The sequence below is a fragment of the Vibrio atlanticus genome (assembly GCF_024347315.1).
Classification (GTDB): Bacteria; Pseudomonadota; Gammaproteobacteria; order Enterobacterales; family Vibrionaceae; genus Vibrio; species Vibrio atlanticus.
The window spans coordinates 2,249,190-2,306,860 of record NZ_AP025460.1 but is presented as its reverse complement, the minus strand read 5'-3'; the positions used below and the strand labels follow the sequence as shown (position 1 = coordinate 2,306,860).

Sequence of the window (57,671 nt, the reverse complement as noted above, 5' to 3'; positions counted from 1 at the left end):
CAAGAGCTGCTTGAACCTCAGTTAACAGAATCGGCAGACCGCGATTTAATCGAAGAACGTCATCAAGAGCCGAGTTACCGTGATGTTCCTGCTTTAGAAGATAACAAAGAATCAAAAGAGCATGATCTACTAGATCCTGCGATGAGCTTCTCAGCGACCAATGATTCTTCAGACGTGGCGACAAATGCGCTAGACAGTGCCGCGTCGCCGAAGCGCCATTACAATATTCATATGCCTGTCGAGGCGCCAGCGAAGCAAGACGCTTCAGCTCAAGAAGTGTCTGATATTCAACGTCAACCTGAAGTTGAACCTGAGCCGATCCCTGCTGCGCCTGTTTACCAAGCGCCAGAAGAGCCTTTGGAAGAGGGCATTGAGCGCTCGAAGCAGTTGAATGCAACGATAGAGCAGCTAGAGAATGCTGCAATGTATGAAGATGATCTAGCGGCTCAAGAGCAAGTTGATGCACATGAATCTCAGGTTGCGTATCAACAATACATGCAAAACGAACAAGCAGAAGTTAGTCCAACTCATAGTGATTTTGATAGTGCTGAAACAGCAACGGATAGTTCCTCTGAAGTCGAGGGTGAACTCGGTGCAGAAGACGTTCAGCCTGAATCTTTATATGCTTCGCAAGTGGATGAAACAGAAGAAACAATCGAAGACGCCTCTTCAGTGCAAGCATCTCCGTTTGATATGGCGGAAGAGCAAGATGAACAAGCTTCAGTGTTCCAACCTGTATCGATTGAAGATGTTAATACTGAGCAACAAGAGCCTTTCGCTGCCCAACAAGGTAATGCGGAGTTTGAGCAAACTAACGAACAAGCTCAAGAGCAGGCTGTTGATCTTCCATGGGAAGAGGTCACGGAAGATGAGTCTGTGCACCAAGACCAAGATGTAGCAGCATTCCAAAATCTGGTATCTGAAGCGCAAGCGAATATGGCGGCGACACAAAACCCGTTCTTGGTACAGCAAGATGTGAATTTGCCCAAACCTGCCGAGCCATTGCCAACACTTGAGCTGTTGTTCCACCCTGAAAAACGTGAAACCTTTATTGACCGCGATGCACTAGAGGCGATTGCTCGTCTTGTTGAATCTAAGCTAGCGGACTACAAGATAAAGGCAGATGTGGTTGATATCTTCCCTGGCCCTGTCATTACTCGATTCGAACTCGATCTGGCTCCTGGCGTGAAAGTGAGCCGTATTTCTGGTCTTTCTATGGACTTAGCGCGTTCACTTTCTGCATTGGCAGTGCGTGTCGTAGAGGTAATACCGGGTAAACCTTATGTTGGTTTGGAATTGCCGAACATGAGCCGTCAAACCGTATTCTTCTCCGATGTGGTAGGTAGCCCTCAGTTCCAAGAAGCGACGTCACCAACGACCGTTGTTCTAGGACAAGATATTGCAGGTGAAGCGGTTATTGCTGATTTATCGAAGATGCCACACGTACTGGTTGCAGGTACCACCGGCTCTGGTAAATCGGTGGGTGTGAACGTGATGATCTTGAGTATGCTTTACAAGGCATCGCCTGAAGACGTTCGTTTCATCATGATTGACCCGAAAATGTTGGAATTGTCTATCTATGAAGGTATTCCACATCTATTGTCTGAAGTCGTTACCGACATGAAAGATGCGTCTAACGCCCTTCGTTGGTGTGTTGGCGAAATGGAACGTCGTTATAAACTGATGTCGGCACTTGGTGTTCGTAACATTAAAGGCTACAACGACAAATTGAAGATGGCTGCGGAAGCGGGTCACCCAATTCATGATCCTCTGTGGAAACCGGGCGACAGCATGGACCCTGAAGCACCATTATTGGAAAAACTGCCTTACATCGTAGTTGTCGTCGATGAATTCGCCGATTTAATCATGGTAGTGGGTAAGAAAGTTGAAGAGTTGATTGCTCGTTTGGCACAAAAAGCACGTGCGGCGGGTGTTCACTTGATCCTAGCGACTCAGCGCCCGTCAGTGGATGTTATTACGGGTCTTATTAAAGCCAATATCCCGACACGTGTAGCCTTTACCGTATCAACCAAAACAGACTCTCGAACCATTCTTGACCAAGGTGGTGCTGAGTCACTACTTGGTATGGGTGATATGTTGTACTTGCCACCGGGTTCAAGCCACACAACTCGTGTACACGGTGCGTTTGCATCTGATGATGATGTACACGCGGTCGTGAATAACTGGAAAGCACGCGGTAAGCCAAACTATATTGAAGAGATTACGAACGGCGACCAAACCCCAGAAACACTGTTGCCGGGTGAGAAGATGGAAGGCGATGAAGAAGTCGATCCTCTGTTTGATCAAGTTGTCGAACATGTGGTTCATTCACGCCGAGGTTCAGTTTCTGGTGTGCAACGTCGATTTAAGATCGGCTACAACCGTGCCGCACGAATTGTTGAGCAATTAGAAGCTCAAGGTATTGTCAGTGCTCCAGGACATAACGGTAACCGAGAAGTCTTGGCGCCAGCGCCACCAAAAGATTAGTTCCAATAGGAACTCATAACTATTCAGTCGGTCAAAACCAAAACATGACCGACTTATGTTCTAACAGGATTATTGATGAAAAAAGTATTCGCACTTTTATTTATGAGCTTCTCAGTATTTGCTTCTCCGAAAGAAGAGTTGAGTAGCCGCTTGTCGCTGAATGCAGGTTTTAGCGCTGACTTTAAACAAGTTGTCACCAGCCCTGACGGTGATGTTGTGATGGAAGGCGAGGGCACAGTAGAGATTGCACGCCCTAGCTTGTTCCGTTGGGAAACGACTTTCCCTGATGAAAACCTATTGGTCTCTGATGGTCAAAGCTTGTGGTACTACAGTCCGTTCATTGAACAAGTGAGCATTTACTGGCAAGAACAAGCCACATCGCAAACGCCATTTGTATTGCTGACTCGTAACCAAGAAAGCGATTGGGACAACTACAACGTCGCGCAAACGGGTAACCAATTTACGCTAACGCCAACGGCTGTGGACTCTAATCAGGGCGATTTCCAGATTAACATCACCGAGAAAGGCATTGTTCAGGGCTTTAATGTGATTGAACAAGACGGCCAAAAAGGTGAGTTTACCTTTAACAATGTTGACTTAGGTAAACCTGCTGCAGACCGTTTTACTTTTGTGGCGCCAGAAGGTGTCGAGGTCGACGACCAAAGAAACTGATCCAAACTGGCAGATCGTTTGGTAGTAAGTCGATAGGCATTGATGCCATCAACGAATCAAGAGATTGCAATTGAGTAATTACAGCTTAGATTTTGCAGGGGACGAAGATTTTCGTCCCCTTGCTGCTCGTATGAGACCTGAAACTGTTGAACAGTATATTGGTCAGCAGCATATATTAGGTCCAGGTAAACCCCTTCGCAGAGCGTTGGAGGCGGGCCATATCCACTCCATGATTTTATGGGGGCCTCCGGGCACCGGTAAAACCACGCTGGCAGAAGTGGCAGCTAATTACGCCAATGCAGAAGTCGAGCGCGTGTCAGCAGTGACTTCGGGTGTAAAAGACATTCGTATCGCCATTGAAAAAGCGCGTGAGAACAAGCAAGCAGGGCGTAGAACGATTTTATTTGTGGACGAAGTCCATCGCTTTAACAAAAGTCAGCAAGATGCGTTCTTACCTCATATCGAAGATGGCACGGTTACGTTTATCGGCGCGACCACAGAAAACCCTTCTTTTGAGTTAAACAACGCTTTGTTATCACGTGCGCGTGTCTACAAACTGACTTCGCTTAATACTGAGGATATCTCCCTCGTCATTCGCCAAGCCATTGAAGATAAACAGCGTGGCTTGGGTGATGTGTCGGCTGATTTTGCTGATAACGTATTAGATCGTCTTGCGGAGCTGGTCAACGGTGATGCACGTATGTCGCTCAACTATCTAGAGCTGCTGTATGACATGGCGGAAGACAACGACAAAGGCGAGAAAGCGATAACATTGCAGTTGTTAGCTGAGGTGGCTGGTGAGAAGGTTGCTCGTTTCGATAACAAGGGTGATATTTGGTACGACCTAATCTCCGCCGTTCACAAGTCGATTCGTGGCTCTAATCCCGATGCTGCGTTGTATTGGTCGGCGCGAATGATTGCAGCGGGTTGTGACCCTTTGTATATAGTAAGACGCTTGCTGGCGATTGCTTCTGAAGATATTGGTAATGCTGATCCAAGAGCAATGCAGGTTGCGATGTCGGCTTGGGATTGCTTCACTCGTATTGGCCCAGCAGAAGGGGAGCGTGCGATTGCTCAGGCAGTTGTCTATTTAGCGTGTGCACCAAAGAGTAACGCCGTTTACACGGCTTGGAAGCAAGCCTTAACGGATGCGCATAATCTTCCTGAATATGAAGTGCCTCATCATTTAAGAAATGCACCCACAACTTTGATGAAGGACATGGGCTACGGGCAAGAATACCGTTATGCTCATGATGAACCAGGTGCCTATGCCGCTGGAGAAAAGTATTTGCCGCCTGAAATGGGCGAAACACAATACTATTTCCCAACAAAACGAGGCTTAGAGACCAAAATTGGCGAGAAGCTAGATTATCTGGCGGATTTGGACGCAAAAAGCCCACAAAAACGCTATGAAAAGTAGTCTTTTTTGGATATCGTTACCTAGTCATAAAAATTCAATTAAATCGTTACAAATTGGTCGAAATAGCACCAGTTTTAGGGGTTTAGCAGTGATTCAGTAGCAAACTACTGAGTATTCAAATAACTAAAGCATAGGATTAGCAATGCTGGATTCTAAATTACTTCGAGCTGAGCTGGATGAAACAGCGGCAAAATTAGCACGTCGAGGCTTCACCCTTGATGTAGAGACAATTCGTGAACTTGAAGAAAAACGTAAGTCCCTTCAGATGAAAACTGAAGAGCTACAAGCGTTACGTAACTCTCGATCGAAGTCCATTGGTCAAGCGAAAGCAAAAGGCGACCATGAAGAAGCTGAGCGTATCCTTGCAGAAGTAGGCAACTTAGGCGCAGAACTAGACCAAGCTAAAGTAACATTGGCTGAGCTTCAATCTGAGCTAGAAACGATCACAATGTCAATTCCTAACCTACCTGACGCAGAAGTGCCAGATGGTAAAGATGAAGACGACAACGTAGAAGTTTCTCGTTGGGGTCAACCTAAGACTTACGACTTCGAAGTGAAAGATCACGTGGATCTTGGCGAAATGTCTGGCGGTCTTGATTTTGCTAGCGCAGTTAAAATCTCGGGTTCTCGTTTTATCGTGATGAAAGGCAAATTCGCACGTCTACACCGTGCTATTGCTCAGTTCATGCTGGACCTTCACACTGATGAGCACGGCTACACAGAAATGTACGTACCTTACCTAGTGAACCACGATAGCCTATACGGTACTGGTCAACTTCCTAAGTTCGGCGAAGACTTGTTCCACACAAGCCCGCTAACTGAGCAAGTAAGTGATGTACCGCTTAAGACGTTATCGCTTATCCCTACTGCGGAAGTACCGGTAACGAACATGGTTCGTGACACGATTACTGATGAAGCTGAACTGCCACTTAAGATGACAGCTCACACTCCATGTTTCCGTTCTGAAGCGGGTTCTTACGGTCGTGACACTCGTGGTCTTATCCGTATGCACCAATTCGACAAAGTTGAATTAGTACAAATTACTAAGCCAGAAGACTCAATGGCAGCGCTTGAAGAGCTAACAGGTCACGCTGAGAAAGTACTTCAACTTCTAGAGCTTCCTTACCGTAAAGTGATTCTATGTACGGGTGACATGGGCTTCGGTTCTGCGAAAACTTACGACTTAGAAGTCTGGGTTCCAGCACAAGAGACATACCGTGAAATTTCTTCTTGTTCAAACATGTGGGATTTCCAAGCGCGTCGTATGCAAGCTCGTTTCCGTCGTAAAGGCGAGAAGAAACCTGAACTTGTACACACACTTAACGGTTCTGGTCTTGCTGTTGGTCGTACTATGGTTGCTATTCTTGAGAACAACCAAGAAGCAGATGGCCGTATTGCTATCCCAACAGTACTTCAACCATACATGGGCGGCGTAACGCACATCGGCTAATGCCAATTTTGGTTAATCAAATTTAGATTAATCTGACTTGTTAGAATATTTAAAAGGCTTTGCTGTAATGGCAAAGCCTTTTTTGTATGCGGACGTTGTTTAAATAGAAGCTACATATATGAGAAGGCAGCCTCGGAAGTATTGTTTGCTTGTTTCCAGGCCAAGTCTGCTTGCTTACATGCCAGAAGCGCCTTTCGGTAATAGTTTTGATAGTTGTTTTTTGTCAGCTCATCAATCGTATAAAGCTGTGTGATCACTTCGTCACATTGCTTGATGATGGTTAGCACTTGTTTTGCACCCATTGAATCAGGCCAAATAACAGAGAGCAATTTTATCGTATTCATACATACGTTCTTGATCATCGGACATCGTTTATGAATATCTAAGTAAGCCACAAGCACCTGTTTGTAGTCTGACTTTGCTAGTTTGATGCCGATATTCTTCTCTTTGAGCCAGTTCATTTTTGCGGTGTTGCGATGTTTCATCTCAGTGCACATCGTTATCTGACTTGAAACCACTGTCTCGCTCGCTGTTTTCACTATCAACATGCTGCAACGGTTTTCCGCAATTTTAAACTCGTTTTCACAGCTCATCCTATCCAATAACCATGCATGGTGATAAATCACAGGGAAGGCATCAAAGTCATTCTTATCGTGCAATGCGGTTAGTATAGTGACTGCTTTTTGATATTGGTTAGCTTCCATCTCGATGTGAGCTGCGATAAGTGCTAAGTCAGTTTGAAGCCCTGATCTTGCCTCGGTAGGGATCTTCGAAATTAAGTAATTGACGTGACCCAAATTCGCTTGCTTATCGATGCCATCTGAGGCGCAATAGAGCAAGAATCGTATATGACTTAGCTTCATATATAGGTTGTCTCGAAAGGTGTCCTTATTGATTTGCACATGGTTTTGGTAGTGGAATAGCGCTGTTTTAGTATCATTAACCGATAAGCATAGATTTGCGATTGCAAGCTCTCTCTCAGAGTTACCTGGTGTTAGTTTACTCGCTAACTTGAAGTGAGCAATGGCTGCCGGAACCTTATTGCTGATCAGGTTTACTTGAGCTGCTTGGTCTCGATACAAAGTGCAGGTTGGCGCAGAATTGATCAAACTTTCAATCATCGACTGTGCTTCGCTAAGCTGCCCCAAATTCGCAAGGCTGTTTGCTAATCCTGCTTGAGCCCAATCAAAACTGCCTTCATCTATCGCTTTCTGATAGACATTCTTGGCTTCCTCGTAGAGCTCTAGTTTTGATAGAAAGCTCCCTCGAAATTGCTGGATTGTTGCGAAGTATTCGGGATGAAACGCGGCAAGCCCTTCGCAATGCTCTAGGCCCGCTTCATAGTTATTTTCTCTCTCAGCTTTATAAATGTCTTGTAAAATCAGCTTCTTCCTTAAGGAACTGGTGATGCGCTGTTTTAGAGTTTCGCGGTTAAACGGTTTTAACAAATAGTTGTCAGGTCGTAGTTCAAGGATAGGGCGTATCGATAGAGCTGAATTTTCACCTGTAACAAGAATAAATATTCCGTCATCTTTTAATCTGTTGGCTTGCTTCAATTCTTCAAATAGCTGTTTGCCGTTGATCGTGTTACCAAAGTTGTAATCACAAATGATGACATCAAAAGTTGTGTCATTCGTGATGGTCATTGCAACACGAGGTGATTTCGCAATGACAATCAAACGTTCTGAAAAACCAATATGAACCAGCATATTACGAATAGTTGATAACACTATCGTTGAGTCATCAATGATAAGTGCATTTAGTTGGGTTAATTTCATGCTTACTTTAAATTATTTACTGACGTGAATTACGTAGCTATTGCGGATTGTCTTGATGTCTTGCACGACCGACAAAACAAGAAGCGTTAGGTTTCTACGAAGTTGATATAAGCCTTCGCTAGAATTGGATTCTTTTTTTGCGAATATTTTTATCTAATAGGAGTTAAAAATATTGGCTAATTTGATTCTGAGATGAACTCGAATAAGGAAGGTCATTCATTATATTCAGTACCAAAATGGCGCGTATTTTATGATGGCTTTTTACCCGATAGGTAACACTCTTTTGCTAATTGTTTTTATGGAGAGGATTAAATTTATTTGTGGGGTTTTTCGAGTTCAAATCAAAGATAAAACAATGGCTTGGGGTGTGTTTGTTGGCTGGTTTTTCACGTGAAGGAGAAGCCGCCATTAGTATTTTATGGGCGGCTTATAGGTTTTTAAAATGATGTTTGTTAAATCAACTTGGTTTGAAGCAAGAAGATTGTTGGAGGGCTTTATCAATAGATGAAACAAGTTGTTCGATGTGCTCAGCCTTGCTAATGAAAGGAGGCATCATATAAATCAACTTACCGAACGGACGTATCCAAACGCCTTGTTCAACAAAGTGAGCTTGGATGGTTTCCATATCGACAGGTGTGTGGGTTTCAACGACGCCAATCGCGCCCAACCAGCGAACATCTTTGACAAGGTCATGCTTGAGTAGAGGTGGTAGTAACTCAGAAAAGAGTTGTTCAATCTGATGAGTCTGATTTTGCCAATGACCTTGCTCTATGATGGACAAACTTGCTGCACCTACTGCACAAGCTAAAGGGTTGCCCATGAAGGTTGGCCCGTGCATAAAGCACCCGGCTTCACCGCCACATACCGTGTCAGCGACTTCTTTACTCGCAAGTGTCGCTGACAGCGTCATATAGCCACCAGTTAGCGCCTTACCTACGCATAAAATATCCGGTTGAACATCGGCATGTTCGCAAGCAAACAGTTTCCCTGTACGACCAAATCCAGTCGCAATCTCATCCAAGATCAGCAATACGTTGAATTCATCACACAGCAAGCGTACTTGTCTCAGGAATTCAGGGTGGTAAATGCGCATACCGCCAGCGCCTTGAACGATTGGTTCTAAGATCACAGCTGCCACTTCTTTGTGGTGGACCGTTAGCTTTTCTCGAAAGCTATCGATGTCACTTGAGTTCCACTCATCCCAGAAGCCAGTTTTTGGTGAATCGGCAAAGACGTGTTCAGGCAAAAATCCCTTGTAGAGACTGTGCATCGAGTTATCTGGATCGGTCACTGACATTGCAGCAAAAGTATCGCCGTGATAGCCATCTCTCAGTGTGAGGAATTTTGAACGAGGTTGCCCTTTAGCATGCCAGTATTGAAGGGCCATCTTGAGACTAACCTCTACGGCGACTGAACCTGAATCAGCCAAGAATACGTGCTCGAGATTATTTGGTGCTAGGTTCAAAAGTTTCTTACATAAATCGATAGCAGGTTGGTGGGTGATACCTCCAAACATAACATGCGAAACCTTATCGATTTGGCTGTGAGCTGCAGCATTGAGCTCTGGATGATTGTAGCCGTGGATGGTTGACCACCAAGAGGACATACCATCAATAATTCGTTTTCCGCCCTCTAATTCTAGGTAAACGCCGTCTGCGTTGGTGACTGGATAGCAGGTCAGAGGTGTCAACGTTGATGTATAAGGATGCCAGATATGCTGGCGATCAAAGGCGAGATCCATAGTAACTTCCATTCTTGATATGGCTAGAAAGTAGCCAAATGTAAACTTTTGATATTATCAATATGTTGACAGTCTAAAGCTTGTCGGTAGACTATCCAAGCATAAATACAATCTCTATTGATAGAGATGTAACATCAAATAATAAAAAAGGATCGACACGTGGAAGTTCGTCATGACTGGACAGTTGCTGAAGTAAGAGCACTGCTTGAAAAACCGTTTATGGATTTAATGTTTGAAGCTCAAGTGGTTCATAGACAGTACCAAGAGCACAACCACGTGCAGGTGAGTACACTGTTATCGATTAAGACAGGTGCTTGTCCTGAAGATTGTAAGTACTGCCCTCAAAGTGCTCACTACCGGACGGATGTCGACAAAGAACGCTTAATGGAAGTCGAGCGTGTTTTGGATGCGGCGCAAAAAGCCAAGAACGCGGGTTCGACTCGTTTCTGTATGGGCGCGGCGTGGAAAAACCCGAAAGAACGCGATATGCCTCACCTAACTGACATGATCAAAGGTGTGAAAGGCATGGGCCTAGAAACATGTATGACACTAGGCATGTTAACGCCTGACCAAGCAGGTGAGCTAGCGGACGCAGGTTTGGATTACTACAACCATAACCTTGATACGTCTCCGGAGTTCTACGGCAGTATTATCACCACTCGTACTTACCAAGACCGTTTAGATACGCTATCTCATGTGCGTGATGCCGGTATGAAGATCTGTTCTGGTGGTATTATTGGTATGGGCGAAAGTACTAATGACCGTGCAGGCCTGCTTGTAGAGCTTGCGAACCTTCCTGTTCACCCAGAAAGTGTACCAATCAACATGCTCGTAAAAGTCAAAGGCACACCGATGGAAAACGTCGATGATGTTGAGTCTTTCGACTTCGTCAAACTGATAGCGATTGCTCGCATCATGATGCCTATGTCTGCGGTTCGTTTATCAGCAGGCCGTGAGAACATGAACGAACAGATGCAGGCGATGTGTTTCATGGCGGGTGCGAATTCTATCTTCTACGGCTGTAAGCTACTGACTACGCCAAACCCAGATGAAGACACGGACATGCAGCTGTTTAAGAAGTTAGGTATCAACAGCCAACAGGTGGCTCAGAAGCCAGACGAAATTCAAGAAAATGAACTGTTAGATCAAGTGGTGGAGCGCGTTGCTGCTCGTCCAACGAAAGATGACATGTTCTACGATGCCACTGTTTAAATCACGTATCAAAAGTGCCCTTGTCCATCGCCGTGAGCAAGGGTTAACTCGTCAACTTAAGGTACTCGAAAACAGTAATGGCCCTTTGCTTACTAGCGAAGGTTCTAGCTTCATTAATTTTTCGAGTAATGACTATTTAGGTTTGGCAAACGATCCTGAACTGGTCGATGCATGGCAAACCGGACTTTCCCAATATGGTGCCGGCAGTGCGGCTTCGCCATTGGTCACGGGCTTTAGTCCTGCTCATCGAAATTTAGAGGCTCAGCTGTGTGAATGGCTTGGCTTTGAACGCGCCATTCTCTTTAACTCTGGTTTCAGCGCTAACCAAGCCTTATTGTTTTCTCTGCTCGAAAAAGACGATTTTCTACTGCAAGATAAGCTCAACCACGCCTCTTTGATGGAAGCGGGGATGCTTTCACCTGCAACCATGAAACGCTTTAAGCATAACGACACGCAACATTTAGAGTCGCTATTGAGTCAAACTCCACAATCCTTGGTTGTGACTGAGGGTGTGTTCAGCATGGATGGTGATCAAGCGCCTCTCAGCCAGATATCTAGCCTGACTAATCAATACGACAGTTGGTTGGTGGTTGATGATGCCCACGGTATTGGCGTATTAGGTGATAACGGGGCAGGGAGTTGCAACGCCGCACAAATCTCACCTGATATCTTGGTGGTGACCTTTGGTAAAGCATTTGGCCTTTCTGGTGCTGCGATTCTTTGTTCGTCAGAAGTGGGTGATTACTTAACTCAGTTTGCGCGTCATCATGTGTATTCGACGGCAATGCCACCTTCACAAGCGGTGGCTTTGTCTCATGCATGTCAGATGATTCAAACGCAAGAGTGGCGTTGTGAGAAACTCACGGAGCTAGGCGCTCTCTATGCAGAGCAGATGAATGGTGTGAAAGGTTTTATTGATACTCAGACGCCGATCAAGCCATTTTTAATCGGCGAAGCCCAAGCAGCACTATCTATTGCTGAAGAGTTAAAGCGCAACCAAGTTTGGGTAACGGCAATAAGGCCACCAACGGTGCCTATTGGGACTGCTCGTTTGCGTATTACCTTAACGGCGAACCACAGTCAGAAACAGATTTTTCAGTTAACCAGTTCTCTGCTTCAAGCAATGGAGCGACACGACGAATTAAATATCAAACCAAGCTTAGAATCGAACTTTGAATTAGAGAAAGAGGCTCAGTAAATGTCACAAGAAGCAGTAGTGGATAATTACGTAAGCCAAGACAAGAGTGCGATTGCCGAAGCCTTCGGCAAAGCAGCAACAACCTATGACAAACACGCTGAATTCCAGCGCGATGTCGGCCACCGACTGCTGGGTAAGTTACCGAGTGACCTCTCTGGGTTAAAGGTGCTCGATTTAGGTTGTGGCACTGGCTATTTCTCACAGCAATTGGTGGAACGAGGCGCTGAAGTGGTATGCGCAGACCTTTCTATTGGAATGCTGCAAAAAGCCGAACAGCGCTGTGGCGCAATGATCTCTTTATATCGACAAGCTGATGCCGAGCTATTGCCATTCGAAGATGGGGCTTTTGATATTGTTTTCTCTAGCCTTGCGTTGCAATGGTGTGACGATTTATCGTCGCCCTTGAGGGAGATGAAGCGTGTCACCTCGCTTGGGGGACGTGTTATTTTCTCAACTTTGCTTGATGGGTCACTGTTTGAACTGAAAAACTCATGGTCAAAAATTGACACACATCAACACGTTAACCATTTTATTACAATCAATCAGGTAAAAATTGCGTTAGCGCAATCTAGCTGTACTGCTCATCAACTAGACTTGCCCACCATCACCGTTTGGTACGACACTGCGTTTGAACTGATGCGCGACCTTAAAGGTATCGGCGCTAATCACGTAAGTGGTCGCTCACAAGGTTTAACAAGTCGCCGAATGTTGCAGCTTGTTGAGCGGGAATATAGAGAGTTTAAAAACCATCAAGGTTTCTTACCAGCAACATATCAAGTTTGTTTAGGGGTTATTCAATTATGATTGATGCATTATTCATTGCAGGTACGGATACCGAAGTGGGAAAAACTGTGGTTTCAAAAGCGATTCTTCAAGCTTTAGCCGCACAAGAGTTATCAACAATAGGCTACAAGCCAGTTGCCGCAGGGTGTGAACAATCCCCTGAGGGATTACGTAATAGTGATGCACTGCATCTTCAAGAAGCTGCGACGCAAGATATCGCCTACGAAGACGTTAACCCGTATGCGTTGTTGTTACCATCATCACCACACATTGCAGCAAAGCATGATGGTGTCGTGATTGATGAAACCGTATTATCAGCTAAGTTGGCAGAGCATAAGCAAAACTCTGACATCGTGTTAGTTGAAGGTGCTGGTGGTTGGCGTGTACCGGTTTCTGATGAAGAATATTTGTCTAGCTGGGTCAAAAAAGAGCAGCTGCCAGTGGTATTGACGGTCGGTATTAAGCTTGGCTGTTTGAGTCATGCACTGCTAACCGCAGAAGTGATTCGTGCTGATGGACTGAACCTAGTGGGTTGGGTTGCAAACCGCATTAACCCAGGTACTGAACATTACGCTGAAATTATAGCGATGCTTGAAGATAAGCTAGGTGCACCGAAGTTAGGTGAAATTCCGTATGTGCCAAGAGCAAAGTCTAAGAACATTGGTAAGTATATTGATATACAGCCATTGCTCGACCTTTAAACTTCGAGTTATACGTTAAACAAGAAAAGGGCTGCAATTGCAGCCCTTTTGCTATGTTAAGCCTTTTGGCCATAAGTTTATAAACAACTGGCCTTTGAACAAGTCGCTATGGGTTAGTGTTCTTTTGTAAGTCCCATTAGTGCTTGTTGTGTTTCTGTGATTTTTGTCTGTGCCGTTTGCGGTGTTAGGATCCCAATCTGCTTTTTTGCTTCTTCTTCAGTAATCCCTAGGTGACAGCACAGTAAATCGATAGCCATTTGAGTGTTAGTACCTTCAACCATGATTCTTCCCTTTTTGTACATAGACTAGCCAATAAATCATCTGAAGCCACTGTAAACGGATTGTTATACCGACACCATACGACTTAGGTCTAATAGACTGGAGGTGATTCGAATATGGTCTCGTAATCAAATGTTGCAATTTAATGCTTAACCTTGTTTTCTTAATCTAAGACTATATGTATAAGTAAGTATAAGTCTTCAAGGTTGGAATAAATTGCTGTCTGCCTTGTCTATAATAAGTTTTATAAAAACAGCTTTCATGCGGAGATAAGTAATGAAGCGAGTAATGTTGTTCCTTGCAACCAACCTAGCGGTTGTATTGGTACTAAGTGTTGTTCTTAATATTGTATACGCAGTTACAGGTATGCAACCTGGTAGCCTATCAGGCTTATTGGTGATGGCTGCAGTATTTGGCTTTGGTGGCTCATTCATTTCATTAATGATGTCAAAGAAAATGGCGCTACGATCGGTAGCCGGTATGGTCATTGAAAGTCCACGTAACGAAACCGAACATTGGTTGATGGAGACAGTAAGCCGTCAGTCTCAACAAGTTGGTATTGGTATGCCAACAGTGGCGATTTACGATTCGCCAGACATCAACGCGTTTGCGACGGGCGCTAAGCGTAATGATTCATTAGTAGCAGTCTCTACGGGTCTGTTACACAACATGACGCGTGATGAAGCTGAAGCGGTGTTAGCGCATGAAGTGAGTCACATCGCGAACGGTGATATGGTGACCATGACGCTAATGCAGGGCGTGGTGAACACGTTCGTTATCTTCCTATCTCGTTTCATCGCCAACATTGTTGCGTCGAATGACAACGAAGAAGAGGGTGGCAGCAACATGATGGTGTACTTTGGTGTGTCAATGGTGTTGGAATTGGTATTTGGTTTCTTAGCAAGCTTCATTACGATGTGGTACAGCCGTCATCGTGAATTCCATGCCGATGCAGGTGCTGCGCACTTAGTAGGTAAAGAGAAGATGATAGCAGCGCTAGAACGTCTAAAGGTGAGCCATGAGCCACAACTAGAAGGTTCTATGATGGCATTTGGTATCAACGGCAAGAAATCGCTTACTGAGCTTCTGATGAGCCACCCACCACTAGACAAGCGTATTGCGTCTCTACGTAACATGTAATCGCTACGTAATTCTCAGTGGCTAGTCGACAAGAGACCTTTTAAAGGCTTCCTTCGGGAGGCCTTTTTTGATCTTGGTGTTCAAGACAGTAAGTATCCAAGGGATATGTGTCTGGTGATAGAGGGGTACTAGTGATGAAGCGTTGCGATATTTATTGGTTGATATCGCACGGACTGACATGTGTAGGGTAATAAGTAGGGAGTGCTTAGTGTTCTTTTGATGACAGCGCGTACTAAGCACACTTTCTTCCGCTCAACAAAAAGGCTTCCACATGGGAAGCCTTAGTCTATTCTGTGATTCGAAATTCGAATCTTACAGCTTGTCAGTTAGCTCGATTGCTTGACCGATGTAGTTCGCTGGAGTCATCTCTTTCAGACGAACTTTCTCGTCTGCAGGGATTTCAAGGCCGTCGATGAATGCACGCATGCCTTCGCCATCTACACGTTTACCACGAGTTAGCTCTTTTAGCTTCTCGTATGGCTTCTCGATGCCGTAACGGCGCATTACTGTTTGTACTGGTTCTGCTAGTACTTCCCAGTTCTTGTCTAGTTCAGCAAGTAGCGCTTCACGGTTAACTTCTAGCTTGCTAATACCTTTCAGAGTTGAAGTGTATGCAATGATTGCGTAGCCAACACCAACACCTAGGTTACGAAGAACCGTAGAGTCAGTTAGGTCACGCTGCCAGCGAGAAACTGGAAGTTTTTGTGCAAGGTGGCTGAATACTGCGTTTGCTAGACCAAGGTTGCCTTCAGAGTTTTCGAAGTCAATTGGGTTAACTTTATGCGGCATTGTAGAAGAACCGATTTCGCCAGCAATAGTCTTCTGCTTGAAGTGACCAAGAGCGATGTAGCCCCAAACGTCACGGTCGAAGTCTAGAAGGATAGTGTTGAAACGTGCAACTGCATCAAAAAGCTCAGCGATGTAATCGTGAGGTTCGATTTGAGTTGTGTACGGGTTCCAAGTTACGCCAAGAGATTCAGTGATGAACTCTTCGCTGAACTGGTGCCATTCAACTTCTGGGTATGCAGAAAGGTGTGCGTTGTAGTTACCTACAGCACCGTTGATTTTCGCTAGGATCTCAACGTTTTCGATTTGCTTGTATTGACGTTCCATACGGTACGCAACGTTAGCCATCTCTTTACCCATAGTAGAAGGAGAAGCAGGCTGACCGTGTGTACGAGACAGTAATGGAATGTCACGGTACTCGTTCGCAAGTGCTTTGATAGCATCAATTACGTTACGGATTTCTGGAAGAATCACTGTGTCACGAGCTTCTTTAAGCATAAGCGCGTGAGATGTGTTGTTGATGTCTTCAGAAGTACATGCAAAGTGAATAAATTCGTTTACAGCGTGAAGTTCAGGAACGCCAGCAACTTTCTCTTTCAAGAAGTACTCAACCGCTTTAACGTCGTGGTTAGTCGTGCGCTCGATCTCTTTGATACGTAGAGCATCTTCTTCACTGAAGTTAGCTGCTAGTTCATCAAGAAACTGGTTAGCTTCTGCACTGAACGCTGGTACTTCTTTGATTGCATCTGTAGCTGCAAGCTTTTGTAACCAACGAACTTCAACGATAGAGCGGTACTTTAGTAGGCCAAACTCACTAAAGATGCTGCGTAATGCAACAGTCTTGCTTCCGTAACGGCCGTCTACTGGTGAAACAGCAGTCAATGCTGACAGTTCCATGGTGTTCTCCTGAATTGAGTTTTCTAAATTTTGAGAGGTTTATACCAGTAACAATCTCAATTGTCACGCACAATGCGCAATCGTTTGCGTGAGAGTTGTGTTGGTACAAAAAACAAGCTCGCGACGAGGCGCGAGCTAATAAATCACATGCGAGCTAGCAGGATTTGAGCCTGCTCGATCATCTTCTTGCGACCGAAGATAAGGTGGCGACGTTTACCGCCAACTTGACGCCATAACACAGCGCTTCGAATTCCTGATAACAGCAGGGCACGAACCTTATGCTGGTTCGACGTCTGTTGAAGTACAGCTGGCGTACCAGAAACCTGAATACGTGGGCCGATAGGGCTCACAACATCAAGGTAGATACTGGCTAGGTTGCTGATCATTTGCTCGTCAAACAGATCAAAGTGTTCAGTTTGACGTTCTGCAGTTTGAATACGATCGCCAAGCTGAGACATAGAGTCGTTACGAGAAGATAGCTTACGCTCAAGTGCCATCAAGCTGATGATGTAGCGAGTAATATCGCTACCAGCGGGAGTACTATCGATACCTTTTACTAAGCACTCAAGGCCAAGCTTTAGGTTCGCTTCACGTCCAAAGACACCCACGGTGTTCGCTGGATTGGTATTTAAAATGGCACTGAGTGAAGCTTCGAAGGCATCTTTATCACAATGGCCGTCTTTCGCTACTTGTTGAACCAAAGCCACAGCTTGGCAAATTCCAGCGAAAGCAATAGTACGGTCATAAAGTGTATTAGCCACGTAGTAACTCCTAGTTGTCTTCTATTGTTTGTCGTTCGATTATTGGTTAGATGCGCTTTTCAATGATACCACCACCAAGACATACGTTGTCTAGGTAGAACACTGCTGATTGACCTGGGGTCACCGCAATTTGTGGTTCGTCAAAAATAACCTTAATGTTCTCATCATCAATTGGGATGATTGTACAAGGAATATCGGTCTGACGGTAACGTGTTTTTACCGTGCACGTCATAACTTCAGTAATTGGTGTGCGATTAACCCAATGAAGCTGAGAAGCGATCAAACCTTCTGATTTTAAAAGAGGGTGGTCTTTACCTTGTACCGCGATCAGAACATTACGTTTAAGATCTTTTTCACCAACAAACCATGGTTCTTCATTACCGCCGCCACCTTTGGTGCCACCGATATGCAGGCCTTTACGTTGGCCTAGTGTGTGGTACATCAAGCCTTGGTGTTGCCCAATAACTTGGCCTTCTGGTGTCTCGATGTTTCCCGGTTGAGCGGGTAGGTATTTGCCTAAGAACTCAGTGAACTTGCGCTCACCAATAAAGCAGATGCCTGTTGAATCTTTCTTTTTCGCAGTGATCAAGTCTTGCTCTTCAGCAATACGTCGTACTTCTGGCTTCTCTAATTCACCCACAGGGAATAGGCTGCGTGCCACTTGATCTGAGCTTAGCGTATAAAGGAAATAACTTTGGTCTTTATTGCCGTCTAGGCCGCGTAGCATTTCTGGCTTCGCACCAGCGTCTAGCTCTTCTTGTGTTGGGAAAGTACGACGAACATAGTGACCCATCGCGATGTAGTCTGCGTCTAATACTTCATCCGCAAACTCTAAGAATGCTTTGAATTTGATTTCTTTGTTACAAAGGATATCTGGGTTCGGTGTACGACCCGCTTTGTATTCTTCCAGAAAGTACTCGAATACATTATCCCAGTACTCTGCTGCAAAGTTGATAGTGTGAAGGTGGATACCTAACTTGTCACATACCGCTTGAGCATCAGCAAGGTCTTCAGCTGCCGTGCAGTATTCTTCGTTATCGTCTTCTTCCCAGTTTTTCATGAAAAGGCCTTCTACCTGATAGCCTTGTTGCTGAAGAAGATACGCCGATACTGACGAATCTACACCGCCGGACATACCGACAATTACTTTCTTTTCGCTGTTTCCAGAGCTGATATCTGACATGTCTAAACACCGTTACTATTACTTGGTCGCAGATTCTAACAGAAAGAGGGACACCGTGACAGATCCGAGACCGGAATCACAGTTTCATTTGCACAAATAATGCGCTGACTTCGTTAGAGAATCGCATGAACGCGAGGAGACTCGCTAGGATGTCAGATCTATATGTGGCATAGTCGCTCAAAATCCAAGAGCTGAGATAAAAAATGTCTGAACAAAATGAGTTTATGCAAGAAGAACAGTTGATCGAGATTATCGAGAACCAACTTGAAGATGGACAACCAGTAAAAGTTAAAGAGACGCTAATGCGTTTAATGATGACAGGTACACCTCGTGAAGAGGCAATTGCAGCGATGGCATGTGCACTGGCAATTGAAGTATTTGATGTAATGAAAAACGGCGCAGAGTTTAATCAGAAACGTTACGCCGAGCATTTGGGCATGCTGCCTGATCTTAGCTTTATGGAAGGCGAATAAAAAAATAGCCTAGCAAACGTTTGCTATAGTTTGAAAGATTGCCGCGTTAAATATAGCGCGGTAGAATCCGCCACCTATTTCCCCTTGACTTAGACTAGCCCTATGAAATTCCCTGGACAACGTAAATCAAAGCACTATTTTCCGGTTCACGCTCGTGACCCTTTAGTAAGCCAAGCTCAAACGAGCAAAAGAATGTCACGTACCCATATTATCGGTATTGACCAAACTTTGGTGGATATTGAAGCAAAGGTGAGTTCTGAGCTAATCGAGAAATATGGCTTAAGTAAGGGACACTCTTTGGTTATTGGTGATGAAGCTGCTGAATCTTTGTATCAAGAATTAAAAGAACAGTGCCTGATCACTAATGAATACGCAGGTGGCACGATCGGTAACACATTACACAATTACTCAGTATTGGCGGATGACCGTTCAACACTGTTAGGTGTAATGAGCCAAGATATTAAAATTGGTAGCTACGGTTACCGCTATTTATGTAATACATCAAGCAGAATGGATCTGAACCATTTACAAGGGGTAGATGGCGCAATTGGTCGCTGCTTTGCATTAATTACAGAAGATGGTGAACGTACTTTCGCAATTAGCGAAGGACAAATGAACCAATTAAAACCAGAAAGCATCCCTGAGAAAATTTTCAAAAATGCTTCTGCTTTAGTATTAACGGCGTATTTAGTTCGTTGTAAACCAGGTGACCCTATGCCTGAAGCAACAATGAAAGCTATTGAGTACGCGAAGAAATACGATGTACCTGTTGTTTTAACGCTTGGTACTAAATTCGTTATTCAAGATGATCCAGAGTTTTGGAAAGATTTCCTTGAACAACATGTAACCGTTGTTGCAATGAACGAAGACGAAGCTGAAGCATTAACTGGTGAAAGCGATCCTCTAGCTGCTTCCGACAAAGCACTGGATTGGGTAGACTTAGTTCTATGTACAGCAGGCCCTGTGGGCTTGTTTATGGCGGGTTACACAGAAGATGCAGTGAAGCGTGAAACATCATTACCGTTGTTACCAGGCTCGATTGCTGAATTTAACCGTTATGAGTTTAGTCGTCCCGCACATAAAGATTTATGTGAAAATCCAACGAAAATCTATTCGCATATCGCACCTTACATGGGCGGCCCAGAAAAGATTAAGAATACGAATGGTGCCGGTGATGCTGCGTTGTCTGCTCTATTACATGATATGGCCGCTAATAAGTACCATAAAGAAAATGTGCCTAACTCAAGTAAGCATCAGCATTCATTCTTGACGTATTCTTCTTTCTCACAAGTTTGTAAATATTCAAACCGCGCAAGTTATGAAGTATTAGTTCAGCACTCGCCACGATTATCTCGAGGCCTTCCTGAAAGAGAAGATAGTCTAGAAGAAGCGTACTGGGAAAGATAAGGCATTTTTTTGATTTATATTTCACTATTAGAAATATAAAAAAGGCTCCGAAAGGCTGTCTCTTATACACAAATCCCTAAGCCACGCTTGGGGATTTTTTTTGAACTATTTTTAGGTTTCATGATCTGATCATCTAAGCAATGACAAGGATGATTATCATGACCTATATAGAGCCAACCCTTTGGGCACAAAAACAGTTCGGTCAAGCCCACCTTAATGACCCTAGACGCACTCAAAGACTCGTTGCTCTCGCAGCCTCACTGGCCGAGCAGCCTGGCGTACCCGTCTCGAAACTCATTATCTCCCCTGCTGAAATGGAAGGGGCTTATCGCTTCATCCGTAATGAGCAAATCAAAGCAGAAGATATCGCAGAAGCGGGTTTTTATGTCACCGCACAAGAAGCATTAGAGCAACAAACACTTCTTGCCTTAGAAGACACCACTTCTCTCAGTTACTCCCATCGCAGCATTCGAGATGAACTCGGGCACTCCAATCAAGGCAATCGACATCGCGCCATGTTCGTACACTCAACCTTACTTTTTGCTCCCGACACTCAATCTGTTATTGGTTTAATTGAACAACAGCGCTGGACTCGTGATATAGAAAAGCGAGGTCAAAGGCACCAGCATGCGACTCGACCATACAAAGAGAAAGAAAGTTATAAGTGGGAACAAGCCTCTCGCCATGTCGCTGAGCGACTTGGCGATAAAATTTCGGATGTCATTTCTGTGTGCGATAGAGAAGCCGACCTATTTGAATACCTCACTTACAAGCGAGAGCAACAACAAAGGTTCCTCGTTCGCTCAATGCAAAGCCGCTGTATTGAAGAGCATGATAATCGTCTTTATAGCTATGCCTCTACCCTGTTATCAGCCGGAGAGAAAGTGCTCGAAATACCGCAAAAAGGCGGTCGTAAAGCTCGCAAGGCTCATTTAGATATCAAATATGCCCCCGTGACACTCAAGTCTCCTGCTAACAAGAAAGAGTTCGATAACATTCCGCTTTACTACGTGGGATGTATAGAACAAGGAGAGAGTGGTAATAAGCTCGCATGGCACTTACTGACTTCAGAGCCGATAACGAGCAAGGAAGAGGCACTCAAAATCGTCAGTTATTATGAGCGGCGCTGGCTAATAGAAGATTTTCATAAAGTCTGGAAAAGTGAAGGGACTGAAGTTGAGCAACTGAGAATGCAAAGTAAGGATAACTTAGAAAGGCTCAGCGTCGTTTTGGCTTTTATCGCGACTCGGTTACTCCAGTTGAGGTTTATGAATGAATCAGACGAGTTATCTAAGAGCAGTTGTGAGCAGGTATTAAAAGGCAAAGCGTGGAAGTTAATGTGGCTCAAGTTGGAGAGCAAAAAACTACCGAAAGAAGCGCCTAATATATCATGGGCTTACAACGGTATTGCTCGGTTAGGTGGTTGGAAGAATACCAAGCGAACAGGTCGCGCTTCTATAAAGACGTTATGGCAAGGATGGCTTAGGTTACAAACCATCCTTGAAGGGTATGAACTCGCTAAGTCTCTTGATTAACCAGACTTGTGATCAAGAGACAGCCGAAAGGAGCCTTTTTTGTTTCTGAATATATTGAAGCCGTAAATAATACTTTAGTCGACTTAAATATTAATTCTATTGCTTAGTGAGTTATTGATTATTCACTTAGCAAACTCGATGCCTTAAAGAGCAAACTCTTCTAGAGATTTACCAGCATCTAGTTGTTCTTGGATAGCTGAAGGCGTACGGCCTTGACCTGTCCAAGTTTTTTCGTCGCCATTCGCGTCTACGTATTTGTATTTCGCAGGGCGAGGAGCACGTTTAGATTTTGTTGTTTTAGATTTTGCTTCACCAGAAAGTGCAGCAATAAGATCGGCAACATCGATTCCGTCTTTTGCAATTTGTTCTGCGATAGCAGAAAGCTTAGCTTCTTGCTCTGCTTTTGCTGCGCGTTCTTCAGCTTCAGACTCTTGACGTTCTTGTACAACAATAGTCAGCTTGTCTAGCGCTTCTTCAAGTTGCTCAAGAGTTAATTCACGTGAGAACGCACGAAGGCTACGGATATTTAATAGAGTTTTTGTTAATTCAGACATGATATTTCCCATCAAGGTAAACTAAATAATCCTCCTAATAATAAACAGAGGCTAAGAATAAAACAAATAGTATTTCTTCTATTAGTTATTTAAATAAAAAAATGAGACGAGTGCTTTAAGATGAAAAGATAGACCTCTAATGAACTTATAATAACTATTAAGAATATCTTAAAAAAAACAGGTGATATCTGATATGTGTTAAGTGGAGTAATCCGTAAAAGTTGACTATTCTTCTATTGATTACTTCATTAACAAAAAGCTATTTTTCTCGGAATGATATGTTGCATTGTTGCTCTTGATGGGTACAATTGCGGCTACCTGATGCGGTGCTTTGGTTAATCTGTTGTTAAACTCTGGTTTACACGGTTAATAATGTTACCGCACGTAGAGGTGCAATTATAAAGAGTAGTTTTCGTTGGGGTGATGCCAATGAACGGGAATGAAAGGTGTAATTGCCGAAGTAAATTGTATATCTAAGCAATTTGCTGGGGTTGTGCTCAATAGGTACAACACTGCCATAGTCTTAATTTTAAACTATGGAGCGCTACTGTAGGGTTGGGTGAAGTGTTCACTTCCCTTTCGCTTAGTTCAACATGAGCTTGATAAGCCGTATCAAGTTTATCTGCAGTAGATCTCTAGCCAAATAAAAAACTGGTTTTTGAAGATCATGAATTTAATAGATTTTGCAACATCGCCTTTATCGCTGCTTCCTCCCTTGGTTGCCTTGACTCTTGCTATTGTTACCCGCCGTGTATTAGTTTCCTTGGGTGTCGGTATCGTCATGGGTGCGATTCTACTTGCTGACTACTCGGTAGGTAACGCAGCTAGCTACGTCTTTACTAAAGTATCTGGTGTTTTCATCGAAGATGGTGGTATTAACACTTGGAACATGAGTATCGTTGCTTTCCTAATTATCCTTGGAATGACAACGGCATTATTAACACTGTCTGGCGGTACTCGCGCATTCGCTGAGTGGGCGCAGTCTCGTGTTAAGAGCAAACGTGGTTCAAAACTACTTGCTGCCTTTTTAGGTGTATTCATCTTTGTTGATGATTACTTCAACAGCTTAGCGGTAGGTGCCATCTCTCGCCCTGTAACTGACCGCTTCTACGTATCTCGCGCTAAGCTAGCTTATATTCTAGATTCAACTGCTGCTCCTATGTGTGTGATCATGCCGGCTTCTAGCTGGGGTGCTTACATCATCACTATCATTGGTGGCATCTTAGTGACACACGGTGTGACAGAGTATTCTGCACTGGGTGCTTACGTTCGCCTTATCCCAATGAACTTCTACGCAGTGTTCGCACTATTAATGGTGTTTGCTGTTGCGTGGTTTGGTTTAGATGTTGGCAAAATGCGCGAGCATGAGATCGAAGCCTCTCAAGGTCGCGGTTTTGAAGGCGATAATGATCAAAAGCAAGCGCACGATCTAAACGAAGAGCTAGATATTCAAGAGAGCGAAAACGGTTCTGTTTCTGATCTCGTTATGCCAATCGTAGCGTTAATCGTCGCGACGGTTGCAGCAATGCTTTACACCGGTGGCCAAGCGCTTACTGCTGATGGTCAAGCATTCAACTTACTTGGTGCATTTGAAAATACAGATGTAGGTAAGTCTCTGGTTTACGGTGGTGTGATTGGTTTACTCGTTGCGCTAGCAACGGTATTCAAACAGAAACTACCTATGGCTGATATCACAAGAACAATGTGGATTGGTGCAAGCTCAATGTTTGGCGCTATCCTTATCCTTGTATTTGCATGGACGATTGGTTCTGTTATTGGCGACATGAAAACAGGTTCGTACCTATCCTCTCTAGCAACAGGTAACATCGATTACCACTGGCTACCGGTTATCTTGTTCCTTCTTGCTGGCCTAATGGCGTTCTCGACAGGTACATCTTGGGGTACGTTCGGTATCATGTTACCGATTGCGGGTGACATGGCTGCAGCCTCTGACATCGCGCTAATTCTTCCTATGCTAAGTGCGGTTCTTGCGGGTTCTGTATTTGGTGACCACTGTTCTCCAATCTCAGATACAACGATTCTGTCTTCTACAGGTGCGCGTTGTAACCACATTGATCACGTATCGACTCAGCTCCCTTATGCGCTGTCTGTGGCGTTCGTATCGTGTATTGGTTTCATCACCCTAGGAATGACATCATCAACTGGCATTGCATTTGGCGCAGCGTCTCTAACGTTTGTTGCGGTATGTTTTGCATTGGCTTATTTCTCTCGTTGCAAGATAGCAACGTGTAAAAGCTAGTCATCATTTGATTGAATAATGAGAAGGGAGGCGTTTGCCTCCCTTTTTTTGTGTTCGTTAATTTAATTTTAAATTTCGTGAAAAAAGTTCGAATAAATGGTTGAAAAAGGGTGTCAGCTTAGTTAGTGTGGAGACAAGACAGTAAACAACCTAAGAGCTGATAAGTATGCGTAAATTAGTAATGAACATTCATCACCATCATCACCCTATCTAGTCTTTCGGGGAGATTTACGTATACCCGGGAGCAAGAATTCTCCCGGAGGTTAAGTCAAAGAATTTAGATTTAAACCCTCGGGACGACAAAGTCTTCCGAGGGTTTTTTAGTTTTAGCACTTTTAAATAATCAATAAATTCAAATATTTGCACAGGGATACAGCAATGCAGACACAACGCCTAAGAATCGCAATTCAAAAGAAAGGTCGCTTAAGTAAAGAGTGCCAAGATCTACTTAAAAAATGTGGTGTTAAATTTAACATCATGGGTGAGCGCTTAGTTGTTCATTCACTAAATATGCCAATCGACTTGTTATTAGTTCGTGATGACGACATCCCAGGTCTTATCATGGATGGTGTGGTTGACCTTGGTTTCATCGGTGAAAATGAACTAGAAGAAGTTCGCCTAGACCGTGTTGCTTTAAAAGAGCCATCAGAGTTTCGCACACTACGTCGTTTAGACTTCGGTGGTTGCCGTCTTTCTATCGCGATTAACAAAGACGAAGAATACAACGGCCCACAAGATCTAGCGGGTAAACGTATTGCGACAACTTACCCACAACTACTGAAAGCCTACATGGACGAGCAGGGTGTTGAATTCAGCGCTTGTATGCTAACGGGTTCGGTTGAAGTTGCGCCTCGCGCAGGCCTAGCAGACGCTATTGCCGATCTAGTTTCTACAGGTGCGACGCTAGAAGCGAATGGCCTAAAAGAAGCAGAAGCTATCTTCCAATCTAAAGCAACATTGATTCAGCGTGTTGGTGAGTTCGATGCAGACAAAACAGCTCTGATTGAAAAACTACTGACTCGTATGCAAGGTGTTCAACAAGCAAAAGAGTCGAAGTACATCATGCTTCACGCGCCTACATCTCAGCTAGAGCAAATCAAAGCATTATTGCCTGGCGCTGAAGATCCTACTGTTCTTCCACTATCAACAGACAAAGACAAAGTTGCCGTTCACCTTGTAAGTACCGAGAACTTGTTCTGGGAAACTATGGAACAGCTGAAAGAGTTGGGTGCAAGCTCGATTCTAGTATTACCAATCGAAAAAATGATGGGGTAGTGACGATGAGAACCGTTGTTTGGCAATCTTTAAGTGAATCACAGCAAGACTCGGTACTAGAGCGTCCAGCTATTACTGAAGGTGCAAACATCACAGCGACTGTTTCTGATGTTATTGCAAAAGTACGAAATGAAGGCGATGCCGCACTTAAAGAACTGACTGAAAAGTTCGATCGTGTGACTCCAGAATCCATTCGAGTCAGCTCGACTGAGATTGAAGAGGCATGTGCTCGTTTAACACCAGAAATGAAGCAAGCGTTAGAGCAAGCTTATAGCAATATTGCTAAGTTTCACGAAGCTCAGAAGCCGCAGCCAATTAAGGTTGAAACACAGCCAGGCGTTGTGTGTGAGCAAGTGACACGCGCTATTAATACTGTTGGCCTTTATATTCCGGGTGGCAGCGCGCCACTTCCGTCAACGGTTCTTATGTTAGGTGTACCCGCTCAAATCGCGGGTTGCCGCAAGGTTGTGCTTTGTTCACCTCCGCCAATCGCGGATGAAATCTTGTATGTCGCTAATCTTTGTAAAATCGATGAGGTTTACAATGTAGGTGGTGCTCAAGCTGTTGCGGCGATGGCTTACGGTACGGAGAGTGTCTCTAAAGTAGATAAAATTTTCGGTCCTGGTAATGCGTACGTAACGGAAGCTAAGCGCCAAGTAAGCAATGACTTCCGTGGTTCTGCGATTGATATGCCGGCAGGCCCATCGGAGGTGATGGTGATTGCAGACGAAACTGCGGATGCTGACTTCATTGCTGCTGATCTACTGAGCCAAGCTGAACATGGCCCAGATTCACAGGTTGTATTAGTAACACCATCGCCAGTTATTGCCGACCAAGTAACCGATGCGGTTCAGAAGCAACTGAAAGAGCTGTCTCGTGCGAACATCGCTCAGCAAGCATTGGCTTCAAGTCTAATCATCATTGCTGAATCGATCACTCAAGCGATTGCGATTTCGAATTTCTATGGCCCGGAACACTTGATTGTTCAGACCAAGAGTCCACGTGAACTGCTGCCGTTACTAGACAATGCTGGTTCAATCTTCTTGGGTGACTGGTCTCCAGAATCTGCAGGTGACTACGCATCAGGCACAAACCACGTTCTTCCGACTTACGGCTATACCAAGACTTATTCAAGCCTAGGTTTGGCGGATTTCTCTAAGCGTATGACGGTACAAGAGTTAACAGCTGATGGCTTACAAGGCCTAGCGCCAACGGTAGTCACAATGGCGGAAGCCGAAGGTTTGGACGCACACAAACGTGCGGTGACCATCCGAGTTGAAAAATTAAATCGATTTGAACAGCTAAATAAAGCGAAATAAGGGTAGGGCATGGAAAAGTTAGCAAGAAAACAAGTTCAGGCTCTTACACCTTACTTGTCTGCAAGGCGCATTGGTGGCAGCGGAGATGTATGGTTGAACGCCAACGAATCTCCGTTTGATAACGAGTACACCTTAAATCTGACTCGACTTAATCGCTACAGCGAGTGTCAGCCTAAAGAGCTAATCGATGCTTACGCTCAATATGCGGGTGTTGCACCAGAGCAAACGTTGACTACTCGTGGTGCTGACGAAGGCATTGAACTACTGATTCGTGCTTTCTGTGAGCCGAACGAAGACGCTATTCTTTACTGTCCACCCACTTACGGTATGTACGCAATCAGTGCAGAGACGATTGGTGTTGAGCGTAAAGTGGTGCCTCTGACTTCTGAATGGCAATTGGATCTTCCAGCTATTGAAGCTCAACTTGACAACGTAAAAGTGGTGTTTGTTTGTAGTCCAAATAACCCAACAGGTAACTTAGTTAACCGTAAAGACATCGTTAAACTGCTTGAAATGACACAAGACAAAGCGATTGTGGTGATGGATGAAGCGTATATCGATTTCTGTACAGAAGCGTCAACGGTCGACTTGCTTGAGCAATATCCGAACCTTGCGATTCTGCGTACCTTGTCGAAAGCTTTTGCTCTGGCGGGTTTACGTTGTGGCTTTACGCTGGCGAACAAAGCGCTTATCGATGTACTGTTGAAAGTGATTGCGCCTTACCCAGTTCCAATTCCAGTTGCTGATATTGCCGTTCAAGCGCTTTCTGAACAAGGGCTTGCGCGAGCGAAGTTCCAAGTTTTGGATTTAAGTGCTAACCGAGCGTATTTGCAAGCTGGTTTGTTGGGTATGCCTCAAGTGACGGTATTTGATGGTTGGGGTAACTACCTGCTGGTTAAATTCCCGAACGGCGATGAGTTGTTCAAAGCGGCATGGGACACTGGCATCATCTTGCGTAATTCGCCAATTGAAGACTGTGTTCGTATTAGTATTGGTAACCGCGAAGAGTGCGAAAAGACACTTGGATTCATTCGTAACTTTTTTCAGTAACGAAAGGCTTACCATTAATAACATTTGTCAGTCTGAGTTGATTAAAAACAGACTGGCAAATGAAACCAATATTTTGGGTTAGCGTTTGATTTTAGCTAGGCCAGCAGATTTAAAATTAAAAGGAAGTTCAAGTGAGTAAACAACAGAAAATACTTTTTATAGACCGTGATGGCACCTTAATTGTTGAGCCGCCAGTCGACTTTCAAGTAGACCGTTTAGACAAACTAAAATTCGAACCGTTAGTTATTCCTAGCCTACTTGCACTGCAAGATGCGGGTTATCGCTTAGTGATGGTGACTAACCAAGATGGTCTAGGTACAGATAGCTACCCGCAAGAAGAGTTCGATGCTCCACACAATATGATGATGGAGTTCTTTGAGTCTCAGGGCGTTAAGTTTGATGATGTTCTAATCTGCCCTCACTTTGATGAAGACAATTGCTCTTGCCGCAAGCCTAAGCTGGGTATGGTTAAGGAATACCTACAGGGCGGTAAAGTTGACTTCCAAAAGTCAGTCGTGATTGGTGATCGAATGACGGATCTTCAACTTGCTGAGAACATGGCAATTCGTGGTATCCAATACGGACCAGATGCGCAAACTGAAGGCACGCTTAACTGGCCACAAATCGTTAAAGATCTGACGGTTAATGCGCGCATTGCTGAAGTGGTTCGTACCACTAAAGAAACGGACATCAAGGTGGCAGTAAACCTTGATGAAACCGGTGGCAACAAGATCGATACTGGCATGGGTTTCTTCGATCACATGCTTGATCAAATCGCGACACACGGCGGTTTCCAAATGAACCTGACTGTGAAGGGCGATCTACACATTGATGATCACCACACAGTAGAAGATACCGCTCTTGCTTTAGGCCAAGCATTGAAAGATGCATTAGGCGATAAACGTGGTATTGGCCGCTTTGGTTTCAGCCTACCAATGGATGAGTGTTTGGCTCAGTGTGCGCTAGACCTTTCTGGCCGTCCATACCTGAAGTTCGATGCTAAATTCAGCCGCGAGCAAGTGGGTGACCTTTCAACAGAGATGGTGGTTCACTTCTTCCGTTCTCTAACCGATACATTGGCTTGTACGCTACACCTTTCTTCTGATGGCAATAATGATCACCATATCATTGAGAGCCTATTCAAAGCGTTTGGTCGTACTCTTCGCCAAGCAATCAAAGTTGAAGGTAACGAGTTACCAAGCAGCAAAGGCGTTCTGTAAGGCTAACGTTAGCAAGGAAAAACAATGAAAGAGCAGAAAGTCGTTATTATTGATACTGGTTGTGCCAACGTTTCCTCGGTGAAGTTTGCGATTGAACGTCTAGGCTACGCAGTTGAAATTTCAAAAGAACCAGAAGTTGTTCTTGCTGCGGACAAGCTGTTCCTACCGGGTGTAGGCACAGCAAGTGAGGCAATGAAGAACTTGCAAGAGCGCGACCTTGTTTCTCTTGTGAAGCAAGTAGAGAAGCCTTTGCTAGGTATTTGTTTAGGTATGCAGCTGTTAGGCAAATTGTCTCAAGAGAAAGGCCAAAAGGCTGACGAGTTAGTTGAATGCCTAGGTTTGTGTGACGGTGAAGTTCGTTTACTTCAAACGGGCGACTTGCCTTTACCACACATGGGCTGGAACACAGTAACCGCGACACCTAATCACCCTCTATTTAAAGACATTGAAGAAGATGAATACTTCTATTTTGTTCACAGCTTCGCAATGCCGGTGGGTGACTACACAATCGCACAATGTGATTACGGTAATCCGTTCACAGCCGCAGTGCAAAGTGGCAACTATTATGGTGTTCAGTTCCACCCAGAGCGATCTTCGAAAGCTGGCTCTAAGCTGATTCAGAATTTCTTGGAATTGTAATAAGGATTAGGCAGCGGCTAACGTTGCCCTATAAGGAATGTAAATGATTATTCCCGCGTTAGATTTAATTGAAGGTCAAGTAGTTCGCTTATTCCAAGGAGACTACGGGCAAGTAACAGAATACAAAGTAGACCCAGCTGAGCAGTTTAACTTGTACCACCAAGCTGGCGCAGGTTGGCTTCACCTTGTTGACTTAACGGGTGCAAAAGACACAACGGCTCGTCAGTTAGACTTGATTGCTAAGCTACTGGCTAGCACGCCTGCAAACATCCAGATTGGTGGTGGCGTGCGTAACGAGCAAGACGTTGTTGATCTGCTAGAAGCTGGCGCACAACGCGTTGTAGTTGGTTCTACAGCAGTTAAGCAACCTGAGTTGGTGAAAGGTTGGATGGAGAAGTACGGCGCTGAAAAAATCGTACTGGCTCTGGATATCAATATTGACGAAAGCGGCACACGTAAAGTCGCGATTTCAGGTTGGCAAGAAGATTCAGGCGTGACCATTGAAGCGCTAATTGAAGATTACCTCACGGTTGGCCTTAAACACGTTCTGTGTACTGATATTTCACGTGATGGCACGCTAGAAGGGTCAAACGTAGAGCTCTATGTTGATCTCTGTAAACAGTACCCACAAGTGCAATTCCAATCATCGGGTGGCATTGGCAGCCTAGCTGATATCGAAGCACTTAAAGGCAGCGGCGTTGCGGGTGTGATTGTTGGTCGTGCACTGCTTGATGGCAAGTTTACCGCAGAGGAGGCATTTGCATGTTGGCAAAGCGAATAATTCCTTGTTTTTGGTGGTCGTTATATTAGTGCTGGCTGATGTATTTCGATAGTTTTTAAGTAAATTATTGTTTTTAATGGTTTTTATCTATATTGGTAGATATTCTTCATTGAGGGTATCTACTGGTATTTATAATTATAGATGCAAATGCGATGCAAAAAATGTATTCTTGATGCAGATGTGATGCAAAAAGGAATGCATTCTAATGAATGAAAACTCACAAATACCGCGTAAATTCTCTAGAACCTTTATCCAAGACCTATCTAAAAATGAACCTGATAGCGTTCAAAAAATCTACAAAGATACTGCAAAAAATTCTAATGGTTTGATGTTGAGAGTTTCTCCTAAAGGGAGACTGACTTATGTTGTACACGGCAGGATCAAAGCGCATGGAAAACAAGCGCAATTCTTCACCGTGGGCAATGCTGAGGAGATATCGCTATACAACGCTAGGTTGATAGCTGAAGAGTTTCACGATCTCATGTCTAAGGGAATGCACCCTGTAGATCATTATAAGAGCAGGGTAAAAGTTATCACCATGCATGATCTTCACGAGCATTACATTAGTAATAAAACCCTTAAAAATGAGACGGTTAAAGAATATAATAATGATTTCATGAGACTCAGCAAACGCTTTCGAACAAGAAACGCTTTAGATATTAAACGCGATGATGTTCTTAGAGAGCATCAAGCAGTTTCTGTCAGGCATACCAATTATATGGCGGATAAAACCCTTCAGCGCGTTTCTGCTTTGTACAGACATGGGATGAAGCATTTTTTAGATGGCGACGAACTGAGCTTGTTTAAGAAAAACCCTGTCAAAGTACTAGATGATACTGACGGGTGGTTCGTAAATGGAGGCCAGTCTCGAAGAAAGATGGCGTGTATTGACACTGATGATTTACCAAGCCTTTTACGCGCACTGGATGAAATGAAAGCATACAGGGGTAAGAGAAAATTTCTTCATAAAGAGTCGCAAAGTGCCATTGTAGCTGCTCATTTCTTTCGGTTTTTACTTTTTACAGGATGGCGACCAGAAGAAGTAAGCAAAGTTAAATGGAGTCAGGTTTCAAGTTGTCTAACTGATATAACATGGAATGATGAAGAAGCAGCCAGTGGGTTGAAAAATGCTGAAGAGCAGTATCGTGCACCATTGAATCGAGAAGCAACAAAGACTCTCGATAGTCTTAGAAGTTATAAGTTTAATAGTCCGTATTTGTTCCCAAATAGCACGCTAACGAATCATTTCAAACAAAACCCCTCTGACTATATAGATATGCTAGGAAGCTTGGCTGATACTGGGAAACGATATACAGCGGGAATTTATCGTAAGACCTTTCAAACATATGCAGAGTTTATTGGTATACATGAAGTTACGATCAAAAGGCTAGTTTTTCATACGCAAAAGCACTATACAACGCAAGGGGGCTACATATTTGCGAACCGCGAACACCTAAGGCGTCAGAGTCAACGAGTTGCTGATTTTATTCTTCATTATGCAAAAATGCATGAGCTCATCGAATTTCAGGATGTAGACATTAATATGTCGTTTGTAGAAGCTGCTAGAGAAGAAATTGCTAATAATGAAAATAATTTTCAATTAGTAAGTGAAGTTTTAGAACATTGGATGACCATTGGAAGAAAGTTTGATCAGATGCGTTAGCTAGGCTGTTACCCTTTGCTAGAAACAAAAAACGCTCCCTAATTATTGGGAGCGTTTGTGTTTATTGCCCGTTCTGGCGCATTTTCCGAGTGTCTGATTTTAGGAAGTAACTTATTTCAAAATGCTGTTTTGTATTTGGGTTGAACCCTGATCTCGTACCACTGCATGGCACAGAACCAGGTCTTACCACCCGACCATATTTCAACCATTGATGCGGGGTCTTTTTTACTTCGCATTCGTCAAAATAGTAATAGTTTAAGTTCTTGTATTGGTCGGGTATTTGTAATACGTCAAAAAATGGGTGGTGAGTAGCTTCACTGCGTACAGGTTTAGTTTGAGAAATATGAAAGTAAACCCCTTTCTTTTCTTTAGTGCCTACTGCGCCTCTCACTGGATACCGCTTGTCTTTGATTGGCAGCGCTAACCACTGCATTGCTGTGCGCATTTCACTACTTGTAACCGTATTGTTTGAGTCCATATTTTACCTTTTTATTCTAATTATTGGTGTTCTCAGGACGAATGTTATCGATTGTTGACTAGGTTAGTCCATACTAAACAATAGATATTATACGATTAATTGAAATTTAAATTTGAAACGTTCATAAGTAGTCATTTTTTAAAAAATGACTACTTACCAGCTTGCGACGCAAGCTGAAATTAACGATGTGCTTCTCATGATAAGAGGGGGGGGGGAGTTGTGCCTTATCTTGGATTTCGTATTCGAAAAATAGGATGCTATTTGATGTTAAGGTAATTCTATATTGAGCTATTACATTTATATAATGACTCATTTCAAAAGTACCTGTCAAGCTGAATTTAATCTTAAGTGTATGTTTTTTAAAATATAATCGATAATGGATATTTGTCAATTTACTTAAAGATAAGCATAGTAACCGACTATGCTTATCTTATCCAAGTCGTTCCTTATTGGAGATAAGCCGTCGGCTAGCGGACTTCATCCCCTAGGTTTTAGATAATTTTTTATTTCGCATTTTCAATGCTTTATATAAAATTTGCAAAGTATAATAAATAATAAAAATTTTCAAACTATTACTATTAATATCAGCATGTTATAATGATATAAATTAAATTGGTATAGTTATGTCTGGATATCAGCTTATACACGTTGAAACTTATGCTAAAGTTTCAACCAAAAAAGGAAAACCAACGATGCAAAGTGTTGTTAATGAAGCAATGCGTGTCGATGGTTATTGTCCTCATGTTTATAGACCTCAGATACCAAAGGTTCTATATGGTATAGATCCTCGTGAGGTTCCCGCTATCGCTCTAGAACGTAGTAGTAAGGCTCAAGATAGATTGGGTCGGCGAATACGCAAGGATGCTCCTTTGATGTTAGGTGGAGTGATTAGCGTTGAGTCAGAATCGAGTGTGAACTTTAAAGATTTCCTCAAATATTCGCTGCGTTACTTGAGAAAAGAGTACGGTGATAACTTGATGTCAGTAGTGCCTCATCTGGACGAAGCCCATCCCCATTTACATTATTATGTAGTTCCCACTTTGGAAGGTGGTGCTTTCAATATAGCTGAAGTCCATGGTGGTATTAGGGCTCGAAATGAATGTAATGACGGTTACTCAAAAAAGGCCAATGCATACAAGTCGGCTATGAGAGAATTTCAAGACTCTTTCTACGAAGCCGTTGGTTCTAAATTAGGTCTGACTCGTTTGGGGCCAAAAGTGCAGCGGTTAACAAGGAAAGAATGGAAATCACAACAGAAGCAGGCTCAAGTGTTCATACAGCAACGTAGAGAACTTAATAAACAGCAGCAGAAAATAGCTAAAGATAAAGCTGTATTGAGTCATGAAAAGCAATCAGTTATGCGACAAGAAAGGGAACTGACGAGAATAGGTAGAGCTTCCTTTTTTAGTAACAAGCATGTGCAGAAAAATGAATACTTGAGAAAGCGATTGAACAAATTTCAACAACAAAACAACGAGTTATTAGTGCAGTTAGACGAGCAGCAGCATGGGCTTACTAAGGTGTGTCGAGATCTTAAATTACTCAAAAAAGATCAGGAAGCTTATCATAATAAGTTTGACGTCATGAGCTATAAACTTGAACTGAAAGATCAATTTATCCAAGAACTAAAACGAAAAACGGGTATAAAATATGAAGAAAAATGTACACGAAATCAACAGTATACTTACCGCCCTTAAGCTCGTAGCACCTGTACGAGAGCGGGAATATATCAGAATGATTTGGGCTATTACTAGGGCGTGTTGATCTTTGCTGTACATTTTGTGTTCAACAATACATCGGTAGCCACATTAACATGAATGCCAGCGATAACATGCTGGCATAATTCCTTTCTAGCTTGTCATATCTACTTGAAATAGCTCGATAATGCTTAATTCTCCCAAAGGCATTTTCGACCAAGTGACGATACTTGTATAGACACCAATCCATACTGTCTTTGTCTATATCTTGTCCGTAATTGCGTTTAGCAATTACCGTTTCTCCGCCACGTTCCTTAACAAAAGTACGGAAAGGTTCGCTGTCATATCCTTTATCACAAACGATAGTATTAACTTCATCGAGTTGTTCAACTAAGCTTTCGGCATGCACTATATCGTGGCGTTGTCCTTCTGATAAATCAAAGCAAATCGGCAGACCACCACTATCTACGGCTAAGTGAATTTTGGTTGAGTTGCCCCCGCGACTTTTTCCTATTTGCTCTGAGCTTTCAGTAGCTGCACCTGTACTATGCTGATGCGCTCGAACTATAGAGCCATCAAGAAAGACCCATTCAAAATCAGCCATGCTAGATAAGCTTTTGAAAAGTTTATCTAAAATCCCTTTCTTTGACCAAAGATTAAATCGTCTGTAAACGGTACTCCACTCTCCGAACTCAGAGGGTAGATCTCGCCAAGGAATACCTGTTCTCATTCGATAAAGTATTCCTTCAAATGTCATTCGATGTTCAGTTTTATCGTAAATACGACCTGTACTTTTCATAACTTGGAGTAGCAGTTCCCAGCGAATATCAGTTAGCATTGTTCTTGGCATGGTATTGGTTATGGTTTTACTTTTGGCGAAGCAAATTATAACTCTTTACCATGCTGTTCAAAAAACACTCACGAAAGATCAACACGCCCTAATAACGTAGCTATTCAGTCATCTATCAGTCGGGAGCAAGAGGTTTGTATTATGACTGACCTACATAAGTTCATTGTTGATCTTAACGCAAAGTATCCTATAGAAAATGAATCGGCAGAACAGTATGAAGGGCATTTGTCTCCACCAACGGTGATTTGAAAATTAAGCAAATTGACTGTTTAAATAATAAACAAATATCTATTGTTGCTTTTTGATATAGGTATTTCTACACAGTATTATAGGTTTGTTGCAGCGTACTGGGGGGAGTGCGCACTTCTATTAACTAACCATAAGAACTATAGATAATGTCAAGTATTAAACATTCTAGCCTCACTGAGATTTCCAAATTTCTCGTATCATCTAATCAATTGCGTATCAAAATCCTTGGCAACGATAACATTTGTTTTTTGCTTGATGACCTCCAGCCACGGTTAGATATTGTGCTCAACCGTCCAGAACAGAGAGGGATAAGGGTTATCCTTACCATTCCAACAAAGTCAAAGAAAAAGGTTAAGCATGTAGCTTGTGAACGCTTTCGACATGGTTGGGAGATCGTAAATCTTTTCTATGCATGAATCATGCGAAAATGAAATCTACTTTACTAACTTGGAACGCTTCGAACCCCAAATATTTAACAAGACTTTGAAGGGGGAAGGGCAGCAAATGTTTGATTTTTAGTGTAATGAATATGATGGTTACTTCTGAAGGAAAGTGCTAAATACTTCAAAGGTTAGCCCTCACTTTCGGGGTTTATGGACAAATTACATGGATGTAATACTAAAGACATCTAAACATGCTAAGTGCATTTGTACACATAATGGTGTAATCTGCTGTTTATTATCAAAGCAGAAAGCTCATTGAACAAATCTTGCTACTTATCATAAGCTTGATAGCACCTTATTAGGTTGATTAGTTCAATATAAAGTGTCTCGGAGTGTTAAGAGTCGTGTATCCATGCCATTAGAATTTCATCTTGAACGTAATCTTATTAAGCGTATAAAAAACCACAAAGACGGAACTACTTTCCTTTTTGGAGCTGCTTTCAGTCAATCTCACAATGGCAGTGCTGGCATCCCTAATGTCGCAGGTGTCCTCGAGTTCATAGAAGAGTATGTACGAAACCAAGATGACCCCGAAGATTTGTCCGATTATCTGGATGAATTAGAGGGAGCTGATTCTCAAGAAAAGTATCAACAGGCTTTTAGGATCATTGCAGGCACTTATGGGCAAAGAGCTGTCAATGAAATCATCCGAAATGTTGTAGAAAGCAATATTGATGACGAGGGAAATCACCGTATTCCCCAAGCGATTAAAGACTTTGTCTCTGGTATTAAAAATAACAACTTTCGTGTTGATAATATTATCACAACTAACTTTGATACTTTGCTGGAAGCAGAGTTCAACAATCAAGGTATTCGTTACAATTCATTTAGTGTTGTGGCTGACACGCAGTTATCAAACAAAGTTAATGACGGCATAAATATCTATCACCTACACGGGATCTGGGATCAGGGTGATACGATGCATACGACAAGTCAATTACAGCAAAGTAGGGCGCGTATTGAAATGTCTCTACAGAACCTTGTGGGCGATGATCTTGTTGTTGTCATGGGATATAGCGGTTGGGAAGACAGCTTCACGAGGGCATTGGCGACAGTCGTTACTAACTCGATAACTGATTACGATATACTCTGGACTTTCTATCAGTCTGAACCTGCTAAGATAGAGTATGAAAGGAAAGATCTATTTACCAACCTTGAAGATGCCATTTCTCGGGGGCGAGTTCAATTTTATCGTGGAGTGGATTGTAACACTACGTTTGATAAATTGAGTCAGGTCAGTGAGGTCAAAAAAAAAAGAGCTGAAAAGCATGAATTAGAACGACAGCTCCAAGAAACTATAAACTTCTATGAAATCGAGGATAGGGGCTACAACCGCAATGTTCGAAAACAAACGTTTCTTGATTCATTAACCCTTCTGGACAACAACAACGCCCTGTCTATAAGCACACCACTTGGTTATGGCGCATATGACTTCATCTCGTCGTTTAAACACGCCTTAGGTGAACAGAAGGCAAAGTTTTTGCGAATTGATTGTTCTGAAGTACTAACAAAAGTGCAGGTTGAAAACCAGATAAAGTCTGAGACCCGCCAACCATTAACACAACTGATTTACCTTTTAAGCGCAAAAGCGAATGAAGAGGCGTACTTCATTATTTTCGACAATATTAAGGGCAAAATGAATGCTGATGCTCTTATGTATCTTGTCAACTTACCTGAGCTACTTCCTGAGTTTGGAAAAAACACTTTTTTCATCTTTCTATCGAGCGTAACTATAAAACAGTTTAGGCGCTTTCATGTAGATTTAGAGGCACTCACTCTAAATGAAAGCCAATTGATCCTGAACGATAGGTTTGGCTCGGGACAGCTCACTCAATCCCAGGTTGCACAGATACATGACCGTTCTGAAGGGGTTGTTGATAAGCTCGAGCAGATAATGGATTTCCTAGAAAATAGTTCTGTTGAAGAAGTTCTGGCTCATAATGAGATTTTTGACGACGATTTTCACCTAGCTCACATTCCTGCTACTACGCTCAATCAGATAGATCTCCTATTGACTGATCGATCAAAAGAACAGACTCTGAGAATGTTGAATATTCTTTCTATTCTAAAAAATGGAGAGACATTAACTAATTTGACTCAAGACAAATTGGGAGCAAAACTTAATCCTAAACATGTTCAAGAGTTGGTTAAATTCGAGTTGGCTACAACCGTCAAACTTGATCCTTCTACCACGATTATCAAAATTAATCCCATTATTAAAGATTATATTCTTAGTAAAATGTCTGAAGAAGACATTTTCAGAATATCTAATGCCTATCTGAGAGTAACCATAATCCCAACAAAGCGAGGAGTTAAACTCAGTTCGCTCAATCGTAAAATTTACCAGACGGGATATAGTACAGAAGAAGATAACACTGGGGCGTTGCTCCTTTACTCTATCGAATCATGTTTGCAGAACATGAGGCATAACGAAGTGGTAGGGGAGAGTAATGAAATGAATGAAAGGCGGTTGAACAAGCTTCGATTCTACAGCAGTTCTTATATCTATATATTGATTAATTCTGATCGTTACGCAGAAACCATTTCAGCGATAGAGCTCTTACTCGATACTGTAAGAGAAATCGACCAAGGCAACTTATATAAATATTATGAGCATATGGCTTGTGCATACAGAATGAGGGGAAGCTACTCCGAAACAGAGAAGTATCTAAATCTCAGTGAAGAGCTATGCCCCGATGATGATAAAGGCACACTCGAGTCAATCTATGTAGAGCGCTTACATCTTCTTGAGCATACGGATATTGATGCTGCGATTGCTTTAGCTAGAGCGCATAAAAATGATTATCATAAGACGTCAGTAGCTTTCATCCTATCGGATGTAATTCTTGCTGAGACTAAAGATACCGAGCAACGATTTAAAGCGTTGGTAAGGTTGGAGAAGCGAGCAAGAAAACAAAGCCATTTCACGTTAGCTAACAACATCTTGTTCACGATTAACAACGAGCGAAACAATGTTGATAAAATCAAACAACTTGATAAAGCAATTGAATCAGATAGGAGTAGTTACAATTTCTGTCGAGCTACAATTTACAAGCATCAAACGTTAGTTGAAAGTGATATGTATGATCGTATTAAAGAGCAAGATATTATTGATTTGTCCAACATCTACAATTATCTATTTAGACAAAAATTCGATTCCCTGTTTACAAAATGCCATAAGTTATTATGGGATATCGCGGCATATCGTCAGCGTCAAGATATTATCTACATGATCTATTATAAAGGCACGATTGTATGGAGGCTAAACTCGGATACTAAAAATGAAGAGCGCTACCTTGCTCGCTTCCAAGACTTTGAAGAGTTAACTGTGTTAAATGGTTTAGTACATAAGACAGAGTGATAGGGTATGGAGCAGAGAGTTTTTCTGTTTATTTCGTGTACCTCGAAGCTGCCCCGAAATATCTATCTATCGATTTCTAGTATATTAAAAGTGTCCTCACCATAGTGATCGAGCAGCATCAATGGAAAACCACTTATAACAGCAACTTCATTATCTGGACGGTGCTTCCCCATTTGATGTTCAAAGACCTCAAGCATACAAACTGGCTCAGAAGGTAACTCTAAGGTGTTGGTCAATAAGCAATGAACTCTAGATAAATGTTGCTTGGTTATACTGCTCCAAGTTTCCAATGTATATAGCCCCCAGTTTTGGAACTGTTTATCTATTTCTGGTGCTGCATTAACCCATCTTTTGTAGTTTCTCAAGTCTTCAGTGCTATGAGTTAGATATTCTGGGTCGTGTCCTTTCTGATGACGTATGGCTTCTACCATAGGATAGCTAACACACAGTAATCCCTTGTCTTGCGCATCATTGAAAAGTTCGACCATTTGGCGAATTTTTTCATCGTCGGCATTTGAACAGTGACAATCGTAATCGAAGAACAAGTATATTTCGCTAATATTACTTGGGTCTTCTATGCCCATCACGGCTATATCATCATCTGTCGGGGTCAGTTTTGCTGCCAGTTCTTGGATTATAAATTCGTAGGTATCGAAATATTCATCCATTATTATCTTGTTGAATAAGTTGTAGATGTTCATTCCGTAAGATGTTTGGACAACGATCTTAGAATCTCTTTCTAGTATTGTTTCCCTGAGGTTTCTAGCTATATTCGGCTCAGCTCTTTTCCCCTCAAAGATGAATAGTACATTACTACTCATCAAACGCTCCTGCTCTATACATTTTCTCAAGGTTATGCGCTTTTCTAAGTTCCCTAGAGGTAAGCTCGTAAAGAGGTCTTAATGCATTGTGCTCCAAAATGTAGTAGCAGTCTGGTCTGAGCACATAGTTGGATAGCAATGTACTGTTATGTGTTGTGATGATCGATTGGCACGATGTTTCGGATACCAATTTTACTATTCGCCTAGCGAGAGCAAAGTGGTAGTAAGCATCAAACTCATCAATATAGGCAAATGTGACTTCTTTGCTTAATAGTTTCAGATACCAATAATAGAAGTTACCAAGCGATATCGTACCTGTTGACGCGATTAGGGAGAATTCGATACTTTTTTCGCCAAAATCGAACTCAATTTGTTCTTTTCCTGAGTCGCCTGTCTGGATTAGTTTGCACTCTACACCAGATTCGTTGAGGAATTTTTCGAAATCTTTTAGCTTATCTTGTTCGATAATTCGCTGTGATATACGTTTGGTTTCAAGTGGGCCACCATGAAACTCAGTTGCTTTTGTTAGAGTGCGGAAGAATACCATGCCTTTAACAAATTCAATAAATTGGAAAAAAGCTTTAGCTTCCTTGGTTGGGTCGAGCAAGGCATTGGATTCTAGAAACTTTATCGGCGATATGTTACGTCCAGTAAAGTCGTTTTTAAGCGCCTCTGCTCCAGCAAGGTTATAAGATGCTAAATCTGACTTTCTTCGGTCAATGCTTATGACTTCCTTACCGTCTATTAGAAGTATCTCATAGACAGTCTCGGTGCATTTTTCTTTACCATAGGAATACACCAACTCTACATCTTCAAAGTTAAACGTATACGTAAACTCAGCTAATGAGTCCTCAGGCATTTTTGCATTGATATAGTTAACGTGCAGTGAAGGAATAATGTTAGAGGTATCTAATAGGTGGCAGGTTAGGTCTAGGATTGCTAGTCCAAGGTTCGACTTACCTTCTCCGTTACCACCGTACATAACAGCACTAGAAACGATGCCGTTTCTGACAGCGTGCGAATTAAACTCGTAAGACTTGTCAGTGCGAAGGTTAACTACACACTCTTCACCAAAGTTACGGAAACCTTTGACCTTTAGGTTACATAGCATTTTTTGTGCTCGAATTTTTACATTTGATATAACTATATCACATAGGCCGTAGTCTTCCGTAAAAAAAATACGGCAACATGAAAGCGTATGAAGTTTAGAAGTGCTCTTATTTGGGTCATACACTGGCATTCGAGATAGATATACAATCTCTAAATTTTCATCTTAAACATAATGTACTTTAGACCATTAACTTAAAATGGGGTGTTAACAATAGGTAATGTCATCATAGGTGAACGTATTACTCATTTAGCGTATCGCTATGTTCACCGCTGGCGGTGGAATTTACATTCAAAGAATAGCGCATGAAATGAGATTGAAACTGTTATATAGTAATTGAATAATTAGTCATGCTATGCATTATTCGTCAATTTTCATTAGTTAAAGTTAATATTTAATGATGCAAATGTGATGCAAAATGTGAAATGGAGTTTCTGGTGTATTTGTTTAAATTCAATATAAAACAAAGGCTTATGGATAGGTGTTATCTATGTTAGCAAAAAGAATAATCCCTTGTTTGGATGTCCGTGATGGACAGGTGGTTAAGGGCGTTCAGTTCCGTAACCACGAAATTATTGGTGACATCGTTCCGCTAGCACAACGTTATGCGGAAGAGGGCGCTGATGAATTAGTATTTTACGATATCACTGCATCAAGCGATGGGCGTGTAGTCGACAAGAGCTGGGTGAAACGTGTAGCAGAAGTGATTGATATTCCTTTCTGTGTGGCTGGTGGTATTAAATCAGCGGAAGATGCAGCGCGTATTCTTGAGTTTGGTGCTGATAAAGTGTCAATTAACTCACCGGCATTGGCTAATCCGCAACTGATCACTGACCTTGCTGATAAGTTCGGCGTGCAGTGTATCGTTGTTGGTATCGATTCATACTTCGATAAAGAAACCGGTAAATATCAGGTTTACCAATTCACAGGCGACGAAGCGCGTACCAAAGCAACCAAATGGGAAACCAAAGATTGGGTGCAAGAAGTACAGAAGCGTGGTGCAGGTGAGATTGTGTTAAACATGATGAACCAAGATGGCGTTCGTAATGGTTACGACATCGAGCAACTCAACATGGTTCGCTCAGTATGTAACGTTCCATTGATTGCTTCTGGTGGCGCAGGTGCGATGGAGCACTTTGCTGAAGCTTATAAAAAGACCAACGTGGATGGAGCACTTGCGGCTTCGGTATTCCACAAACAAGTCATCAATATTGGTGAACTTAAACAGTATTTAAAACAACAAGATGTAGAGGTGCGACTATGAGTTTTGAACCCGTAAGCTTATCAAAAACAGAAGTAGGCGCATTGTCAGAGCGTATTGATTGGGAAAAAGTGGGTGGCTTAGTGCCAGCTATTGTTCAAGATTACCAATCTAGCCAAGTGCTGATGATGGGATACATGAACCCTGCAGCACTCGAGAAAACAGGCGAGACTGGCCAAGTGACGTTTTTCTCTCGCACCAAAGAGCGCCTTTGGACGAAAGGTGAAACGTCAGGCAACGTATTGCAACTGCACAACGTCGCCTTGGACTGTGACAGCGACACCTTACTGGTTAAAGTTAATCCCATTGGTCCAACGTGCCACACAGGTACAACAACGTGCTGGGACGGAGACAAACAACAAGAGTCTCAGATGGTGTGGCTTCATCAGCTTGAGCAGCTACTGGCTGCCCGCAAGGACGCCGATCCTGAATCTTCTTATACTGCCAGCCTATATGCTCGTGGCACCAAGCGTATTTCGCAAAAAGTGGGCGAAGAAGGCGTTGAAGTCGCGCTTGCGGCGACGTCGGGCGATAAGGCGGAATTAGTGTGTGAATCAGCAGATTTGATTTATCACTTGATGGTTCTTTTACAAGACCAAGGCTTATCGATGAACGACGTGGTGAACAAGCTAAAAGAGCGTCATAAGTAAGCTCTCTTTGAATTAATCGAACCACGCAAAATATAGATAAAAGCCCCGTAAACAAATATGTTTACGGGGCTTTTTAATTTTCAAGATTTCAAGATTTCTAAGCCCTACGTCACTTTTCTAACCTCTGACTTTACGTCATTCCGAGGAGCCTAAGCGACATCAGGAATCTCTTCTCTTCATCTGACTTCTTAGTCGAACGAGTTACCCGCAGCACTTCTTGTATTTCTTACCACTGCCACAAATACACGGATCATTACGGCCGATTTTAAAGCTCTCAACGGTTTGATTTAAGCGTGGGTCAATTTCAGGTTCTTCTTGCTCATTTCCTTGCTCGGGGAAAGTGCCATCAATGTAGTACCACAAGTCGTCTTTACGTATAAAGCGCGAGCGCTCTTGCATGCAGTATTGTGTGCCGTCTTCATTGAAGTAAGCTTTAAACTCAACAAAGCCTTCGTCTTGGTGCGAGCCTGCCGCAGTATCAATGACTTCAAGACCTGCCCAATCACTGTCGATAGATTCGGCAATACCTTCTTTTTGCGCTTCTGCGTTGCAGCTTGGATGATAAGTAGCAACAACATAGTCAACCAAACCCAACACGTGCGCTGAATAACGAGAGCGCATCAACTGTTCAGGCGTTTCAACGGTACTGTGGTTAAGGTGTGCTGATTCACAGCACTGTTGGTAAGTATTTTTGCTATCACATGGGCATAAAGACATGGTCAAATCCTGTAAAATGGCCTCTGTTAAGAGGCCATAAATGAATGTGTTGGAGTTTATCAAGAAACGACTGCTCACCAAAGCTGAGTTTCGATTGAAGTTGCTGTGTGACGTGAACTATTTCAAAGTAGGAGACAGCAGGTCTTGGGCCCAAGAAGTTGCTTCGTCATAAGCTTGACCTAGCTCTGCTTCGTTGAGTTTGAGCAGTTTACGAATGCGCGTTGCTTCATCCCAGCGAGCTTGTTCATAAGCTATGACCATCGCCAAAATGGCACCTAATACGCCTTTACGTTGAATCAAGGCTTGTTTAATCTCATCATCGATCGGCACCGAGTCCAGTACTTTTACTAACGGCAGATCGAATAGGGAGTCGAGCAGCGAGAACATGCCAGTTAAAAAGGCTTGCCCGGGCTCAACCTTAACGTTCATTTTCTCGACCAACAGTTCACATTGGCGCGCGCGTATCACGGCTAAACCATAAAGTGAGTCTGGTTTATCTTCTTTCGCGGATGCGATAGCAACCAGTGACACTAGCTTACGTAGTTTTTGTTCACCAAGATAAACAAGCGCTTGGTGGAATGAACGAATCGGTGTTGATGAGCCACCAGCGGAGTTTACGTAAGAGAGCAGCTTATACGACATAGTCATATCAAGGGTAATCAAACGCTCTACTTCGGCAAAGTTGATAGGATCGTTGGCAATCTCTTTCAACAGTTGAACAATGGTTAAAAAAGCAGGGTTTAATGCGCGAGTTTGGATCATCTCCGGCTTACTGAAAAAGTAGCCTTGAAAATAGTTAAACCCGGCTTGGATTGCTTCTTGGTATTCTTCGTGAGTTTCTACTTTCTCCGCTAGAAACTCGATATTCAAGTCTTTCAGAGTGTTCATGAACATCGCAGCTTTAGCGATTGAGATCAAACGTATGTCGAATTTGATAATTGATACGTAAGGTAAGAAGCGTTTCCATGCTTTGCTAGGCACAAAATCATCTAACGCGATCGTGTAACCCGCATCATAAATTGTGATGATGGCTTCTAGCAGTTCGTCTGTTGGCTCACAGTCTTCCAGTACCTCGACAACTAAGCTCTCTTTCGGAAATAGAGTCGGGACTAGGTTAACCAAGCTTGCATATGGAAAATTAACGAATCCAAGCTTATCGCCCAATGTATTATAGTGGGTAGATAAGAAGTGGTCGGAAAGCAAACGGCTAGTAGCGAGCTCCGGCTCTACTTCAGGGAAAGTGTTCTTAGGACCATCCCTAAATAGCAACTCGTAACCTATGGTCTTCTTGTCTGCATCGAGTATTGGTTGACGCGCTACGTATGAATATTTCAACTTGGTACTGTGTTCGGTTTATTTTTGATAGACAAATAATAGCTAATTCAGGAGAAATTACCATATACAAGTGAAGAAAATCTGACCGATGATAATAATAAAAGTGAAAGTTTAAGCGTGATGCTAAAAGCGATTGCTAAACTCGCGATTCTGTAGTTCAAAACTTTGCGGAGTGAACACCAGAACTGATCCTTGGGTATACCAATCACCCAGTACGATACGGGTTTTAGTGCAATTGTTAGCACTGAAGGAGTGTATGTCTGGACGGTGAGTATGACCGTGGATCATCAAATCGACGTTGTGTTGTTTCATCACATTTTCGACTTCTTGCTGTGTTACATCCATGATGTCGAGTGACTTTGTCTGCTTATCATCTTTGATATCAGACTGAACCTTGGAGACAATTTTCTTTTTGATAAAAAATGGAATTCTATTAAAGACCCATTGTAACCAGGGCTGATGAACTTTTTCACGAAAGGCGAGGTACTTTATATCTTCGGTACACAGAGTATCACCATGCAATACCACTGCTTTTTGTCCGTAGATATCGATAGTAGAAACTTCATCTAGAAGCTGTACGCCTGTTTGTTTCGCAAATTTTTTGCCAACTAAAAAGTCCCGATTGCCTTGTGTGAAATAACAAGGTACGCCAGTGTTAACTAAGTCTATAAACGTTTGGCGAATTGAATTCGCGAACTCGCTTGTATCGTCGTCACCAATCCAGAATTCGAAAAGATCACCCAACACGTAGAGTGCATCCGCTTCTACGGCCTCGTTCTTCATGAAGGTTAAGAAGCAGTCTGTGATGTCTTGTCGCGACGGAGCAAGGTGTAGATCTGATATAAAATATGTTTTCATAGGTCTAAAAAAAGGGAGCGATTCGCTCCCTATATCCTGATTTTATCGGCTCATCAATTATTAATACTAGGGCGTGTTGACCTTTGGCGGTTAAATTTTGTTCGAGATAAAAGCGTTTTAATCGAGGCGAGGGATAAGCAGCCTAGTCACTCTAAGCAAATTTCCCTCAACAAAGAGTAAAACGCTTTTAGCCGAACCCTTTGGGCAGCGTTTGCTGGTCATTTTTACTGCGTTATCGGCTTCTCATGTAGGCTAGCTACACATCAAAGCCTCTGCCTTGTATAAATCCCCAGCAACTCGCTGCAAAAATCAGCTCAAAAGGTCAATACGCCCTAACCGAAAGCGATGAATTAAGCTTCGATTGTAGTACCAGTGATGATCACTTCTTCTAGAGGTACGTCTTGGTGCATACCCATAGAACCAGTGCTAACACCTTTGATCTTGTTTACGATGTCCATGCCTTCAACAACTTCTGCGAATACACAGTAGCCCCAACCGTCTAGGCTTTCGCTACGGAAGTTTAGGAAAGAGTTGTCGTTAACGTTGATGAAGAACTGAGAGCTCGCTGAATGCGGTTCCATAGTACGAGCCATTGCTAGCGTACCCACTTTGTTCGCTAGGCCGTTGTTTGCTTCGTTCTTGATAGTCGCGCGAGTTGTTTTTTCTTTAAGGCCAGAAGTCATGCCGCCGCCTTGAACCATGAAACCATCGATAACACGGTGGAATAGCGTGTTGTCGTAAAAACCGTCACGGCAATACTGTAGGAAGTTTGCGCTTGTTTCTGGTGCTTTTTCTTCGTTAAGTTGAACTTTGATGTCACCAAAATTTGTGTGAAGGATGATCATGATTGTTACCTTACTGTCTTTTTAATATGAAAGGCGATTCTAGCCTAGTTTGATTGAGTTTCAAAATACGAAATCGTCAATAGATAACAAGGAGTTTAGCCGATTTGGTGGTGAAAGGTATTACCTATTAAGGTATGACTTGTTATACTGCGATCTTATTTTTGATTAATCCATAAAATAGATAGAGATCATGCTGAAGATATATAACACGCTCACAAGACAGAAAGAGGAATTCAAACCAATTACAGCTGGCAAAGTCGGTATGTATGTCTGTGGGGTAACCATATACGATCTCTGTCATATTGGTCATGGCCGTACGTTCGTTTCATTTGACGTGGTAACTCGTTACCTGCGTTACCTTGGTTACGATTTGAATTTCGTTCGTAATATCACTGATATCGATGACAAAATCATCAAGCGCGCTAATGAAAACGGCGAGTCTTGTGACTCTCTGACTGAGCGTCTGATCGGTGAAATGCACGCGGACTTCGATGCATTGAACATGAAACGCCCAGATGTCGAGCCTCGTGCGACTGAATTCATCACAGAGATCATTGAGTTAGTAGAAAAGCTAATTCAACGTGGCTTTGCTTACGTTGCAAGCAACGGTGACGTGATGTTCGAAGTTAAGAAGTTTGACGAATACGGTAAGCTTTCTAAGCAAGATCTTGAGCAGCTTCAAGCGGGTGCTCGTGTTGACATCGATTCTGCAAAACGTAGCCCGTTAGACTTTGTTCTTTGGAAGATGTCTAAGCCTGGTGAGCCGACGTGGGAATCGCCATGGGGGCCAGGTCGTCCAGGTTGGCACATCGAATGTTCAGCAATGAACTCGTCTATTCTTGGCAATCACTTCGATATTCATGGTGGTGGTTCGGATCTACAGTTCCCGCACCACGAGAACGAAATCGCACAATCTTGCTGTGCACATGGCACCCAGTATGTGAATACTTGGATGCACAGTGGCATGGTGATGGTAGACAGAGAAAAAATGTCCAAGTCACTGGGTAACTTCTTCACTATCCGTGACGTACTTCAGCATTACGATGCAGAGACAGTTCGTTACTTCCTGATGTCTGGTCACTACCGTAGCCAACTGAACTACAGCGAAGATAACCTAAATCAGGCTCGTGCATCACTTGAACGTCTCTATACATCACTTCGTGGTCTAGACGTTACAGCAGCCCCTGCTGGTGGTGAAGAGTATGTGACTCGTTTCTCTACAGCGATGAACGATGATTTCAACACACCTGAAGCTTATTCAGTGCTGTTTGAAATGGCTCGTGAAATCAACCGTATCAAGACTGAAAGCATCGAAAAAGCAAGTGCACTTGGTGCGCTGATGCGTGAACTAGCAGACATCATCGGTATTCTTCACCAAGATCCAGAAGCTTTCTTGCAAGGCGATGCAGCGGGTAACGATGACGAAGTCGCTGAAATCGAAGGCCTAATTAAGCTACGTAATGACTCTCGCGCTTCGAAGGATTGGGCAAATGCCGATCTTGCACGTGATAAGCTGAACGAGCTAGGTATTGTTCTGGAAGATGGTCTAGAAGGTACGACTTGGCGTCGTAAGTAAATCTGATAAAAAGGGCTGATTTTCAGCCCTTTTTTCTAGCAAAAATTCTCTAATTTCACCTTTTTATCTTCAACTTTTAATTAACAGGAATATTTCTGTGGCTCAGATGTATTTTTATTACTCGGCAATGAACGCGGGTAAATCAACAACGCTTCTTCAATCTTCATTCAACTACCAAGAACGTGGTATGACACCAGTGATCTTTACGGCTGCATTAGATAATCGCTATGGTATCGGTAAAGTGAGTTCACGAATTGGTCTTCAATCTGAAGCTCAACTGTTTAAAAACGACACCAATATGTTTGAGGCAATTCAAAAACTCAACGAAGAAGAAAAGCGTCATTGTGTATTGATCGATGAGTGTCAGTTTTTGTCGAAAGAGCAGGTTTACCAACTAACAGAAGTGGTTGATAAGCTGCACATCCCTGTACTTTGTTACGGTTTGCGCACTGACTTCTTGGGTGAACTGTTTGAAGGTAGCCGCTACTTGTTGTCTTGGGCTGACAAATTAGTAGAACTTAAAACAATTTGCCACTGTGGCCGTAAGGCCAATATGGTGATCCGTACAGATGAGCACGGTGTGGCAATTGCTGAAGGTGACCAAGTCGCTATTGGTGGCAATGACCAATATGTTTCGGCTTGCCGTTTACATTATAAAGAAGCGTTAGGTAAATAAGCAGCCTACAAGTCGGCATTGCTAAAACCAATAGCGTTCAAATTAGAAAACGGTGACCTAGTGTCACCGTTTTTGTTTATTGAGCCGAGCTTCTATTTTATTCTTAGTCGATCTTTTGCTTTATTCGAAACCGAGCCTCTTTAATGCTTGATAGGCATGGTCAACGTCGTCAGGGGTCGGCATCTCAATTTGAAAGCCCTGAGCGGGGTAGGATTTGATTCGCTCATAATCAGCAATCAATGCACCTAACACCATGTCTAACGGCAACTCTTCGTTAAAGTAATCATCCCAATTCTGCCATCGTGATGTCACTGTTATCTCGGAAGTTTCGTCAGGCCATTGCTTACAGAACGTTGCGTAAGTGCGTTTCTCCATAAAGGGCTTCTGAACTAGGGTCAGCCGTTTAGGTGATAATCCTCGCTGATCCAGTAGCTCGTAGGTAAGCCGTACATTTTCCCCAGTGTTTGTCGCGTGCTTCTCAATGATAATGTCTAAGTCAGGCACACCACAGTCTCGTGCGATAGAAGCGAACGTTTCTGCTTCTGAACGCTCAAAGCTTCCTTCTGTAAAACGTCCCACACCACCAGAAAAAACGATGTAAGGCGCTATCTTTTGGTGATAAAGCTCGGCTGCATATTCAGCGACGCGAGTATCGTTGCTACACAATACAAAAATACAGTCTGAAGGCGTAACCTTGTGACCCATAGACATAAAGTTCCAAAGGGTGTCGACTGAGCGATGCAGTTTTATATTGGGATTTCTCTTAGCTGTAGATTGCTCAGTCATGAAGTGCGTCCAGTGTGGATTCGAATTTAAACGAGTAACCTAAGTCGAGAATCTTTTTCGACGAGATCAGTTTGTCCGGCGTATCGACAAGAGGGGGAAGTGGTTCGCTGCTATTGGCACTTTTTAGTGCTGCGGCATAGAACTCTGCTTTGCTCACAGTATTCGGAGTGGTGACGTTGACCACTTCGTTGTGCAGTTGACTGATAGCGAAATCGACTGCGCCAATCGCGTCGTTAAGGTGAAGCATGTTGGCAGGAGCTTGAGTGCTCACTTGCTTCAATTTACTTGCAAACCTCGATGGGTGACGGTTCGGACCAATCAATCCACTAAAGCGAAGAATGGTGTAGTCGATGCCAGAATTAATCACTGACTGTTCCGCTTGCAGCATAACACGCGCGTTATCGGAAAATGAAGACGCGAGCTCGTTGCCTGAGGTTGAAAGGGGGAGTGAAGCATCCAGTTCGTTCAACACGCCAGGTTTAGTTGGGTATACGGTTGTTGAACTGACCATTATGAGCTTCTTAACGTTGGCCTTTTGACATGCATTGGTGAGTTGCTGCCAGTAGTCGGCGTACTCTTGTCCTGCTCCCTTTCTAAAGCCTGGAGGGAAGCTACCAATCACTATCTCAGTGTTGTTTTCGAGTAACAACGAATAGAGTTCACCGATTGTCTCATCTGGCTTTGATGAGTCAAAACTAAACACTTCACATGGAACTCGTTTGTTCCCAACAGCGTCTGCACCTGCTTGGGTCGTTTTCGTGACCACAACTTGGTTACCATGTTTTTCTAAATGTTCAGATAAAGGTGCACCGACCCATCCTGCACCAACAATAAATATAGAAGCCATGTGTTCCTCACAACTGCAAATGACGAATTTACAATAAGCCTAACAAACCTTTGGCCAAAAATGGAAAAACTCCACGGCCGAAGCGAGTGGAGTTTTTACTAGAACCGTGGAGTTTTAGTTCAGTACGCGAAGTAACTTGTCTGCGCGCTCTGCCATCTGGATACCTTCATCTGTTAGGTAACCACCGTCTGGCTGAGTGCAAAGATTCTTTTCGAATAGGCGCTTAACAGCGTCTTGAGTTTCTTGAGCAGCCTCTTGATGAACTTTAATTCCAGTAGCGGCGCTACTTACATCAAATTGAAGAAGGAGGTTTAAATCAGCAATATGTTCAGCGTTGTACTTCATAATTAACCTATATATTCATAACGTTCTCTACCTTCACCTTAGTGCGCATTCACGGCTCAAGCAATAGCAAATAAATAGAATTGATAAGTGATACCAAATTGAATGATTAATCGTCGTATGGTGGGTTTATTTTAGTTAGATTGCGTGATTTGCAGCCACTTAAATTCTGAACGATGTTTATTGGGAAGTGGTTGTAATATATTGTGTTACTAGAAATATATTGCATCCAGCTAATATTGTATAAAAAGGAAACGCATCAGTGAGAGTGAACAAAGTAGCATTAACGATCAGTATGCTATTTGCTATCTCAGGTTGTCAAAGTACACCCTCAGAGCAGACAGGCGCGAACCAAACCACAAATGACAATGAATCAACAGTAGAGGTCCGTTCATTTCAGTCTGTCCAAAGTGTTTACTCCGAGTGGGAGGCTAAGCTTGAAGAACACGCTCAATTGTCTCTCTATGCTCCAGAGAATTACAATGAACTACTAGACGCTTGGGATGATGCTGAAAGCATTTATGCGGACTTAGTGAAAGATCAAACACGGTTAACCAAGAGTTACTCGATTTTTTCTACACTAACTTACGCTGAAGCCTTTGATGAAAAAATTGCGTTGATTCGATCAAATTATGACTCGATCTTAGTGCTAAAGGAAAAGGCTGACAGAGTATTAGCCGACTCGATAGTGCAAATGGATTACTTAAAGTTTCTTGGTGCCGACACTATGTTTGCATCGAGCTACAAGCGCTTGTATTCAGAATACAGCGAACTGTTTGAGTATGTGCTGGTCGACGAACTTGAAGATGCTCAGGAAGCACAGGTAGAGTTTCTTAATAACGCGAGTTTGTTAGAAGTTAAAGTGGCCCACAAGAAGTACATCGAACCTTTGAAGGATGAGTTGGAGTTCTTGGAAGATGAAGATTTCGATGACGTTGTTCCACTGACGTTTGCTAAAGCGGCATCTCAAATTGCTTTGGCAGAAAGCCAAGTGAAAGCCAGTCCCCGTGAAAAGTCGATCATTGAAGACGCAGTTCACGCTGCGGAGTTCGAATTGAACCACGTGCGCAGTGTCGCTCATGAAGTCAAAGTGCTGGCGAGTGTAAAAGGCGACAAGTTCGAACAGTCGGTTTTGAATGCAGAGAACCAACTACTGAGTATTTCACAAATCGTCAATGATGAAGATTACCGTGATGTTGGGTTACGTCAGCAATCTCAAAAGATTGTAGCGAGTATTAAAGCGTTAAAAAGCTCCGACATGACAGGGCTATTAAAGTCAGAGATTGAAACTTTGACTGAGCAATTGGCTAACCTGGAATCTGAAAACCAGAAGCAAGCACAGCAATTGTCTGAAGCAACCAAGCATAGTGAGTTGCTCGGTGAGCAGATTACGAAGAGCGATGCTCACATAAAAAGCTTAGAAGAACTAGTCGATAGTTTGAAAAGCTTAGGTGGTAAAGTTGCCAACGAAAGTGATTCTGATGCGATCTCGCCGAGTATTGAAACAAATCTAGAGAACCCGGCTCTAGAACTATCATCAGAAGAAGTGATTGAACCTTCGGTTTAGCATAACCAATGTCTTTATTTGTGACTGACTTAAAAGCGCCTCAGGGCGCTTTTTTACGTTCTGTTGATCTATGTCAAAATCTGAAAAGAAAAGCTCTCAAAACACGGCTATAGTGTACGTCATTCTTATGGTTTTAACGTAACTTGTTGATATTTATAGATGTGTTGTTTTTATCGTTGGTAATTTTTCATTCATCAGAGTTTTCTTTTTACTACTAAAGTCGTAAGAAATTTCAATATCATTGAAGGTTTGGCGTTTTCTTAGTTGTTGAAGGAAATTCGAGCTTAAAATAGCTCTTGAATTCAGAAATGAAAGAGAGGATTATCGCGCTCCCGACGACATGTTTCAAAATGTAAATCATCATGAATCTAAACCAATTTGACTCATTATTACCGCCACAAATGGCTGAGCGCGCTGCAGATATTGGCGTAGGTAAAGCAACTAAAGATCCAATCAAATCTTTTCTCCTAGCGATTTCAGCTGGCATCCATATCGGTATTGCGTTTGTGTTCTACACCATCGTAACGACCGGTGCTGGTGATTTGCCTTGGGGTATTACTCGCCTATTAGGTGGCCTTGCATTTAGCCTGGGCTTAATTCTCGTTGTTGTTACCGGTGGTGAGTTATTTACCAGTTCGGTGCTTACTCTGGTTGCTCGTGCAAGTGGTAAAATTACTTGGCGCACGCTCGTCAAGAACTGGGCTACGGTTTATGTAGGTAACTTGATTGGCGCATTGTTGCTGGTGGCATGTATGCTTCTGACTAAACAGTACATGTTTGACCATGGCCAGGTTGGTTTAAATGCAATGGCGATTTCCCAACACAAGATGCACCATGATTTTATCCAAGCTATCGCGCTTGGTATCATGTGTAATGTATTGGTTTGTATCGCGGTATGGATGACGTTTAGTGGACGTACACTTACCGACAAAATCGCGGTAATGATTTTACCTGTTGCGATGTTCGTATCAGCTGGTTTCGAGCACTGTATTGCGAATATGTTCCAAGTCCCTTTAGCTATCGGCATTAAAACATTTGCTCCTGCTGAATTCTGGACAATGACGGGCGCTAACCCTGCGGATTACGTTGACCTGAACATGATGGACTTTCTGATGAACAACTTGCTGCCCGTTACTATAGGTAACATCATTGGTGGCGGTATCTTTGTTGGTATGTGGTACTGGTTGATCTACCTACGTGACTAATAAGGGTGGCGTGATCCACCAAGCAAAGGTTTCGTGATTAATTCCGATTACGCGGTTAATCCAGTTTACGAGTTAACTGGGTAACTTGGACTCAGTGAAAACACTGAACTGACTTATGACATTTACAAGACGGCCTGCATTGCAGGCCGTTTTTATTTGTGGAAAACCTACTTATTCATTTCTTAAATTATCATGTGAACGCTCAATAGCGATGATCACCGTGTGTGTATATGTCTTTGAAAACAACCAAAGATCAAAGGTAATGATCTTTCCCTAAGTGGGAATGGACAAAAAAGGATCTATATTGATTTGGTTATCCACAATTTCTGTGGATAACCTGTCTCAAATTCAGTGAGTAACCAGATCTAAGTGGAGTAGGGAGGCTATTTCGAAGGCTGTATTTGCGCGAGAACTCGGCCTTCTTTAGTAAGAGATGTCTTCAATGAGAGCTGAAGTGCAAGTGCTAAAGAGCAGCTCATCATCACGAAGATAGCTAACATGATCATCAACTGATACTTAATCGCGATCATTGGTGATGCACCACCTAAGATCTGTCCTGTCATCATTCCCGGTAGCGTGACTAAGCCTGTAGTTGCCATAGAGGCCATAATTGGTGACATCGCTTTCTGTATCGCATTACGAACAAAAGGCGCGGCTGCATAGGAAGGAGACGCGCCCAAAGCGATAGCCGCTTCGTACTCTGATTTCTGCGTTTCAAAAGCCCCAAACAAATTCTGCAATGCCACGATATTACTGCTTAAGCTATTACCTAACAGCATCCCTGCAATAGGGATAAGGTACTGTGCGTTAAAAACCGGTGTCGGTTTAATGATGAAAAAGCAGATAAACAAGACAATAGGTACACAAGTTACAGCAAGGCTAACGGCTATAGGAGCTAAAAGTAGGTTTTTGGGGAGCCTAGATTTTTCAACAATTGAGCTTGCCCCAACGATGATCATTGCAAATAGCCACAGTAAATTGACCCATAAGCTATTTAAGGTGAACAAGTATTCTAGGTAAAGTCCCACTAGAAATAGCTGAATAACCATACGGATTATGCTGACAGAAGCCTCTTTACCAAGGCCGAGTTTTAACTTGTGGTTGATGGTAATGGGTAGCAAGAGAAGTGAGCTGAAGAACAATAACTGCCACCAAGATATATCAATAACGTCTTGCATAATGATTCCTTTTAAGTGGTCTCCATCATATCTGAAAGTGCCAAATGATGCATTTCAACTGTAAAGTCACCAATTCTAAAAATGATCAATCATTTAACAAACAAAACACAAAATAGTGGTTGTTTGAGGCTTTTTTAGCTACTACTTAGTAGGTAAAAAGTTAAAATTGGTTGTCAGATGGTTGCGTGTATGTTGGTTTTTAACATTTGTGAAATATACTTAATTCTTCACATTTGTTAATACTTTTTAATAACTTTGTTTAACTGAAAACAAGTTTGGATGACCTCAAAAAAGTATTGATTAGCAAGGGTTATAACGGGGGATTTGATTGAACCCTACTTTGTGTATGGTCTAAAATTTGTTGTTAGATACTCAAGAACTTTAGCCCCATAGAATGGGTTACTCGAAATTACTAAATACAAAATAGGCAAAATGTATGAGTGATGTTAATAAAATTGAAACTGGCGAAAAACGCTCGTTGGAGTGGAAGTCTTTCCTCTTCATCGCGGTGGTTCTCTTTCCAATATTAAGTGTGGCTTTTGTAGGCGGTTACGGCTTCCTAGTTTGGGCACTGCAAGTGTTTGTATTCGGACCTCCTGGTGCTCACGGCGGCATGTAATGCCCTCTAGTAACAACATTTTTTAAAATCAATATTTAAGAGAGCTAAACATGAAATCATTTTTAGTTAAATTATGGCGCACAATGACTCGCCCTGCAGTACACATCAGTCTTGGTGTACTAACTATGGGTGGCTTTATCGCCGGTGTTATTTTCTGGGGCGGTTTTAACACAGCTCTAGAGCACACAAATACAGAAGAGTTTTGTGTAAGTTGTCACACCATGCGTGACAATGTTTACGTAGAGCTACAAGAAACAGTTCACTGGAAAAACACTTCTGGTGTACGTGCTACTTGTCCTGACTGTCACGTTCCACATGAATGGACAGCAAAAATCGCTCGTAAGATGCAAGCATCTAAAGAAGTATTCGCTCAAGTATTTGGTGACCTAGATACACCTGAGAAATTCGAAGCTCGTCGTATCGAACTGGCTAAACACGAATGGGATCGTTTCTCTTCGAACAAATCTCTAGAGTGTAAAAACTGTCACAACTACGATTCAATGGACTTCGAGAACATGCGCCCAACAGCGCGTATCCAGATGAAGAATGCAGCAGAACGTGATCAAAGCTGTGTTGACTGTCATAAAGGTATTGCTCACAACCTTCCAATGGATATGGCATCAGCAAGCGGTATTGTTGGCGAGCTAGAAAATGTAGCAAGCAGCACATCTTACGCAAATGGTTCTGACGTGATCTCTATTCGTCACCTACCAATGTACACAGATGAAACAGCAACGGTTGAAGCGGGTCTACTAAGTCCTGCAAGTAAAGTTGCGGTTATCGACGAAAAAGGCGACATGATCAAGATTCAAATCGATGGTTGGCGTAAAGCGAAAGGCTTCGGACGTGTAATCCAAGAAGACTTCGGTATGAACATCTCAACTGCAATCTTGACCAAAGAAGTATCTCAAAGTGACGTTATCACTGTTGGTGAGAAGAAAGAAGATGAGCTTACTGGCCTTCCATGGGAAGAAGTTAACCTAGCACTTTGGATGAAGAAAGAGTCTATGGTTGATAACTTCGATCCAATTTGGAACGCAGCGGGTCAAGCGTACCAATCTAACTGTTCAACGTGTCACTCACAGCCAGATGAAGCTCACTTCAGCGCTAACGGTTGGGTAGGCATGTTAGATGGTATGATTGCATTCGTTAACTTCGATACAGATACAGAAGCACTTGTTCTTAAGTATCTACAGAAGCACTCATCAGATTTTTCTGAAGGCCATCACTAATAAGACGTCAATTGGAGTAACACAATGGCAATTACAAGAAGAAGTTTTCTGAAAGGTGTCGCTACTACAAGTGCGGCATCGGTTATCGGTCCAAGCTTATTGGCGTCGGCATCAGCGTCTGCAGCAGAAACAGACGGCGCGTGGAAAGTCTCTGGTTCTCACTGGGGTGCATTCCGAGCTCGCGTTTATGCGGGTAAAGTACAAGAGATTAAACCTCTAGAAATCGATCAACACCCAACTGAGATGTTGAAAGGTATTAAAGGTATTATCTACAGCCCATCACGTGTGCGTTACCCAATGGTTCGC

General features: G+C 42.9%; 50 protein-coding genes, 1 riboswitch and 1 other annotated feature (2 of these 52 cut by a window edge). Of the genes, 31 read left to right on the top strand and 19 right to left on the bottom strand.

What is annotated here, in order from left to right; genetic code table 11:
- The 4 genes from OCV30_RS10230 to serS form a co-directional block, all read left to right on the top strand.
- Window positions 1–2,487, top strand: the 3' portion of a protein-coding gene (locus tag OCV30_RS10230; RefSeq protein WP_065679615.1) for a DNA translocase FtsK 4TM domain-containing protein. It extends 651 nt beyond the left edge of the window; 2,487 of the gene's 3,138 nt are visible here — the last part of the coding sequence; the start codon falls outside the window, past its left edge; the stop codon is at window positions 2,485–2,487.
- Between the two features lie 75 nt (window positions 2,488–2,562).
- The gene (gene lolA, locus OCV30_RS10225; RefSeq protein ID WP_029222615.1) at window positions 2,563–3,159 is read left to right on the top strand and encodes an outer membrane lipoprotein periplasmic chaperone LolA; all 597 of its coding nucleotides are present in this window, start codon (window positions 2,563–2,565) and stop codon (window positions 3,157–3,159) included.
- A gap of 64 nt (window positions 3,160–3,223) precedes the next feature.
- Window positions 3,224–4,579, top strand: a complete 1,356-nt coding sequence (locus tag OCV30_RS10220; protein WP_017098146.1) for a replication-associated recombination protein A — start codon at window positions 3,224–3,226, stop codon at window positions 4,577–4,579.
- A gap of 142 nt (window positions 4,580–4,721) precedes the next feature.
- Window positions 4,722–6,029, top strand: a complete 1,308-nt coding sequence (gene serS, locus OCV30_RS10215; RefSeq protein ID WP_004734554.1) for a serine--tRNA ligase — start codon at window positions 4,722–4,724, stop codon at window positions 6,027–6,029.
- 110 nt (window positions 6,030–6,139) lie between these two features.
- On the opposite strand, the gene OCV30_RS10210 is transcribed toward serS, so the two are convergent.
- Both OCV30_RS10210 and bioA read right to left on the bottom strand, forming a co-directional pair.
- A complete protein-coding gene (locus OCV30_RS10210) occupies window positions 6,140–7,807 on the bottom strand; it encodes a response regulator (RefSeq protein ID WP_065679616.1) in 1,668 nt (555 codons plus the stop codon).
- 457 nt (window positions 7,808–8,264) lie between these two features.
- Window positions 8,265–9,548, bottom strand: coding sequence for an adenosylmethionine--8-amino-7-oxononanoate transaminase (gene bioA / locus OCV30_RS10205; RefSeq protein ID WP_065679617.1), 1,284 nt, complete (start codon window positions 9,546–9,548; stop codon window positions 8,265–8,267).
- Window positions 9,549–9,707: 159 nt separating this feature from the next.
- Here bioA and bioB point away from each other — a divergent pair, with 159 nt between their 5' ends.
- Genes bioB through bioD form a run of 4 tightly spaced genes read left to right on the top strand, consistent with a single transcriptional unit; the run spans window position 9,708 to window position 13,442 of the window.
- A complete protein-coding gene (gene bioB, locus OCV30_RS10200; RefSeq protein ID WP_009848820.1) occupies window positions 9,708–10,760 on the top strand; it encodes a biotin synthase BioB in 1,053 nt (350 codons plus the stop codon).
- Window positions 10,747–11,958, top strand: coding sequence for an 8-amino-7-oxononanoate synthase (bioF, locus tag OCV30_RS10195; protein WP_065679618.1), 1,212 nt, complete (start codon window positions 10,747–10,749; stop codon window positions 11,956–11,958). Before bioB ends, bioF begins: the two co-directional genes overlap by 14 nt.
- A complete protein-coding gene (bioC, locus tag OCV30_RS10190; RefSeq protein ID WP_065679619.1) occupies window positions 11,959–12,762 on the top strand; it encodes a malonyl-ACP O-methyltransferase BioC in 804 nt (267 codons plus the stop codon). It begins immediately after the preceding gene.
- Entirely contained in the window at window positions 12,759–13,442 is a 684-nt protein-coding gene (gene bioD, locus OCV30_RS10185; protein ID WP_065679620.1) for a dethiobiotin synthase, read from the top strand. The genes bioC and bioD overlap by 4 nt, the downstream gene beginning before the upstream one ends.
- Before the next feature lie 113 nt (window positions 13,443–13,555).
- Here the strand turns inward: bioD and OCV30_RS10180 are convergent, their stop codons facing one another.
- On the bottom strand, window positions 13,556–13,723 hold the full coding sequence (locus tag OCV30_RS10180) for a hypothetical protein (RefSeq protein ID WP_017078977.1): 168 nt from the start codon (window positions 13,721–13,723) through the stop codon (window positions 13,556–13,558).
- Window positions 13,724–13,997: 274 nt separating this feature from the next.
- Between OCV30_RS10180 and htpX the strand changes: the two genes are divergently transcribed.
- Window positions 13,998–14,861, top strand: a complete 864-nt coding sequence (htpX, locus tag OCV30_RS10175; RefSeq protein WP_065679621.1) for a protease HtpX — start codon at window positions 13,998–14,000, stop codon at window positions 14,859–14,861.
- 312 nt (window positions 14,862–15,173) lie between these two features.
- Here htpX and purB read toward each other — a convergent pair whose 3' ends face one another.
- The 3 genes from purB to mnmA all read right to left on the bottom strand — a co-directional run bounded on the left by purB (window position 15,174) and on the right by mnmA (window position 18,488).
- On the bottom strand, window positions 15,174–16,544 hold the full coding sequence (gene purB / locus OCV30_RS10170; RefSeq protein WP_009848814.1) for an adenylosuccinate lyase: 1,371 nt from the start codon (window positions 16,542–16,544) through the stop codon (window positions 15,174–15,176).
- Between the two features lie 143 nt (window positions 16,545–16,687).
- Window positions 16,688–17,305 carry a high frequency lysogenization protein HflD gene (gene hflD, locus OCV30_RS10165; protein WP_065679622.1) on the bottom strand — a complete coding sequence of 206 codons (618 nt, stop codon included), beginning with the start codon at window positions 17,303–17,305 and terminating at the stop codon, window positions 16,688–16,690.
- A 46-nt stretch (window positions 17,306–17,351) separates the two neighbouring features.
- Window positions 17,352–18,488, bottom strand: a complete 1,137-nt coding sequence (gene mnmA / locus OCV30_RS10160) for a tRNA 2-thiouridine(34) synthase MnmA (protein WP_009848812.1) — start codon at window positions 18,486–18,488, stop codon at window positions 17,352–17,354.
- 203 nt (window positions 18,489–18,691) lie between these two features.
- On the opposite strand from mnmA, the gene OCV30_RS10155 reads away from it, so the two are divergent.
- The 3 genes from OCV30_RS10155 to OCV30_RS10145 all read left to right on the top strand — a co-directional run bounded on the left by OCV30_RS10155 (window position 18,692) and on the right by OCV30_RS10145 (window position 21,903).
- Entirely contained in the window at window positions 18,692–18,961 is a 270-nt protein-coding gene (locus OCV30_RS10155) for a hypothetical protein (protein ID WP_004734567.1), read from the top strand.
- Window positions 18,962–19,063: 102 nt separating this feature from the next.
- Complete coding sequence (locus OCV30_RS10150) at window positions 19,064–20,368, top strand: inosine/guanosine kinase (protein WP_065679623.1); 1,305 nt, start codon at window positions 19,064–19,066, stop codon at window positions 20,366–20,368.
- 158 nt (window positions 20,369–20,526) lie between these two features.
- Window positions 20,527–21,903: an IS4 family transposase gene (locus tag OCV30_RS10145; RefSeq protein ID WP_102265919.1), complete on the top strand. Its 1,377-nt coding sequence runs from the start codon at window positions 20,527–20,529 to the stop codon at window positions 21,901–21,903.
- 143 nt (window positions 21,904–22,046) lie between these two features.
- On the opposite strand, the gene OCV30_RS10140 is transcribed toward OCV30_RS10145, so the two are convergent.
- On the bottom strand, window positions 22,047–22,457 hold the full coding sequence (locus OCV30_RS10140) for an H-NS family histone-like protein (RefSeq protein WP_012604381.1): 411 nt from the start codon (window positions 22,455–22,457) through the stop codon (window positions 22,047–22,049).
- A gap of 377 nt (window positions 22,458–22,834) precedes the next feature.
- Window positions 22,835–23,012: riboswitch (Lysine riboswitch) on the top strand.
- 112 nt (window positions 23,013–23,124) lie between these two features.
- On the opposite strand from OCV30_RS10140, the gene OCV30_RS10135 reads away from it, so the two are divergent.
- From OCV30_RS10135 to OCV30_RS10100, 8 genes are all read left to right on the top strand, one after another.
- A complete protein-coding gene (locus tag OCV30_RS10135; RefSeq protein WP_029223134.1) occupies window positions 23,125–24,717 on the top strand; it encodes a Na+/H+ antiporter NhaC family protein in 1,593 nt (530 codons plus the stop codon).
- A gap of 189 nt (window positions 24,718–24,906) precedes the next feature.
- Window positions 24,907–25,042 (top strand) — a sequence feature (His leader region).
- A 53-nt stretch (window positions 25,043–25,095) separates the two neighbouring features.
- Complete coding sequence (gene hisG / locus OCV30_RS10130) at window positions 25,096–25,992, top strand: ATP phosphoribosyltransferase (protein WP_004734571.1); 897 nt, start codon at window positions 25,096–25,098, stop codon at window positions 25,990–25,992.
- Complete coding sequence (gene hisD / locus OCV30_RS10125) at window positions 25,992–27,311, top strand: histidinol dehydrogenase (protein ID WP_065679883.1); 1,320 nt, start codon at window positions 25,992–25,994, stop codon at window positions 27,309–27,311. The genes hisG and hisD overlap by 1 nt, the downstream gene beginning before the upstream one ends.
- Window positions 27,312–27,320: 9 nt before the next feature.
- A complete protein-coding gene (gene hisC / locus OCV30_RS10120) occupies window positions 27,321–28,361 on the top strand; it encodes a histidinol-phosphate transaminase (protein ID WP_065679884.1) in 1,041 nt (346 codons plus the stop codon).
- Between the two features lie 131 nt (window positions 28,362–28,492).
- Window positions 28,493–29,581: a bifunctional histidinol-phosphatase/imidazoleglycerol-phosphate dehydratase HisB gene (hisB, locus tag OCV30_RS10115; RefSeq protein WP_065679885.1), complete on the top strand. Its 1,089-nt coding sequence runs from the start codon at window positions 28,493–28,495 to the stop codon at window positions 29,579–29,581.
- Between the two features lie 24 nt (window positions 29,582–29,605).
- Window positions 29,606–30,220 (top strand): imidazole glycerol phosphate synthase subunit HisH, encoded by a 615-nt coding sequence (hisH, locus tag OCV30_RS10110; protein WP_065679886.1) that lies wholly within the window; start codon window positions 29,606–29,608, stop codon window positions 30,218–30,220.
- Between the two features lie 43 nt (window positions 30,221–30,263).
- On the top strand, window positions 30,264–31,001 hold the full coding sequence (hisA, locus tag OCV30_RS10105) for a 1-(5-phosphoribosyl)-5-[(5-phosphoribosylamino)methylideneamino]imidazole-4-carboxamide isomerase (RefSeq protein ID WP_012604374.1): 738 nt from the start codon (window positions 30,264–30,266) through the stop codon (window positions 30,999–31,001).
- A 205-nt stretch (window positions 31,002–31,206) separates the two neighbouring features.
- Window positions 31,207–32,664: an Arm DNA-binding domain-containing protein gene (locus OCV30_RS10100; protein ID WP_065679887.1), complete on the top strand. Its 1,458-nt coding sequence runs from the start codon at window positions 31,207–31,209 to the stop codon at window positions 32,662–32,664.
- A 61-nt stretch (window positions 32,665–32,725) separates the two neighbouring features.
- On the opposite strand, the gene OCV30_RS10095 is transcribed toward OCV30_RS10100, so the two are convergent.
- Entirely contained in the window at window positions 32,726–33,142 is a 417-nt protein-coding gene (locus OCV30_RS10095) for a hypothetical protein (protein ID WP_065679888.1), read from the bottom strand.
- A gap of 623 nt (window positions 33,143–33,765) precedes the next feature.
- On the opposite strand from OCV30_RS10095, the gene OCV30_RS10090 reads away from it, so the two are divergent.
- On the top strand, window positions 33,766–34,839 hold the full coding sequence (locus OCV30_RS10090) for a plasmid recombination protein (protein ID WP_083994627.1): 1,074 nt from the start codon (window positions 33,766–33,768) through the stop codon (window positions 34,837–34,839).
- 88 nt (window positions 34,840–34,927) lie between these two features.
- Here OCV30_RS10090 and OCV30_RS10085 read toward each other — a convergent pair whose 3' ends face one another.
- Window positions 34,928–35,689 (bottom strand): IS5 family transposase, encoded by a 762-nt coding sequence (locus OCV30_RS10085; RefSeq protein ID WP_102552608.1) that lies wholly within the window; start codon window positions 35,687–35,689, stop codon window positions 34,928–34,930.
- Window positions 35,690–36,733: 1,044 nt separating this feature from the next.
- Between OCV30_RS10085 and OCV30_RS10080 the strand changes: the two genes are divergently transcribed.
- Window positions 36,734–39,742 carry an SIR2 family protein gene (locus OCV30_RS10080; protein WP_065678794.1) on the top strand — a complete coding sequence of 1,003 codons (3,009 nt, stop codon included), beginning with the start codon at window positions 36,734–36,736 and terminating at the stop codon, window positions 39,740–39,742.
- Window positions 39,743–39,804: 62 nt separating this feature from the next.
- Here OCV30_RS10080 and OCV30_RS10075 read toward each other — a convergent pair whose 3' ends face one another.
- Together OCV30_RS10075 and OCV30_RS10070 are read right to left on the bottom strand one after the other, a co-directional pair.
- Window positions 39,805–40,563 carry a hypothetical protein gene (locus OCV30_RS10075; protein WP_065678793.1) on the bottom strand — a complete coding sequence of 253 codons (759 nt, stop codon included), beginning with the start codon at window positions 40,561–40,563 and terminating at the stop codon, window positions 39,805–39,807.
- A complete protein-coding gene (locus OCV30_RS10070) occupies window positions 40,556–41,674 on the bottom strand; it encodes an AAA family ATPase (protein ID WP_065678792.1) in 1,119 nt (372 codons plus the stop codon). The genes OCV30_RS10075 and OCV30_RS10070 overlap by 8 nt, the downstream gene beginning before the upstream one ends.
- A gap of 487 nt (window positions 41,675–42,161) precedes the next feature.
- On the opposite strand from OCV30_RS10070, the gene hisF reads away from it, so the two are divergent.
- Window positions 42,162–42,935 (top strand): imidazole glycerol phosphate synthase subunit HisF, encoded by a 774-nt coding sequence (hisF, locus tag OCV30_RS10065; RefSeq protein ID WP_017109916.1) that lies wholly within the window; start codon window positions 42,162–42,164, stop codon window positions 42,933–42,935.
- Complete coding sequence (gene hisIE, locus OCV30_RS10060) at window positions 42,932–43,582, top strand: bifunctional phosphoribosyl-AMP cyclohydrolase/phosphoribosyl-ATP diphosphatase HisIE (protein WP_065678791.1); 651 nt, start codon at window positions 42,932–42,934, stop codon at window positions 43,580–43,582. The genes hisF and hisIE overlap by 4 nt, the downstream gene beginning before the upstream one ends.
- A gap of 201 nt (window positions 43,583–43,783) precedes the next feature.
- On the opposite strand, the gene OCV30_RS10055 is transcribed toward hisIE, so the two are convergent.
- From OCV30_RS10055 to OCV30_RS10040, 4 genes are all read right to left on the bottom strand, one after another.
- Window positions 43,784–44,299: a YchJ family protein gene (locus tag OCV30_RS10055; RefSeq protein ID WP_065678790.1), complete on the bottom strand. Its 516-nt coding sequence runs from the start codon at window positions 44,297–44,299 to the stop codon at window positions 43,784–43,786.
- A gap of 117 nt (window positions 44,300–44,416) precedes the next feature.
- Entirely contained in the window at window positions 44,417–45,634 is a 1,218-nt protein-coding gene (locus OCV30_RS10050; RefSeq protein WP_017098162.1) for an EAL and HDOD domain-containing protein, read from the bottom strand.
- Window positions 45,635–45,757: 123 nt separating this feature from the next.
- A complete protein-coding gene (gene lpxH, locus OCV30_RS10045) occupies window positions 45,758–46,492 on the bottom strand; it encodes a UDP-2,3-diacylglucosamine diphosphatase (RefSeq protein WP_017098163.1) in 735 nt (244 codons plus the stop codon).
- A gap of 350 nt (window positions 46,493–46,842) precedes the next feature.
- The gene (locus OCV30_RS10040) at window positions 46,843–47,337 is read right to left on the bottom strand and encodes a peptidylprolyl isomerase (RefSeq protein ID WP_004734582.1); all 495 of its coding nucleotides are present in this window, start codon (window positions 47,335–47,337) and stop codon (window positions 46,843–46,845) included.
- A 190-nt stretch (window positions 47,338–47,527) separates the two neighbouring features.
- Between OCV30_RS10040 and cysS the strand changes: the two genes are divergently transcribed.
- The gene (gene cysS / locus OCV30_RS10035; protein WP_065678789.1) at window positions 47,528–48,913 is read left to right on the top strand and encodes a cysteine--tRNA ligase; all 1,386 of its coding nucleotides are present in this window, start codon (window positions 47,528–47,530) and stop codon (window positions 48,911–48,913) included.
- A gap of 97 nt (window positions 48,914–49,010) precedes the next feature.
- On the top strand, window positions 49,011–49,589 hold the full coding sequence (locus OCV30_RS10030) for a thymidine kinase (RefSeq protein WP_065678788.1): 579 nt from the start codon (window positions 49,011–49,013) through the stop codon (window positions 49,587–49,589).
- Window positions 49,590–49,709: 120 nt separating this feature from the next.
- Here the strand turns inward: OCV30_RS10030 and OCV30_RS10025 are convergent, their stop codons facing one another.
- The 3 genes from OCV30_RS10025 to OCV30_RS10015 form a co-directional block, all read right to left on the bottom strand.
- Window positions 49,710–50,375 carry a YdcF family protein gene (locus OCV30_RS10025; protein ID WP_065678787.1) on the bottom strand — a complete coding sequence of 222 codons (666 nt, stop codon included), beginning with the start codon at window positions 50,373–50,375 and terminating at the stop codon, window positions 49,710–49,712.
- Window positions 50,368–51,222, bottom strand: a complete 855-nt coding sequence (locus OCV30_RS10020; RefSeq protein WP_065678786.1) for an NAD(P)H-binding protein — start codon at window positions 51,220–51,222, stop codon at window positions 50,368–50,370. Before OCV30_RS10020 ends, OCV30_RS10025 begins: the two co-directional genes overlap by 8 nt.
- 114 nt (window positions 51,223–51,336) lie before the next feature.
- Window positions 51,337–51,567 (bottom strand): TIGR02647 family protein, encoded by a 231-nt coding sequence (locus OCV30_RS10015; RefSeq protein ID WP_009848792.1) that lies wholly within the window; start codon window positions 51,565–51,567, stop codon window positions 51,337–51,339.
- 259 nt (window positions 51,568–51,826) lie between these two features.
- Between OCV30_RS10015 and OCV30_RS10010 the strand changes: the two genes are divergently transcribed.
- Together OCV30_RS10010 and focA are read left to right on the top strand one after the other, a co-directional pair.
- A complete protein-coding gene (locus OCV30_RS10010; RefSeq protein ID WP_065678785.1) occupies window positions 51,827–53,131 on the top strand; it encodes an ATPase in 1,305 nt (434 codons plus the stop codon).
- Window positions 53,132–53,493: 362 nt separating this feature from the next.
- The gene (gene focA / locus OCV30_RS10005; protein WP_048614492.1) at window positions 53,494–54,336 is read left to right on the top strand and encodes a formate transporter FocA; all 843 of its coding nucleotides are present in this window, start codon (window positions 53,494–53,496) and stop codon (window positions 54,334–54,336) included.
- Window positions 54,337–54,719: 383 nt separating this feature from the next.
- Here the strand turns inward: focA and OCV30_RS10000 are convergent, their stop codons facing one another.
- The gene (locus tag OCV30_RS10000) at window positions 54,720–55,514 is read right to left on the bottom strand and encodes an ABC transporter permease (RefSeq protein ID WP_065678784.1); all 795 of its coding nucleotides are present in this window, start codon (window positions 55,512–55,514) and stop codon (window positions 54,720–54,722) included.
- A gap of 436 nt (window positions 55,515–55,950) precedes the next feature.
- Here OCV30_RS10000 and torE point away from each other — a divergent pair, with 436 nt between their 5' ends.
- The 3 genes in view from torE to torA are tightly spaced (at most 50 nt apart) and all read left to right on the top strand, a layout consistent with a single transcriptional unit that may run on beyond the window.
- On the top strand, window positions 55,951–56,133 hold the full coding sequence (gene torE / locus OCV30_RS09995) for a trimethylamine N-oxide reductase system protein TorE (protein WP_008222628.1): 183 nt from the start codon (window positions 55,951–55,953) through the stop codon (window positions 56,131–56,133).
- 50 nt (window positions 56,134–56,183) lie between these two features.
- The gene (torC, locus tag OCV30_RS09990) at window positions 56,184–57,365 is read left to right on the top strand and encodes a pentaheme c-type cytochrome TorC (protein ID WP_009848788.1); all 1,182 of its coding nucleotides are present in this window, start codon (window positions 56,184–56,186) and stop codon (window positions 57,363–57,365) included.
- Between the two features lie 24 nt (window positions 57,366–57,389).
- Window positions 57,390–57,671, top strand: the beginning of a protein-coding gene (gene torA, locus OCV30_RS09985; RefSeq protein WP_065678783.1) for a trimethylamine-N-oxide reductase TorA. It continues 2,181 nt past the right edge of the window; only the first 282 of its 2,463 coding nucleotides appear in the window; its start codon is at window positions 57,390–57,392; the stop codon falls past the right edge of the window.

Excerpts from the sequence above, each read along its gene's own strand:
- OCV30_RS10155 (WP_004734567.1), top strand. The coding sequence starts at position 18,692 with ATGTCTGAACAAAATGAGTTTATGCAAGAAGAACAGTTGATCGAGATT.
- OCV30_RS10070 (WP_065678792.1), bottom strand. The coding sequence starts at position 41,674 with ATGCTATGTAACCTAAAGGTCAAAGGTTTCCGTAACTTTGGTGAAGAG.
- OCV30_RS10150 (WP_065679623.1), top strand. The coding sequence starts at position 19,064 with ATGAAATTCCCTGGACAACGTAAATCAAAGCACTATTTTCCGGTTCAC.
- hisH (WP_065679886.1), top strand. The coding sequence starts at position 29,606 with ATGAAAGAGCAGAAAGTCGTTATTATTGATACTGGTTGTGCCAACGTT.
- mnmA (WP_009848812.1), bottom strand. The coding sequence starts at position 18,488 with ATGTCAGATATCAGCTCTGGAAACAGCGAAAAGAAAGTAATTGTCGGT.
- OCV30_RS10085 (WP_102552608.1), bottom strand. The coding sequence starts at position 35,689 with ATGCCAAGAACAATGCTAACTGATATTCGCTGGGAACTGCTACTCCAA.
- OCV30_RS10020 (WP_065678786.1), bottom strand. The coding sequence starts at position 51,222 with ATGGCTTCTATATTTATTGTTGGTGCAGGATGGGTCGGTGCACCTTTA.
- OCV30_RS10015 (WP_009848792.1), bottom strand. The coding sequence starts at position 51,567 with ATGAAGTACAACGCTGAACATATTGCTGATTTAAACCTCCTTCTTCAA.
- purB (WP_009848814.1), bottom strand. The coding sequence starts at position 16,544 with ATGGAACTGTCAGCATTGACTGCTGTTTCACCAGTAGACGGCCGTTAC.
- bioD (WP_065679620.1), top strand. The coding sequence starts at position 12,759 with ATGATTGATGCATTATTCATTGCAGGTACGGATACCGAAGTGGGAAAA.
- torC (WP_009848788.1), top strand. The coding sequence starts at position 56,184 with ATGAAATCATTTTTAGTTAAATTATGGCGCACAATGACTCGCCCTGCA.
- hisG (WP_004734571.1), top strand. The coding sequence starts at position 25,096 with ATGCAGACACAACGCCTAAGAATCGCAATTCAAAAGAAAGGTCGCTTA.
- OCV30_RS10135 (WP_029223134.1), top strand. The coding sequence starts at position 23,125 with ATGAATTTAATAGATTTTGCAACATCGCCTTTATCGCTGCTTCCTCCC.
- OCV30_RS10025 (WP_065678787.1), bottom strand. The coding sequence starts at position 50,375 with ATGACTGAGCAATCTACAGCTAAGAGAAATCCCAATATAAAACTGCAT.
- OCV30_RS10145 (WP_102265919.1), top strand. The coding sequence starts at position 20,527 with ATGACCTATATAGAGCCAACCCTTTGGGCACAAAAACAGTTCGGTCAA.
- OCV30_RS10180 (WP_017078977.1), bottom strand. The coding sequence starts at position 13,723 with ATGGTTGAAGGTACTAACACTCAAATGGCTATCGATTTACTGTGCTGT.
- OCV30_RS10210 (WP_065679616.1), bottom strand. The coding sequence starts at position 7,807 with ATGAAATTAACCCAACTAAATGCACTTATCATTGATGACTCAACGATA.
- OCV30_RS10100 (WP_065679887.1), top strand. The coding sequence starts at position 31,207 with ATGAATGAAAACTCACAAATACCGCGTAAATTCTCTAGAACCTTTATC.
- hisF (WP_017109916.1), top strand. The coding sequence starts at position 42,162 with ATGTTAGCAAAAAGAATAATCCCTTGTTTGGATGTCCGTGATGGACAG.
- OCV30_RS10000 (WP_065678784.1), bottom strand. The coding sequence starts at position 55,514 with ATGCAAGACGTTATTGATATATCTTGGTGGCAGTTATTGTTCTTCAGC.
- bioC (WP_065679619.1), top strand. The coding sequence starts at position 11,959 with ATGTCACAAGAAGCAGTAGTGGATAATTACGTAAGCCAAGACAAGAGT.
- lolA (WP_029222615.1), top strand. The coding sequence starts at position 2,563 with ATGAAAAAAGTATTCGCACTTTTATTTATGAGCTTCTCAGTATTTGCT.
- htpX (WP_065679621.1), top strand. The coding sequence starts at position 13,998 with ATGAAGCGAGTAATGTTGTTCCTTGCAACCAACCTAGCGGTTGTATTG.
- lpxH (WP_017098163.1), bottom strand. The coding sequence starts at position 46,492 with ATGAAAACATATTTTATATCAGATCTACACCTTGCTCCGTCGCGACAA.
- bioA (WP_065679617.1), bottom strand. The coding sequence starts at position 9,548 with ATGGATCTCGCCTTTGATCGCCAGCATATCTGGCATCCTTATACATCA.
- hisA (WP_012604374.1), top strand. The coding sequence starts at position 30,264 with ATGATTATTCCCGCGTTAGATTTAATTGAAGGTCAAGTAGTTCGCTTA.
- OCV30_RS10095 (WP_065679888.1), bottom strand. The coding sequence starts at position 33,142 with ATGGACTCAAACAATACGGTTACAAGTAGTGAAATGCGCACAGCAATG.
- focA (WP_048614492.1), top strand. The coding sequence starts at position 53,494 with ATGAATCTAAACCAATTTGACTCATTATTACCGCCACAAATGGCTGAG.
- torE (WP_008222628.1), top strand. The coding sequence starts at position 55,951 with ATGAGTGATGTTAATAAAATTGAAACTGGCGAAAAACGCTCGTTGGAG.
- OCV30_RS10075 (WP_065678793.1), bottom strand. The coding sequence starts at position 40,563 with ATGAGTAGTAATGTACTATTCATCTTTGAGGGGAAAAGAGCTGAGCCG.
- hisIE (WP_065678791.1), top strand. The coding sequence starts at position 42,932 with ATGAGTTTTGAACCCGTAAGCTTATCAAAAACAGAAGTAGGCGCATTG.
- cysS (WP_065678789.1), top strand. The coding sequence starts at position 47,528 with ATGCTGAAGATATATAACACGCTCACAAGACAGAAAGAGGAATTCAAA.
- serS (WP_004734554.1), top strand. The coding sequence starts at position 4,722 with ATGCTGGATTCTAAATTACTTCGAGCTGAGCTGGATGAAACAGCGGCA.
- OCV30_RS10140 (WP_012604381.1), bottom strand. The coding sequence starts at position 22,457 with ATGTCTGAATTAACAAAAACTCTATTAAATATCCGTAGCCTTCGTGCG.
- OCV30_RS10080 (WP_065678794.1), top strand. The coding sequence starts at position 36,734 with ATGCCATTAGAATTTCATCTTGAACGTAATCTTATTAAGCGTATAAAA.
- OCV30_RS10040 (WP_004734582.1), bottom strand. The coding sequence starts at position 47,337 with ATGATCATCCTTCACACAAATTTTGGTGACATCAAAGTTCAACTTAAC.
- OCV30_RS10055 (WP_065678790.1), bottom strand. The coding sequence starts at position 44,299 with ATGTCTTTATGCCCATGTGATAGCAAAAATACTTACCAACAGTGCTGT.
- OCV30_RS10090 (WP_083994627.1), top strand. The coding sequence starts at position 33,766 with ATGTCTGGATATCAGCTTATACACGTTGAAACTTATGCTAAAGTTTCA.
- hisC (WP_065679884.1), top strand. The coding sequence starts at position 27,321 with ATGGAAAAGTTAGCAAGAAAACAAGTTCAGGCTCTTACACCTTACTTG.
- bioF (WP_065679618.1), top strand. The coding sequence starts at position 10,747 with ATGCCACTGTTTAAATCACGTATCAAAAGTGCCCTTGTCCATCGCCGT.